59 protein-coding genes and 2 tRNA genes (2 of these 61 running past the window's edge) are annotated in these 56,193 nt (G+C 45.8%); 47 read left to right on the top strand and 14 right to left on the bottom strand.

Annotated elements, in window-relative coordinates:
• The 10 genes from LZT22_RS02860 to LZT22_RS02815 form a co-directional block, all read left to right on the top strand.
• On the top strand, nt 1-72 hold the 3' portion of the coding sequence (locus tag LZT22_RS02860; protein ID WP_233923538.1) for a tripartite tricarboxylate transporter substrate binding protein. It extends 921 nt beyond the left edge of the window; only the last 72 of its 993 coding nucleotides appear in the window; its start codon lies off the left edge, out of view; its stop codon occupies nt 70-72.
• Nucleotides 73-195: 123 nt separating this feature from the next.
• Entirely contained in the window at nt 196-966 is a 771-nt protein-coding gene (locus tag LZT22_RS02855; RefSeq protein WP_233923537.1) for a carbonic anhydrase, read from the top strand.
• Nucleotides 967-992: 26 nt separating this feature from the next.
• Nucleotides 993-2,333: a TAXI family TRAP transporter solute-binding subunit gene (locus tag LZT22_RS02850; protein ID WP_233923536.1), complete on the top strand. Its 1,341-nt coding sequence runs from the start codon at nt 993-995 to the stop codon at nt 2,331-2,333.
• A complete protein-coding gene (locus LZT22_RS02845) occupies nt 2,330-2,785 on the top strand; it encodes a hypothetical protein (protein WP_233923535.1) in 456 nt (151 codons plus the stop codon). Before LZT22_RS02850 ends, LZT22_RS02845 begins: the two co-directional genes overlap by 4 nt.
• Complete coding sequence (locus LZT22_RS02840) at nt 2,760-3,593, top strand: substrate-binding domain-containing protein (RefSeq protein ID WP_233923534.1); 834 nt, start codon at nt 2,760-2,762, stop codon at nt 3,591-3,593. The genes LZT22_RS02845 and LZT22_RS02840 overlap by 26 nt, the downstream gene beginning before the upstream one ends.
• Before the next feature lie 17 nt (nt 3,594-3,610).
• Entirely contained in the window at nt 3,611-4,582 is a 972-nt protein-coding gene (locus LZT22_RS02835) for a tripartite tricarboxylate transporter substrate binding protein (protein WP_233923533.1), read from the top strand.
• A 90-nt stretch (nt 4,583-4,672) separates the two neighbouring features.
• Entirely contained in the window at nt 4,673-5,599 is a 927-nt protein-coding gene (locus LZT22_RS02830) for a tripartite tricarboxylate transporter substrate binding protein (protein WP_233923734.1), read from the top strand.
• Between the two features lie 2 nt (nt 5,600-5,601).
• On the top strand, nt 5,602-6,582 hold the full coding sequence (locus LZT22_RS02825; protein ID WP_233923532.1) for a D-2-hydroxyacid dehydrogenase: 981 nt from the start codon (nt 5,602-5,604) through the stop codon (nt 6,580-6,582).
• 45 nt (nt 6,583-6,627) lie between these two features.
• Nucleotides 6,628-7,416 (top strand): class II aldolase/adducin family protein, encoded by a 789-nt coding sequence (locus LZT22_RS02820; RefSeq protein WP_233923733.1) that lies wholly within the window; start codon nt 6,628-6,630, stop codon nt 7,414-7,416.
• 64 nt (nt 7,417-7,480) lie between these two features.
• A complete protein-coding gene (locus LZT22_RS02815) occupies nt 7,481-9,100 on the top strand; it encodes a methyl-accepting chemotaxis protein (protein WP_233923531.1) in 1,620 nt (539 codons plus the stop codon).
• Here LZT22_RS02815 and LZT22_RS02810 read toward each other — a convergent pair.
• Nucleotides 9,097-9,846 carry a TerC family protein gene (locus tag LZT22_RS02810; RefSeq protein ID WP_233923530.1) on the bottom strand — a complete coding sequence of 250 codons (750 nt, stop codon included), beginning with the start codon at nt 9,844-9,846 and terminating at the stop codon, nt 9,097-9,099. The two genes, LZT22_RS02815 and LZT22_RS02810, sit on opposite strands and share 4 nt — an antisense overlap.
• A 202-nt stretch (nt 9,847-10,048) precedes the next feature.
• Between LZT22_RS02810 and LZT22_RS02805 the strand changes: the two genes are divergently transcribed.
• The 4 genes from LZT22_RS02805 to LZT22_RS02790 are packed head-to-tail and all read left to right on the top strand — an operon-like array spanning nt 10,049 to nt 12,578.
• A complete protein-coding gene (locus tag LZT22_RS02805) occupies nt 10,049-10,363 on the top strand; it encodes a hypothetical protein (RefSeq protein WP_233923529.1) in 315 nt (104 codons plus the stop codon).
• Nucleotides 10,364-10,395: 32 nt separating this feature from the next.
• A complete protein-coding gene (locus tag LZT22_RS02800; protein ID WP_233923528.1) occupies nt 10,396-11,448 on the top strand; it encodes a hypothetical protein in 1,053 nt (350 codons plus the stop codon).
• Nucleotides 11,445-12,041, top strand: coding sequence for a chromate transporter (locus LZT22_RS02795; RefSeq protein WP_233923527.1), 597 nt, complete (start codon nt 11,445-11,447; stop codon nt 12,039-12,041). Before LZT22_RS02800 ends, LZT22_RS02795 begins: the two co-directional genes overlap by 4 nt.
• Complete coding sequence (locus LZT22_RS02790; protein ID WP_233923526.1) at nt 12,042-12,578, top strand: chromate transporter; 537 nt, start codon at nt 12,042-12,044, stop codon at nt 12,576-12,578.
• 41 nt (nt 12,579-12,619) lie between these two features.
• Here the strand turns inward: LZT22_RS02790 and LZT22_RS02785 are convergent, their stop codons facing one another.
• The 3 genes from LZT22_RS02785 to wrbA are packed head-to-tail and all read right to left on the bottom strand — an operon-like array spanning nt 12,620 to nt 15,106.
• Nucleotides 12,620-14,050 (bottom strand): FAD-binding oxidoreductase, encoded by a 1,431-nt coding sequence (locus tag LZT22_RS02785; RefSeq protein ID WP_233923525.1) that lies wholly within the window; start codon nt 14,048-14,050, stop codon nt 12,620-12,622.
• A 45-nt stretch (nt 14,051-14,095) separates the two neighbouring features.
• Complete coding sequence (locus LZT22_RS02780; protein ID WP_233923524.1) at nt 14,096-14,491, bottom strand: DUF2069 domain-containing protein; 396 nt, start codon at nt 14,489-14,491, stop codon at nt 14,096-14,098.
• A gap of 12 nt (nt 14,492-14,503) precedes the next feature.
• Nucleotides 14,504-15,106: an NAD(P)H:quinone oxidoreductase gene (wrbA, locus tag LZT22_RS02775; RefSeq protein ID WP_233923523.1), complete on the bottom strand. Its 603-nt coding sequence runs from the start codon at nt 15,104-15,106 to the stop codon at nt 14,504-14,506.
• A 43-nt stretch (nt 15,107-15,149) separates the two neighbouring features.
• Between wrbA and LZT22_RS02770 the strand changes: the two genes are divergently transcribed.
• The 4 genes from LZT22_RS02770 to LZT22_RS02755 are packed head-to-tail and all read left to right on the top strand — an operon-like array spanning nt 15,150 to nt 18,878.
• Nucleotides 15,150-16,040 carry a YihY family inner membrane protein gene (locus LZT22_RS02770; RefSeq protein ID WP_233923522.1) on the top strand — a complete coding sequence of 297 codons (891 nt, stop codon included), beginning with the start codon at nt 15,150-15,152 and terminating at the stop codon, nt 16,038-16,040.
• A 56-nt stretch (nt 16,041-16,096) separates the two neighbouring features.
• The gene (locus tag LZT22_RS02765) at nt 16,097-16,564 is read left to right on the top strand and encodes a CBS domain-containing protein (RefSeq protein WP_233923521.1); all 468 of its coding nucleotides are present in this window, start codon (nt 16,097-16,099) and stop codon (nt 16,562-16,564) included.
• 17 nt (nt 16,565-16,581) lie between these two features.
• The gene (gene aroC, locus LZT22_RS02760) at nt 16,582-17,700 is read left to right on the top strand and encodes a chorismate synthase (protein WP_233923520.1); all 1,119 of its coding nucleotides are present in this window, start codon (nt 16,582-16,584) and stop codon (nt 17,698-17,700) included.
• Nucleotides 17,701-17,711: 11 nt separating this feature from the next.
• Nucleotides 17,712-18,878 carry an MFS transporter gene (locus tag LZT22_RS02755; protein WP_233923519.1) on the top strand — a complete coding sequence of 389 codons (1,167 nt, stop codon included), beginning with the start codon at nt 17,712-17,714 and terminating at the stop codon, nt 18,876-18,878.
• An 18-nt stretch (nt 18,879-18,896) separates the two neighbouring features.
• Here LZT22_RS02755 and LZT22_RS02750 read toward each other — a convergent pair whose 3' ends face one another.
• Nucleotides 18,897-20,567, bottom strand: a complete 1,671-nt coding sequence (locus tag LZT22_RS02750) for an electron transfer flavoprotein-ubiquinone oxidoreductase (protein WP_233923518.1) — start codon at nt 20,565-20,567, stop codon at nt 18,897-18,899.
• A 129-nt stretch (nt 20,568-20,696) separates the two neighbouring features.
• Here LZT22_RS02750 and LZT22_RS02745 point away from each other — a divergent pair, with 129 nt between their 5' ends.
• From LZT22_RS02745 to LZT22_RS02665, 16 genes are all read left to right on the top strand, one after another.
• Nucleotides 20,697-21,401: a CoA transferase subunit A gene (locus tag LZT22_RS02745; protein ID WP_233923517.1), complete on the top strand. Its 705-nt coding sequence runs from the start codon at nt 20,697-20,699 to the stop codon at nt 21,399-21,401.
• Between the two features lie 65 nt (nt 21,402-21,466).
• Complete coding sequence (locus LZT22_RS02740; RefSeq protein ID WP_233923516.1) at nt 21,467-22,120, top strand: CoA transferase subunit B; 654 nt, start codon at nt 21,467-21,469, stop codon at nt 22,118-22,120.
• A 31-nt stretch (nt 22,121-22,151) separates the two neighbouring features.
• Complete coding sequence (locus tag LZT22_RS12750; RefSeq protein WP_370635178.1) at nt 22,152-24,047, top strand: alpha/beta fold hydrolase; 1,896 nt, start codon at nt 22,152-22,154, stop codon at nt 24,045-24,047.
• Between the two features lie 37 nt (nt 24,048-24,084).
• Nucleotides 24,085-26,076 carry a bifunctional (p)ppGpp synthetase/guanosine-3',5'-bis(diphosphate) 3'-pyrophosphohydrolase gene (locus LZT22_RS02725; RefSeq protein WP_233923515.1) on the top strand — a complete coding sequence of 664 codons (1,992 nt, stop codon included), beginning with the start codon at nt 24,085-24,087 and terminating at the stop codon, nt 26,074-26,076.
• An 18-nt stretch (nt 26,077-26,094) separates the two neighbouring features.
• Nucleotides 26,095-26,171 (top strand) — tRNA-Val (locus LZT22_RS02720).
• A 44-nt stretch (nt 26,172-26,215) separates the two neighbouring features.
• Complete coding sequence (thrS, locus tag LZT22_RS02715; protein WP_233923514.1) at nt 26,216-28,153, top strand: threonine--tRNA ligase; 1,938 nt, start codon at nt 26,216-26,218, stop codon at nt 28,151-28,153.
• 51 nt (nt 28,154-28,204) lie between these two features.
• Nucleotides 28,205-28,726 carry a translation initiation factor IF-3 gene (infC, locus tag LZT22_RS02710; protein WP_233923731.1) on the top strand — a complete coding sequence of 174 codons (522 nt, stop codon included), beginning with the start codon at nt 28,205-28,207 and terminating at the stop codon, nt 28,724-28,726.
• Between the two features lie 134 nt (nt 28,727-28,860).
• Nucleotides 28,861-29,058, top strand: a complete 198-nt coding sequence (gene rpmI / locus LZT22_RS02705; protein ID WP_233923513.1) for a 50S ribosomal protein L35 — start codon at nt 28,861-28,863, stop codon at nt 29,056-29,058.
• A 24-nt stretch (nt 29,059-29,082) separates the two neighbouring features.
• Nucleotides 29,083-29,445, top strand: a complete 363-nt coding sequence (rplT, locus tag LZT22_RS02700) for a 50S ribosomal protein L20 (RefSeq protein ID WP_233923512.1) — start codon at nt 29,083-29,085, stop codon at nt 29,443-29,445.
• Nucleotides 29,446-29,471: 26 nt separating this feature from the next.
• On the top strand, nt 29,472-30,518 hold the full coding sequence (gene pheS / locus LZT22_RS02695) for a phenylalanine--tRNA ligase subunit alpha (RefSeq protein ID WP_233923511.1): 1,047 nt from the start codon (nt 29,472-29,474) through the stop codon (nt 30,516-30,518).
• 6 nt (nt 30,519-30,524) lie between these two features.
• Complete coding sequence (gene pheT, locus LZT22_RS02690; protein ID WP_233923510.1) at nt 30,525-33,053, top strand: phenylalanine--tRNA ligase subunit beta; 2,529 nt, start codon at nt 30,525-30,527, stop codon at nt 33,051-33,053.
• A 63-nt stretch (nt 33,054-33,116) separates the two neighbouring features.
• The gene (locus tag LZT22_RS02685) at nt 33,117-33,440 is read left to right on the top strand and encodes an integration host factor subunit alpha (RefSeq protein ID WP_233923509.1); all 324 of its coding nucleotides are present in this window, start codon (nt 33,117-33,119) and stop codon (nt 33,438-33,440) included.
• 43 nt (nt 33,441-33,483) lie between these two features.
• The gene (locus tag LZT22_RS02680; RefSeq protein WP_370634803.1) at nt 33,484-33,795 is read left to right on the top strand and encodes a MerR family transcriptional regulator; all 312 of its coding nucleotides are present in this window, start codon (nt 33,484-33,486) and stop codon (nt 33,793-33,795) included.
• Between the two features lie 32 nt (nt 33,796-33,827).
• Nucleotides 33,828-33,904: transfer RNA gene (locus LZT22_RS02675), tRNA-Pro, on the top strand.
• Nucleotides 33,905-33,940: 36 nt separating this feature from the next.
• Complete coding sequence (locus LZT22_RS02670) at nt 33,941-34,357, top strand: PaaI family thioesterase (protein ID WP_233923508.1); 417 nt, start codon at nt 33,941-33,943, stop codon at nt 34,355-34,357.
• Between the two features lie 206 nt (nt 34,358-34,563).
• Nucleotides 34,564-34,848: an H-NS family nucleoid-associated regulatory protein gene (locus tag LZT22_RS02665; RefSeq protein WP_233923507.1), complete on the top strand. Its 285-nt coding sequence runs from the start codon at nt 34,564-34,566 to the stop codon at nt 34,846-34,848.
• An 11-nt stretch (nt 34,849-34,859) separates the two neighbouring features.
• Here the strand turns inward: LZT22_RS02665 and LZT22_RS02660 are convergent, their stop codons facing one another.
• Nucleotides 34,860-35,543 carry a helix-turn-helix domain-containing protein gene (locus tag LZT22_RS02660; protein WP_233923506.1) on the bottom strand — a complete coding sequence of 228 codons (684 nt, stop codon included), beginning with the start codon at nt 35,541-35,543 and terminating at the stop codon, nt 34,860-34,862.
• A gap of 302 nt (nt 35,544-35,845) precedes the next feature.
• Here LZT22_RS02660 and LZT22_RS02655 point away from each other — a divergent pair, with 302 nt between their 5' ends.
• From LZT22_RS02655 to bamC, 9 genes are read left to right on the top strand one after another with little or no spacing between them, the layout of a single operon-like run.
• Entirely contained in the window at nt 35,846-38,707 is a 2,862-nt protein-coding gene (locus LZT22_RS02655; protein WP_233923505.1) for a 2-oxoglutarate dehydrogenase E1 component, read from the top strand.
• Nucleotides 38,708-38,733: 26 nt separating this feature from the next.
• A complete protein-coding gene (odhB, locus tag LZT22_RS02650; protein ID WP_233923504.1) occupies nt 38,734-39,954 on the top strand; it encodes a 2-oxoglutarate dehydrogenase complex dihydrolipoyllysine-residue succinyltransferase in 1,221 nt (406 codons plus the stop codon).
• A gap of 12 nt (nt 39,955-39,966) precedes the next feature.
• On the top strand, nt 39,967-41,403 hold the full coding sequence (gene lpdA / locus LZT22_RS02645) for a dihydrolipoyl dehydrogenase (RefSeq protein WP_233923503.1): 1,437 nt from the start codon (nt 39,967-39,969) through the stop codon (nt 41,401-41,403).
• Nucleotides 41,404-42,507 carry a cell division protein ZapE gene (gene zapE / locus LZT22_RS02640; protein ID WP_233923502.1) on the top strand — a complete coding sequence of 368 codons (1,104 nt, stop codon included), beginning with the start codon at nt 41,404-41,406 and terminating at the stop codon, nt 42,505-42,507.
• Between the two features lie 9 nt (nt 42,508-42,516).
• Nucleotides 42,517-43,365, top strand: coding sequence for a 3',5'-nucleoside bisphosphate phosphatase (locus LZT22_RS02635; RefSeq protein ID WP_233923501.1), 849 nt, complete (start codon nt 42,517-42,519; stop codon nt 43,363-43,365).
• A 41-nt stretch (nt 43,366-43,406) separates the two neighbouring features.
• Nucleotides 43,407-44,609 (top strand): tryptophan--tRNA ligase, encoded by a 1,203-nt coding sequence (locus LZT22_RS02630; protein WP_233923730.1) that lies wholly within the window; start codon nt 43,407-43,409, stop codon nt 44,607-44,609.
• Nucleotides 44,610-44,611: 2 nt separating this feature from the next.
• Entirely contained in the window at nt 44,612-45,151 is a 540-nt protein-coding gene (locus tag LZT22_RS02625) for a class I SAM-dependent methyltransferase (protein WP_233923500.1), read from the top strand.
• A gap of 27 nt (nt 45,152-45,178) precedes the next feature.
• Complete coding sequence (gene dapA / locus LZT22_RS02620; RefSeq protein WP_233923499.1) at nt 45,179-46,105, top strand: 4-hydroxy-tetrahydrodipicolinate synthase; 927 nt, start codon at nt 45,179-45,181, stop codon at nt 46,103-46,105.
• The gene (bamC, locus tag LZT22_RS02615; RefSeq protein ID WP_233923498.1) at nt 46,102-47,289 is read left to right on the top strand and encodes an outer membrane protein assembly factor BamC; all 1,188 of its coding nucleotides are present in this window, start codon (nt 46,102-46,104) and stop codon (nt 47,287-47,289) included. Before dapA ends, bamC begins: the two co-directional genes overlap by 4 nt.
• Nucleotides 47,290-47,365: 76 nt before the next feature.
• Here the strand turns inward: bamC and LZT22_RS02610 are convergent, their stop codons facing one another.
• On the bottom strand, nt 47,366-47,542 hold the full coding sequence (locus tag LZT22_RS02610; protein ID WP_233923497.1) for a hypothetical protein: 177 nt from the start codon (nt 47,540-47,542) through the stop codon (nt 47,366-47,368).
• 100 nt (nt 47,543-47,642) lie between these two features.
• Complete coding sequence (locus LZT22_RS02605; RefSeq protein WP_233923496.1) at nt 47,643-48,917, bottom strand: cupin domain-containing protein; 1,275 nt, start codon at nt 48,915-48,917, stop codon at nt 47,643-47,645.
• 36 nt (nt 48,918-48,953) lie between these two features.
• Here LZT22_RS02605 and LZT22_RS02600 point away from each other — a divergent pair, with 36 nt between their 5' ends.
• Nucleotides 48,954-49,583: a peptidylprolyl isomerase gene (locus tag LZT22_RS02600; protein WP_233923495.1), complete on the top strand. Its 630-nt coding sequence runs from the start codon at nt 48,954-48,956 to the stop codon at nt 49,581-49,583.
• A 17-nt stretch (nt 49,584-49,600) separates the two neighbouring features.
• On the opposite strand, the gene cysE is transcribed toward LZT22_RS02600, so the two are convergent.
• A complete protein-coding gene (gene cysE / locus LZT22_RS02595) occupies nt 49,601-50,371 on the bottom strand; it encodes a serine O-acetyltransferase (RefSeq protein ID WP_233923494.1) in 771 nt (256 codons plus the stop codon).
• Nucleotides 50,372-50,394: 23 nt separating this feature from the next.
• Entirely contained in the window at nt 50,395-51,219 is an 825-nt protein-coding gene (locus LZT22_RS02590) for an RNA methyltransferase (protein WP_233923493.1), read from the bottom strand.
• Nucleotides 51,220-51,342: 123 nt separating this feature from the next.
• Between LZT22_RS02590 and LZT22_RS02585 the strand changes: the two genes are divergently transcribed.
• Nucleotides 51,343-52,161, top strand: a complete 819-nt coding sequence (locus LZT22_RS02585; protein WP_233923492.1) for an inositol monophosphatase family protein — start codon at nt 51,343-51,345, stop codon at nt 52,159-52,161.
• A 4-nt stretch (nt 52,162-52,165) separates the two neighbouring features.
• Here the strand turns inward: LZT22_RS02585 and LZT22_RS02580 are convergent, their stop codons facing one another.
• The 4 genes from LZT22_RS02580 to LZT22_RS02565 are packed head-to-tail and all read right to left on the bottom strand — an operon-like array spanning nt 52,166 to nt 54,503.
• A complete protein-coding gene (locus tag LZT22_RS02580) occupies nt 52,166-52,954 on the bottom strand; it encodes a UDP-2,3-diacylglucosamine diphosphatase (protein ID WP_233923491.1) in 789 nt (262 codons plus the stop codon).
• Nucleotides 52,955-52,989: 35 nt separating this feature from the next.
• Complete coding sequence (locus LZT22_RS02575) at nt 52,990-53,493, bottom strand: peptidylprolyl isomerase (protein ID WP_233923490.1); 504 nt, start codon at nt 53,491-53,493, stop codon at nt 52,990-52,992.
• Nucleotides 53,465-54,286: a tetratricopeptide repeat protein gene (locus tag LZT22_RS02570; protein WP_233923489.1), complete on the bottom strand. Its 822-nt coding sequence runs from the start codon at nt 54,284-54,286 to the stop codon at nt 53,465-53,467. Before LZT22_RS02570 ends, LZT22_RS02575 begins: the two co-directional genes overlap by 29 nt.
• A 10-nt stretch (nt 54,287-54,296) precedes the next feature.
• The gene (locus LZT22_RS02565) at nt 54,297-54,503 is read right to left on the bottom strand and encodes a hypothetical protein (protein ID WP_233923488.1); all 207 of its coding nucleotides are present in this window, start codon (nt 54,501-54,503) and stop codon (nt 54,297-54,299) included.
• A gap of 54 nt (nt 54,504-54,557) precedes the next feature.
• Between LZT22_RS02565 and cysS the strand changes: the two genes are divergently transcribed.
• Complete coding sequence (gene cysS / locus LZT22_RS02560) at nt 54,558-56,006, top strand: cysteine--tRNA ligase (RefSeq protein ID WP_233923487.1); 1,449 nt, start codon at nt 54,558-54,560, stop codon at nt 56,004-56,006.
• Nucleotides 55,991-56,193, top strand: partial view of a DNA-3-methyladenine glycosylase gene (locus LZT22_RS02555; RefSeq protein ID WP_233923486.1) — the 5' end (the start) only. The gene runs 526 nt beyond the window's last position; only the first 203 of its 729 coding nucleotides appear in the window; the start codon lies at nt 55,991-55,993; its stop codon lies off the right edge, out of view. The genes cysS and LZT22_RS02555 overlap by 16 nt, the downstream gene beginning before the upstream one ends.

Below are 56,193 nucleotides of genomic sequence, written 5' to 3'. Positions count from 1 at the left end.
GCCCAATTTATTGAAAAAGAAGCAAAAAAATATTTAACAATTGCGAAAAAAGCCAATATTCAGGTGGATTAAAGCGACTAGGTGAGGCTGAATTGGATTTTATTAATATGTTGCGGGTTCCTGTTTGCCTCTAAATTATGTTAACGTTCCTGAGGATTTTTCTATTAATTAAAACCTTTCTCAGGGAGATAAACAATGAACAGCAAGTCAATTAAGCCCAGAAACCCAAAATACAGCTTTTTTGCTGGTCTTGCAGTAGCCATGCTTTCCGGTGGCTGCTTCGCTGATGGCGCAGCGCACTGGGGTTATGAGGGAAAAGTAGGGCCAAGTAATTGGGGCGCGCTTGAGAAGGAGTTTGCCGCCTGCAAAGTGGGGCAGATGCAAGCCCCAATTGATATTCCAAGCAAAGCTGCTACGCCAGCTACCGCACCAATTACCACCAAATATAAAGCATCAGCTGGCGAGATTATTAACAATGGTCACACCATTCAAGTTGCCCTAGCCGATGGCGGCTCTGCTCTTTTAGGCGGGGTCGATTATAAGATTTTGCAGTTTCATTTTCATACTCCAGCAGAAGAAAAAATTGATGGCAAAGGCTTCCCATTTAATGCGCATTTAGTTCATAAAAGTGCCGATGGAAAGTTAGCAGTCATTGGAATTTTATTTAATGAGGGTAGTGAAAATAAAAGTATCAAAGATATTTTTGCAAACTTGCCCGCAAAAGAAGGTAAAGTGGCTTTGAAAACCAATTTTGATGCAGCTAGCATGCTACCTAGCTCATTAGCTTATTACAGTTATGCGGGCTCTTTAACAACCCCCCCATGTAGTGAGGGCGTGAGTTTCTATATTCTTAAAACGCCAGTTGAGCTTTCAAAAGATCAATTAAATGCCTTCAAAAAGATATTTAAGATGAATGCCCGACCCATTCAACCGCTTAATGGACGTAAGATTACTCAAGGTAGTTAAGACCTTTTGCAAATTACAACTTGGCTATGAAAACCCTTGAATATTTAAAGGTTGTAGTCAAGCATGAATTAATTGCTATCAAGGAGGCACTGATTGAGTTAAAACTCATAGTGCTTCTTCTGGTGCTTATTTTTGCCGGACTGATTTACTACCTTAAACCATTTCCCGAAAAAAGTATCACCATCTCAACCGCATTTAAGGGGTCAGATTGGTATCAATTTGCCGAAACTATTGCCCCAGCCTTACAAGACCATGATATTAGTCTTACCGTGCTTGCTAGCGATGGCTCAATTGAAAATGTTGAAAAATTAGATAATCAGAATAGCAAGGTCACTGCTGGTCTCACTTATGGAGCGGCTTTATCCGCCGAACAAATTGGTGGAATTTACTCACTAGGAAGCATTACTTATGAGCCTATTTGGATTTTCTATCATGAAAAACGTATAGGCAAAATTACAGATATTAAGGATTTTGCGCGCTTTAAGGTTGGGGTGGGGCCGCCTAAAAGCGGGTCGTATGCTTTTGCCGAAAAATTATTTGCTATTAATGGGATTCAAATTAAAGAAAATAAAAATTTTCAAGCCGCTTCAATTGAAGGTAATTTAAATCAGTTTTTAGATGATAAATTAGATGTGTTTATTTTTGTCTCAACCATTATTGATTTACCTGTTCAAAAATTAATTCGGTCCCCAGGCATAAAGCTCTTTAATTTTAAAAACTCAGCAGCTTATGAAAAAAAGTTTTATTTTTTAGATGCGGTTGAGATACCAGCAGGGTCAATCAATATTTTGAATAATTTTCCGCCAGAAAATATTTCTTTAATTGCCACAACTTCGACTTTAGCCGTGCGTCGAGATATGCATCCGGATCTGCAGCTTGCTTTACTAATAGCAATGAAAAATACCATTCAAGACTCGCAATTACTATTTTTTGCTAAAAGAAATCAATTTCCTGCCTATGTCGATCCCTCTATACCGCTGAGTCCAGTGGCACGAAAATTTTATAATAATGGCCCTCCCCAAGCGATTATCTATTTACCCTATTGGCTTGGGGTATTCGTAGACCGCTTCTGGCTAATACTTTTAACCCTTTTTGCGGTCATTTATCCCTTATCTAAATTAAATTTTCATCTAAGAAAATTCCTGTATGCCGTTAAGGAGCGGGGTCATTATGAGGAAATCTTGGCGATTGATCGGCAGGTAAGCTCCGACCCTATTAGTGCTGAGCAAAGAGTTTTATTCTTAAAGCGTTTAGATGAAATTAATCTGCTTCTTATTCGTCGAGACGTGCCAATTGGCGAGGAGACTGATTATTATTTATTTGTCAATGCTACCCAGTTATTACGCAATAAGATCGAGCGGCTATGATTAAATTAATTATTGTCATTACTGTCTTAGGATTTTCTTCAGGTATTTTGGCGCAAAATGCTGCGCTTCCACAATTACCTAAAAATTGGAGCGGAATTGTTTCTGTCACCGCGATGGGCAATACTTACCAAACAAAAGTAAATAGCACATCTAAAGTTGGCGAAATGTCGTTTAATTCGTTTGATATTCCAGCGACGATTACGATTCTCAAACAAGAAGGTCGCCATCTTGAATTTTTATATCGCTCAGCTAATTATGAGTCACGTTACGTCGGCACTTTATCAATGGATGGCAAACAAATACAAATTGCTTATCAACAGGGCTCTGGAAGCTATACTTTAGAAGGTAATAAATTATCGGGCTGTGGATCTGGTCGGGGCGGGAAAGGCACTTTTAAAGACTGGCTAAATAGTTATTCCACCTGGTGTGAAGAGTTTACTGCGCTGCCATAAGAGGTCTTTTAACATCAAACCATACCAAGACTTAAAACAACTTGTAATCCTTTTCTTTGCCACGCTGTTTTTAAGTGGTGGCGCTTTTGCAGATGAGATTCAAGTCATTACATCTGGCGCTTTTGCTGAAGCATTAGTTGCATTGGCGCCGATTTATGAAAAGCAATCACAACACAAAGTTATCATTTCAAATGGGTCTTCGATGGGGTCTGCTCCTGATTCAATTCCGTCGAGACTTGCCCGTGGTGAGCGTTTTGATATCCTTATCTTAGCTGCGCCCGCTCTAGACACTTTTATTAAAAGCGGCCAGGTGCAAGTAGGTACGAAGGTGGATTTAGTGGCCTCAGTAATTGGTGCAGCAGTCCGTAAAGGCGCCTCTAAACCCGATATCAGCACGGTTGAGGCCTTGAAAAAAACACTTTTAGCTGCTAAATCTGTTGCGTATTCGGCGAGCGCGAGTGGCACCTATTTATCTACTGTGCTATTTGCGCAACTCGGTATAGCCGACCAAATGCAGCTTACTGCTAAAAAGATCTATAGTGAGAGGGTAGGTACTGTCGTAGCTAGGGGAGATGCAGATTTAGGGTTTCAACAGGTAAGCGAATTGATTCCCATTGCGGGAATAGATTTCCTTGGCGAGCTGCCAGCAGAAGTGCAGCAAACTGTATTATTCTCAGCAGGCATCACCAGCAATCGAAACAACCTGAATGCAGCACGTGATTTAATTGCATTTCTTGCGTCGCAGCAAGCAGCCCCGATGATTATTCAGGCGGGATTAAAACCCATATTATCTCCCCTACCATGGTAAAAAATTCATTTAATAAAATGCTCAAAATTAATAAAAAATGGCCCTTAGTATTTTGCTTTGTCTTTTATGCGCTAGCGAGTCAGGGCGCCTATCCCGATAAATCCATCCGTCTGGTCGTGCCGTTTGCAACCGGGGGCACTTCAGAAATTATTGCCCGATCGGTGGCAAATGCGTTAACTACACAATTGGGGCAATCGGTATTCGTTGAAAATAAGCCTGGTGGAGCAGGCAATATTGCCATGGAAGAGGTCAAGCGGGCGGCTCCCGATGGTTATACCCTGATATTAGGACACGTTGGCACCCTGGCAGTAAATCCGGCGCTTTTTGGTAAAAAATTACCATACGATCCAAATAAAGATTTTGTGCCAATCACCCTGATTGCTAAAGTGCCCAATGTGATTGCAGTAAGTAAAGCAAGCCCCTATAAAACCTTAGCCGATTTGGTTGCAGATGCGAAAAAAAATCCTGGCAAAATTAATTATGGCTCTGCTGGTAATGGTAGTGCAGGACATTTGGCGATGGAATATTTCACCTCAGTAGCAGGTATTGATTTAGTACATGTGCCCTACAAGGGTTCAGGTGCCATGCTCACAGATTTAATTGGCGGGCAGATACAAGCAACGTTCAATGGTTTGCCATCGCTCATTGGACAAATTAAGGGCGGCGCTTTGGTGCCTCTAGCCGTAGGTTCTCTGGCTCGCTCGAGTACCTTGCCCCAAGTGCCAACTTTAATTGAATTGGGTTACAAGGGGGTTGAAACCTCGCAGTGGTATGGCATTATGGCGCCAGCTGGTACGCCTAAGGCCATTGTTGATAAGCTGCAAAAGGAGATTTCTAAAGCCTTGAAATCGAAAGACGATTCCAAAAAAATGCTTGAGGATGGCGCAATTTTAGTGGGCGATACCCCAGAACAGTTTGAGGCTTTTATTCGTGCTGAACAAAAGCGTTGGGCGAATGTGGTTGAAAAAGCAAAAATTTCAATTGATTAATGACCGCTAATGATGATTGAGGCGAAGCACAGGTTTTCACTGGTGAATGCACAGCGCATTGGTTTTGTGTTGATACTAGGTAGTTTGTGTATGCCACTAACTGCTTATACCCAAGCCCCGGTTCAGGCTTATCCAAATAGGCCTGTTAAAGTAATTGTGGCGTTTACTGCAGGCGGTACTACGGATATTTTGACCCGCATGGTGAGTCAAAAATTAACTGAGCGCGTTAAGCAATCTTTTGTGGTTGAAAATAAACCTGGCGGCGGCGGTAATATCGGCACCGAATTTGTGGCTAAGTCTGCTCCCGACGGATACACCTTGATTATGGATTCTGTAGGTCCAATCGCGGTAAATCCCACCTTATATAAAAAATTAAACATTAACCCTTTGACTGATTTAATGCCGCTTATACAAATTGCAGATGTACCGAATGTTTTAGTGATTAATGACTCTCTACCCATAAGAAACTTTGAAGAATTTATTAATTATGCGAAGCTGAATCCCGATAAATTAAATTACAGCTCTACCGGCATTGGTACTTCCTCGCATTTATCGGGCTACATGTTAAGTAAACGCTTGGGCATCGAGGCCACTCATGTTCCTTATAAGGGTGCTGACGCGCTTAATGATTTAATGGCAGGGCGAGTGCAGTTTATGTTTGCGACAATACCTTCGGTGATTCAGCATATTCATTCAGGCAAGTTACGCGCCATCGCCGTAACGAGTTTGAAGCGGTCGCGGTCTTTGCCTAATATTCCAACTGTTGCGGAAAGTGGTTTCCCCGGTTTTGAGGCGGGGTCTTGGTTTGGCCTTTTTGCGCCGAAGGACACGCCTGCGGAAGTGATCACTTTTATCAATAAGAATGTGAATGCAATTTTGCCTAGCCTTGAAACGCAATTTATTCGTGAAGGTGCTGATCCGGTTGGCGGCAGTGCCACCAAATTTAGTCAATTTATTCAAAAAGAATATGAAAAATGGAAAGTGATTGTGCGAGATTCAGGCGCGGTCGCTGAGTAAGGGTGAGAATTCTACTTTCTGCTCAGGCCGCCGCGCGACTTCAACCTCGGTTTGCCCTAAATTTAGCTGGGACACCCCATGAAATAGTCATAGCAGATGAGTGTCGCTTAGGGACTGATTTTGACTGTGCCTTTATATCTCGTGATGTTACGGGCTTATCTACTAAATTAGAGCTTGAGCCCAATACCCAGCACTTTTATGATTTATTACTTAATGCAGTGTCATTGCAGTGGGTGCATACGCATTCTGCTGGTAGTGATCGACCCATTTTTACAGCTTTACTCAATAACAAGCGCATGATTACGACTTCGGCGGGTGTAAATGCCGCGATTGTGGCACAGTCGGCCTTAGCTGGTATCTTAGCGCTCGCGCGGCACTTTCCAAAAATGGCTAAAAATCAGGCTCAGCGCCAGTGGCGATCTTTGATGGCGGGTACTCTTCCTGCTGATCTTGAAGGGCAGACTGCTGTCATCGTGGGCTGGGGAGCAATCGGGCAGCGAATTGCTAGATTACTGCACGCTTTTGGTGTGCATTGCGAGGTAGTGCGTTTTAATCTACCGGTTGTTGAGTCTGCGGGGCTTCAGGCGCATCCGCTGGCAGCCCTCAAGACTGTATTACCACGAGCCAACTGGCTTATTTTGGCTTGCCCATTAAGCGTTGAAACCGAGCGCTTAATTGATGCGGCAGCTTTAAGCTGTTTGCCCCATGGTGCGTATATTATTAATATAGCGCGGGGCGAAATAATTGTTGAGGCAGATTTGCTGACTGCACTGCAGACCGGCCGCTTGGGCGGCGCTTACTTGGATGTTTTTGAGTATGAGCCATTAGGACTTGATTCACCTTTATGGAATAGTGATAATGTGATTATCACCCCCCATTCAGCTGGTCATTCACAGGGGAATGCGCAACGGGTCGAGGACCTTTTTTTGACTAATTTAAGCCATTTTATTCAGCGACAACCCCTTATCAATTTAGTGCAATGAAATGTGTTTACTAATAGACCTTAAGCGTGGCAGTTGGTGAAACAGCTGACAAATTCTGGGCGTTTGCCGCTGGTCTCTATTCGAGATCAAGTTTCTAGCGAAGAGTGGCAAGCACGCATTGATATTGCAGCCTGTTACCGTTTATTGGCGCATTACGGTATGTCTGACATGATGGCTAATCATGTAACCTTACGCGTACCGGGCGAAGCCGATGCCTTTTTAACAAACCCTTATGGCATGATGTATGAAGAAATGACGGCCTCATGTATGTTAAAAATTAATCATGCCGGTACAGTTTTGTATACCCCCGATTTTGGCGAGCTTAATTATGGCTTTAATAAGCCGGGATATATTTTGCATAGCGCAGTTCATGTCGCACGACCTGAAATTGATTGCGTGATTCATACTCATACGCCTGCTGGTATGGCGGTCGCTGCATTGCAATGCGGTTTATTACCCCTGACACAAACAGCGATGCGGTTTCATCATATTGCTTACCATGACTATTGGGGAGTGGTATTAGATCTAGCCGAACAGGCTAGCTTGGTAGCTGATTTAGGCTCGGCCGAAGCGATGATTTTGCGCAATCATGGCTTATTAACAGTAGGCAAAACGATTGGCGAAGCTTTCAATTGGATGCATCGTCTCGAGTTATCCTGCCGCTCCCAATTGGCTGCCATGGCCTGTAATACGCCTTTCAGCCCTGTGCCTGAAACGATCATCGAGGAGACTTATCAAAATTATCAGCCAACCACCCGCCGGCCCTATGGATTAATGGAGTGGCCTGCCTTATTACGAATGCTCGAGCGGCAGGACCCCAGCTTTAGGGAATAGGGGGGCTTGGGGCAAAGTACGCTATCCTTTAGCTAATTTACAGAATTGTGGCGCAAAATTAACCATGTCGATCTATACCAAATTTGAAAAACTGACCCTCAAGGCGAAGCTTACTATTAGCTTTTCGCTCATTATTATTATGACCGCGATATTAGGCGGCTTATCGATTTATAACTATGGCATTTTGGGCCAAGATACTGAGTGGCTGTATTTACAAAGTACCTTAGGCGTTAGTTCCGCTAAAGAGGTTAAGGTAGAAGTGCTTATTATTGGTCAAGATGTGAGCCAATATTTATTAGCGCCTACTGTGCTCAATAAAGAAGACCTTGCTAAGCATCAAAGTGAAATCACAGCGAAGCTTGCTAAGCAAAAAGATCTAATTAAAAAAACGCTTACAGAGGCCAGTAAAACTATTTCACGCCCTATAGTGCAAAAAAAGTTTGACGAAGTTAATTTGTATATGGATTTGTATTTAAAGCAGGTGGATACTATTATTGCTACTTATGCTCAGTCACCCGCTAGTGCGACGAAAATTGTTTTTGGTCCAGAATATATGGCGCTAGAAAATAAAGCTTTAGGTGCCTTAGATGAATTTATTAATCTCAAGTTAGTAAGCGCCAAAGGTAGATATGAAGAGGCCCAAGCGATTAAAAGTAATGTGATTTACACCACGATTGCGATTATTTTACTAACCATTTGCATCAGTATTTTTGTTGGTTACTTATTGCGTCGATCTATTATTAGTCCCCTTAATGAATTAAAAAATGCGATTAGTAATTTGGCAGAATCAAAGTTCAATAACCTTATTGGGAACTTAGATCATTCTGGCGTCATTGGTCGGATTGCTTTATCGACCCAAACTTTGCAGGCGAATTTAAAAAAGGCTTTGCAAGACATCAATGAAAACACCTTGGTAGTGAGCAGTTCTGCTGAAGAGCTAGCAGCTGTGAGCACCCAAATGAGTGCAGCTGCTGAGGAAACGGCAGCGCAAGCGTCTGAAGTTTCGAAGTCGTCTGCCCAGGTAAGTGAAAATACCCAAACGGTTGCCACTGCAATGGAGGAATTTAGTTCGAGCATTCGCGAAATTTCGATTAACACTGCTGAGGCTTCTAAGGTAGCGCATCAGGCGGTTGATACCGCTAAAAATACCAGCGTGAAAATGAACAAGCTTAGCGAAAGTAGCGTTGAGATTGGTCAAGTGCTTAAAGTTATTTCAGGTATTGCAGAGCAAACCAATTTATTAGCCTTGAATGCGACAATTGAGGCTGCTAGGGCGGGTGAATGGGGTAAAGGTTTTGCGGTGGTAGCCAACGAAGTGAAAGAATTAGCCAAACAAACAACTAAGGCCACCAACGAAATTTCAACTTATATTGATGCTATTCAGGGTGACACCCAAGAAACTCAAGCATCAATTAAGGATATTTCAGACATCATTGCAAAAATTGATGATATTTTAAATACGATTGCAAGCGCGGTAGAAGAACAGGCTACGGTGACTAATGAAATTGTGCGCAATGTCTCTAATTCAGCTTCTGGTGTTTCGGTTATTGCGGAAACCATTAAATCTGTAGCTGAAGCATCAAAAAATACAACAATTGGTTCAGCTGATGTGCAGAAATCGTCAGTTGAACTAGCCCAAGTTGCCGCACAATTAAAGAATTTATTGGCCCGTTTTGTTTTTTAGCGCCGCTTTTTCTTGCGGGAGCGAATATTTAAAAGTTCAACTCCCAAAGAAAAGCTAATAGCTACATAAACATAACCCTTGGGAATATGGACGCCCATGCCTTCAGAGATAAGGACGACACCAACGACGGTGAGAAATGATAAGGCTAGTACTTTGATGGAGGGGTGATGCTGTACAAAATCACCAATTGGCTTGGCAGCGATGAGCATAACGGCAATGGATACTAAAACCGCTGCAATCATGATGGCCACTTCATCAACTAGGCCAACCGCGGTAATAACGCTATCAAGCGAAAAAACGATATCAAGAATACCAATTTGGAGAACCGCACCCCAAAAAACCTTTTGTTTTTGCTCTTCAGTAATTGGCGCTTGAGTTTTGTTGTGGGCGTCTGCGTCGGCCGTTTCTTTGTCTTCGACCTCTAAATAGATTTCTTTTGAGGCTTTCCAGAGCAGGAAAAAGCCACCAGCCAACAAAATAAAATCACGTCCACTTATAGCGTGACCCATAGCCGTAAAAATAGGCTCAGTCAGCCCCATCACCCAAGATAGGCTGAGCAATAATAAAACCCGCGTGAGGAGGGCAAATAAAAGCCCAAATTGGCGCACCCGGCTTTGCATTTCCAGCGGTAGGCGATTGGCGAGGACGCTAATAAAGATAATGTTATCGATGCCAAGCACTATTTCAAGGGCCGAAAGGGTTAAAAAGGCGATCCAGGCATTGGGATCTAAAAAGAGTTCGAGCATGAATTTAGGTGCAGGGCTAACTGTGGCAAAAGCTGATACTAAGCCCTTTTTACTATATTGACTGAAGTTGGCTTATTGCATATAGTTAGTAGGGTTTTCCCATGTAACAAAAAAAGGCGTTAATAGGTATATTTTCAGATCAAAGTAAAGGGTAGCAATGACACATGGGGGGCGGAGTATCAATAAATGGGGCAGACGAATAATGGCGACATATACCGGGGCAACGCTCTCTTTTGGTTTGTCCAGCTTAAGTGTGGCGCAAAATCAAGCGATGCCAGCCTTAAGCTCTCAGCAATTGAACCAGATTAATAATCAGCCCTTGGTGAACCCAGTACCAGAGCCAGGCAATGCGTATGGCCCGAGCACACGTCAAATCAACCGAGAGTCGGCAACAGACCCAAATGCAATTACCGTATTAGGGCGACCTCTTTCTGGCCCAGGATCAGAAAAACCAATTCGGTTACAACCCTCAGATGCATCGGGAGAGACTAATATTCTGAATATCCCTTTTAATTAAATTGATTGAATGCAACTACAAAGGATTACCTCATGATTCAAAAAACTATATCTAAATCGACTAAGGCGGCAGTGAAAAAAGCCCCAATGAGAAAGTCCGCCTTAAAAAAAGTAGCGACAAAAAAAACCCCAGTGCGGAAATCCACTGCGAAGAAGGTGGGCATTAAAAAGTCAACGCGCAGCACTAATCCGGCGCCAAAATTTGTAGTTCAACCCCTGGCCCCAGAATTAAGTAAAAAAGATAAAAAGAAGCGGGCTGGAAAAATACATAAGTCAGTAACGAATCGTGAATTTAAGATTTTGATTAAACCATCTGGCCTCGATCGACGTAATCGGATTGATGAGTTAAGTACTAAGCTGATGATTTTCTGTAAAAAACAGGGTATTCACTTTACTCATCTGGATAATGCGACAACAGGCTTACGTACAGTGTATTTCTTTGATACACCCAATGAAGATTTACGTAATCATAATTTAATTTTGCGGGTACGTGAATCACGCGAGGATGTATGGATCGATGACTGGTGCGAGGTCACCTTTAAATGCCGCGCCCGTGACCTCGGAGCCTCTTTAGTATTTAACCCAATGCCGTCCGATAAAACTAAATCGCGGGCACGCTTCAAAGAAGAAATTTTAAAGGGTGACGCGATTGGGACCCAACGGCAAATTTATTCAAACAATGCAATTTTAGATGCAGTACCGGTGGATGAAATTTTTGCGCACAGTTTAGCTAGCGCCATTGCGATGTTTCCAACCTTAGGTAAGCTTGGCTTGCCAAAAAGTACCCCGATTGATGTGGTGGGTGGACTAAAAAATAAAATTTTAGAAGCTTGCTTACCATTGGGTAACTTAGTATTTGGCGCTGGGGTTCAGGCGCATTGCGAAATTGCCATTTGGATGCGCAGTGTTGGCGAACCTATTGTTGGTGAACTGGCTTTCTCTTACCATGTAAACGATCATAATCGTAAAGAAGCCAAGGCACATAAACGGGCTGATAAGTTCTTCAATGCGCTGCAAATTGAGTTCGCCAATTGGATTGAAGTGGGCTCAACGAAAACAGCATTGGTTTATGGTAAACCTGAGTGAGTAGCTCAACCGAAGAACAGACGCAAAGCCTGCAAGCGGCAGCAGTTGGGGTAGGTGAGTCGCCACCGCGACCCACGCTATTTGAGCTTTTTTGGCAGTTTATGGTGATTGGCGCAGTGAGCTTTGGGGGCGGCATTATTGCCTACGAACAAATATTACTGGTTGAAAAAAAGAAGTGGTTGAATTTGGATGATTTTATGGCCACTCTAGCAATTAGCCAGACAATGCCAGGTTTAAATTCTGTCAACATGGCAGTGTTAACGGGTGATCGCCTCAGGGGCGTATTGGGGGCAATAGCGGCGGGCTTGGGCTTAATCGTACCAGGCGCGGCATTTGTTTTAATAGTGGGTATTGCCTACATGGCAAAGCCTGATCACCCCATTGCGAACTTAATATTGGCCGGGATTGCTGCTGGTGCAACGGGTTTATTGGCGGCCATTACCTACAAGATTGGGCAAGGCCATTTACGCCATATTATTTCCTGTTTAATTATTATTACTACCTTTGTTTTAATGAGTTTTTTTAAGTTGCCATTAATTATTGTTTTGCTAATAATGGCCCCAATTGCGTTGTTTATTTATCGGCCTCGTTAAATGATTAGTATCTTAATTCAGCTGTTCATGACCTTTGGTCTACTATCTTTATTGGCAGTGGGTGGTGGTACAGCGGTGCTACCCGAAATGCAGATTGTTTTAAATGAACAATTTCAAGTTGATCATATGAAATTTGTGGAGGTATATAGCATTGGTCAGTTAGCCCCCGGCCCAAACATGATGATGGTCATTGTATTTGGCTTTCAGCTAGCTGGTTTAGCGGGTGCCTTGACGGTGCTGCTGTCATTCTTTGTGCCCTCGAGTATTTTATGTTTGACGGTAGGGCGAATTTGGGTACGCATCGGTGAAAGCCCATGGCGACGTGCTGTACAAAATGCGTTAGAACCGATATCAATTGGTTTAATGTGCGCGGGAGTATTCGCAGTTGCCAAGGCAGCGATTAATGGGCCAGTGAGCATTGGGCTTGCGATAGCTGTGCTTGTAATTTTACTTTTTTCTCGCACTAACCCAGTCTATTTAATTTTAGGGTCTGGCTTAGTTGGGGGCACCCTAATGTACTTTACAAGGTTTACCTAAGCAGGGAAAAAGCTTACTTAGTATTTGCTAAGTGGCTTGAACTAATTGGCATTAGTGGGTAAGACTTTATTGGGATTGAGAATATTTAGCGGATCTAGAGCAGTTTTAATAGTCGCCATGAGATCATGCGCAATGGCGCCCTTATGGGCGCGCAAATCGTGCAACTTCAGTTGCCCGATGCCGTGCTCTGCAGAAATAGAGCCACCAAATTTTTCTACCATGCCATAAATGATATCGTGCACGCTAGTTTCATTTGCCTGATTAAAGATGGCACTATCTGTCCCCACTGGGGCGGCTACGTTGTAATGCAAATTTCCATCACCAAGGTGGCCAAAGTTAATGATGCGAACTTGCGGATATTTTGCTCGTAGTACCGCATCGGTAGCGCTAATAAAATTATCTAAGGCAGAAAGTGGAATAGTAATGTCATGTTTTAGATTGGCGCCTTCTTGAGCTTGGGCTAAGGTAATGTGTTCACGCATTTGCCAAAAAGTATTGGCCTGCGCAATGGAGCTAGCAATAATTGCGTTACTAGCTATACCGAGCTCTAAGGCCTCAGCCAAAATAGACTCGACTAAATTTCGGGCATGCGCTTCACTTTCATGATCGGAAAACTCAATTAAGACCGTGAAGGGTGGATTCTCGCCTAAGGGGTTACGCATTTGGGGGAATTGTTTTTCAGTCAAAGCAAGTGACTCAGCCGTCATCATTTCAAAGCCGGTTAAGAGAGCGGTGGCTTTTTGTTTAAATAAATTCAGCAATTGAATTGTTGCGGGAATGCTGGGTGTTGCAACAAGTGACGTCCATTGACAAACTGGCATGGGGTATAGCTTTAAAACGGCGGCTGTAATTATGCCAAGAGTGCCTTCTGAGCCAATAAATAAGTCACGCAAGTCATAGCCCGTATTGTCTTTACGTAAGCCTCGCAGGCCATTCCATATTTTTCCTTGAGCAGTTACAACTTCCAGCCCGAGGCATAAGTCGCGGGCATTGCCATAGCGCAATACATTAGTACCGCCTGCATTGGTAGCTAAATTGCCGCCAATACAGCAGCTGCCTTCGGCGCCCAGACTGAGTGGAAAAAGTAAATCCTGTGCGGCAGCAGCTTCCTGAATGGTTTGCAAGACACATCCTGCCTCAACCGTAATAGTTTGATTATCGATATCAAGTCCGCGAATTTGATTCATCCGTTTCAGGCTTACTACCACTTGCGTGCCGCTTTGGTCTGGTGTAGCCCCGCCGCATAGGCCAGTATTCCCACCCTGTGGCACTAGGGCTATACCAAACTCAGTGCAGATCTGCACAATTTCAGCCAATTCAGGAGTCTTGCTAGGCAGTAATACGGCCAATGCATTGCCAAAGTAGCGCTTACGCCAATCGCATAAAAAAGGCGCCATATCGTCAGCTGTACAAAGTATTTGGGTAGATTTTAAGCGGGCTTGAAATGCACTAAGTGCGGCGCTGGGATTCATGTTTGAAGTGGCTTCTGGCGGACTGTTAATTTATATTACTTGATATTAATACGGGTTAGCGCGGCGCTTTTTCTTCGCAGCATCTTTTAGCGGCTTCAGATAAAGTAATAGCGCTATAAAAGTTGTGGTGGCTAAAATCAATTCTAAAATTGCGAAGTAGCGATTTGCACCTGTTTCTGCAATGCGCACTAATGCCTCGGCTAGGTAAATTAAAATTAACATTGAAGCGCACTGCATGATGTAGTTTTTACCTTGCCAAATACCAGGCAAGACGAGTATTAAGGGCAAAGCTTTGAGAACCAGCCACGAACCACCAGGGCGCAAGGGCGCAAGAAACCATTCCCAACCGATGCATAAAATAATTAAATCGGCTACAGCGGCAGCAGCAATAAGCTGATACAGATTTTTTTTTTCGAGGCGGTCAAGTACGCTAAAGTGCATTGTTCAAACTCATTAGGCCCGCACTAATTGAAGAGCGGTATGGGCAAGGCGCTTGCCTTGGGCAATGGCAAGGCGTTTTTCGGCAGCGCTAATTGGTGCTTTGCCATCGGCATGAGCTACGTGACTAGCACCGTAGGGGCTACCCCCACTGGTAGTACTCATTAAATCTGTTTCGCTATAGGGCAGACCCATGACCAGCATGCCATGGTGCAATAGGGGAATCATCATGGTGAGCAGGGTTGACTCTTGACCGCCATGTAAGCTACCAGTACTGGTAAAAACACATGCGGGTTTATTGGTAAGACTGCCATTGATCCAATGGGTAGATGTGCCATCTAAAAAGTATTTTAAGGCGGCTGCCATTTGGCCAAACCGCGTAGGCGAACCGAGCGCTAAACCACTGCATTCCTGCAGGTCGCTATATTCAGCGTAAGGTGCACCATCACTTGGAATGCTGGGTTCAGTGGCTTCACAAACTGCTGAAATTGCCGGCACTGTTCGCAGTCGAGCTTTTACCCCTGGGACAGATTCAATGCCCTCAGCTATCAGCCGCGCCAAATCGCGGGTGGCGCCATAGCGCGAGTAATAGAGTACCAATATGGTTATTTCAGTCATCATCATTTTCTAGTGTAAACGGGCTTGGCCTTATGATACGGCGATGCAGATAGTTCGTAACCCCCAATTATGGCTCGCTTTAGGTCGGGAATTATGGCTGCGTAATCGCGACCATCATTTACCCCAAATTGCGGCCAGTTTAGCTTTCACCACCACCTTGGCTTTGGTACCCGTTATTACCGTGGGATCATTATTGCTGGGGTATTTGCCGATGATGGTGCGCTTGCGCCATGCTACTCAGGACTTCATCTTGCAGACCTATATGCCTGGCGGGATGAATAAACAGGTATTACTGTATTTAGATCAATTCACCAGTAAGGCCAAGGGCCTCACTTTTATCGGCTCTTTGGGGCTGTTAATCACCACTATTTTGGCGATTGCGGTTGTTGAACAGGCTTTCAATCAAATTTGGCGGGTAAAGGCTCGTCGGCCCATGCTGCGCAGGGTGGCCATCTATTCGACTGCGACCTTTTTGGGGCCTATTTTGCTCGGCGTTGGCATTTACTTTAGCTCCTTGCTGTTAAGTGCTGCCGAGGGTTGGACTGAAACCCTCAGTACAGGCTTGCAACTATTGGCCACGGTTTTACCGATTTTTTTGGCGCTAGCGGTCTATACCGTGGTATATCGGGTCTTGCCATATGCCCCTGTCAGTTGGCGGGATGCCTTAATTGGCGGATTTTGTGCAGCGCTGGTTTTTGAGCTAACTAAATTTGGCTTTGGCTTTTTCATTACGAAAACTCCCTTTTATAAAACCGTTTACGGCGCTTTTGCCATTCTGCCGCTTGCCTTAATTTGGATTTATGTCACTTGGTGGGTTACTTTAGCGGGGGCTGTTTTAGTGGCTAATTTACCCATCATTCGGGCTGGTCTTGATGTGGGTAGAGGGATTAAATTAGTCAAACCAGATGAACCTCGGCAACCTACTATGCATTAGCCGTATTGCGTGAAGTCAGCCTTCGAGCTATATTGGTACCATCAAGAGGAGATAAGATGAAAGTACGCGATATTTTGCGGGTTAAGGGCAGCGCACTTTATACCGTTTCACCTGATTTGCCTTTGCAGACTGCGATCTTAGTAATGGATGAGCACGATATTGGCTCTTTAGTGGTGATGGAGTATGAAGAACTCGCTGGCATCCTCACTTTTCGCGAAGTCATTCAAGCTTTAGCAAAAAATCATGGCGCTACTTTCGACTTACACGTCCGTTCTGTGATGAATGCCGAGCCCTTAACATGCACGATGGATACCGAGTTAGATGAAGTGCGGCGGATGATGTTGGGACAACATGCACGTTACTTACCCGTTATCGATCAAGCGGTACTAATGGGGGTCATTTCCTTTTATGACGTGGCTAAAGCCATTGTCGAATCACAAGATTTTGAAAATACCATGCTGAAGGCATATATTCGCGACTGGCCGCAAGAAGATTCTGGGGTAGCGCCAAGTTCGCCAGCTTAGAATGCCATAATAGAAGTATGTCAGGAAATACCTTAGGCCTTCTCTTTTGCGTGACCACCTTTGGCGAATCTCATGGCCCTGCCATTGGCGCAGTGGTTGATGGATGTCCGCCAGGTATGGCCTTATCAGTTGCCGATTTACAAATCGATTTAGATCGACGTAAGCCCGGTACTTCAAGGCATGTAACGCAGCGTAAGGAAGAAGATCAGGTTGAAATTATAGCCGGCGTTTTTGAAGGCAAAACCACCGGCACACCGATTTGTTTACTCATTCGTAATGCCGACCACCGTAGCCAAGATTACAGCGAAATTTTGCATACCTTTCGACCTGGACATGCCGATTATGTATACCACCATAAATATGGTTTCCGTGACCCTCGTGGCGGCGGGCGTTCTTCAGCGCGTTTAACTGCGCCCATTGTGGCTGCCGCGGGCATTGCCAAAAAATGGTTGCGCCAGCAATATGGTACGGAGATTACGGGCTACATGAGCCAGCTTGGCGATATTGCCATTCCCTATATTGATGGATCGCAAATTGAATTGAATCCTTTTTTTGCGCCGAACGCAGCCATTATTTCGCAGCTTGAAGAGCGCATGGATGCATTACGCAAAGCAGGTGACTCGTGTGGTGCGCGAATTGAGGTGCGGGCAAAAAATATTCCCGTGGGTTTAGGCGAGCCCGTATTTGATAAATTAGATGCAGATCTTGCCTATGCCATGATGGGCATTAATGCAGTTAAGGGCGTGGAAATTGGCGATGGTTTTGGGGTAGTTACGCAACACGGTAGTGAACACGGTGATGAAATGTATCCCGATGGTTTTGCTAGCAATCATGCTGGCGGTGTTTTAGGGGGTCTTGCGTCCGGCCAAGAGCTTCGAGTATCGATTGCCATTAAGCCCACTTCAAGTATTTTGAGCGCAAAGCATTCAATTGATATTGAAGGCAAGCCAATTACCTTACAAACTAAGGGGCGCCATGATCCTTGCGTAGGTATTCGCGCAACTCCCATTGCTGAAGCCATGATGGCCTTAGTTTTAATGGATCATGCTTTACGTCATCGCGCTCAATGCGGCGATGTGGTGCTTGACGTAGCGCCGATTGCTGCCGCACGGCCAGGCTCAAGCAAAGCCAACTAAATGGTTTGTCGATGACACCTTTTGTACGCGGGGCCTTTGGGGCCCTGTTCTTTTTATATTTTGCGTATATTGGTTTAGTTACCCCGTTTGCCAGTTTATATTTTGCAAAGCTGGGGTTTAGCGCCCTGGAAATTGCTAGCTTAATGTCGATGATGCAAATCACCCGCATCTTAGGACCATTTTCTTGGGGTTGGCTGGCCGATTTTTTTGGTGAACGGATCGGCATCATGCGCTTCTGTGCAGCTTTAGCCGCGCTGATCTTTTTATTTATTTTTTTTCTACCTAATTACTTCGCATTTTTAGTATGGATGTTTGTGGTGCATACGATTCTGAGTGCGCTCATGCCTTTAGGTGAATCAGCGACGATTCATGCATTGCATCGCGATAATTCGTTTGATCAGCGCTATGGTCGTTTGCGCCTATGGGGCTCAATTGGTTTTATTGCTATGGGCTTATTTGCGGGAGAATTATTTCAACAACGCGGCATTGAATTATTTCCATGGGTAGGTGCCACCGTGTTGTTTGCCTTAGCGTGCAATACCTGGTTCTTATATGAGCCCAAATTAGAGCGCCATCAAATGCAAAAGGGTGAGCTTTTACAGGTCTTAAAGCAAGGTCCTGTACAGTGGTTTTTAGCAGCAGCTTTTTGGATGATTTTTGGCCATGCAGCCTTATATGTTTTTTACTCCTTATATCTATTTGATTTAGGTTATAACAAATTTCAGATCGGTTTATTTTGGACGCTAGGAGTAGCTGCCGAAGTTGTATTTTTTTATTATCAAAGCCAGTTTATGAGTCGCTTTGAGTCAAAACGCATTTTGCAATGGAGTTTTGCGCTTGGCGTCGTGCGTTTTTTATTGATCGCCTATGTGGTGGTTACACCCGTGTTGATTTTTGCCCAGTTGCTGCATGGTGCCACTTTCGGTGCGCATCATAGCGCCACTACGAAATTATCTCAACGTTGGTTTAGGGGTCCATTACAGGCTCGTGGGCAGGCTTTAATTATTATGATTGCGTACGGCTTTGGCGGTTCTTTAGGCGGGTTGTGTGCTGGTTGGGTTTGGGAATCATTGGGGCCAAATCAAGTATTTGCTATGGCAGCACTGGCTTGCCTCTTAGCTTTTATAGCGATTTATTTTGTGCCAAATGACGCGCGTACATTAGAGCAGAAAAGTTAAGACGTTTTGCTAGACGCGTTACATTGCGCCATAATTCGGACCACCACCGCCTTCAGGCGTTAGCCAGATAATATTTTGGCTTGGGTCTTTGATGTCACAGGTTTTGCAATGCACACAATTTTGTGCATTTATTTGTAGCTGCACTTGGCCGTCTCTTTCGAGATATTCATAAACGCCAGCTGGGCAATAGTATTGTTCTGGTCCAGCATAGGTTTTGTAATTAAGCGCCACTGGAATAGTCTGATCAAGCAAGGTTAAATGGCTTGGTTGATTTTCAGTATGATTTGCGTTGGAAACAAATACCGACGATAGGCGATCAAAGGTTAAGCTACCATCAGGCTTGGGATATTTAATAGGGTGATGCTGTGCTGCAGGATCGAAACACTCATGGTCAGCATATCGATTGTGGATCGTCCAAGGCACATGCCCACCCATGATTTTTTGCTCTAAGCCAACCATCACAGTGCCTAAATACAGTCCTTTTGACATCCAGGGTTTAAAGTTACGCGTCTGTTTTAATTCTTGATAGAGCCAACTCGTTTTAAATGTAGCGGGGTAAGCCTTAAGTAAATCGCCAGCCCGATTTTCGGCAATGGCAGCTACCGCAGCATCGGCTGCTAACATGCCGGTTTTTATTGCTGCATGACTACCTTTAATGCGTGCAGCATTCAGGTAACCGGCATCGCAACCAATAAGTGCACCACCAGGGAAAATGGTTTGCGGGAGACTATTAAGACCGCCTGCCGTAATAGCGCGAGCGCCATAAGCAATGCGCTTGCCACCAATAAAAGTAGGCCGTATATGTGGATGAGTTTTATACCGTTGAAACTCTTCGAAGGGGCTGAGGTAGGGGTTGCGATAGGACAGACCGACGACGATACCCACGGCGACTAAATGATCTCCATAGTGATATTGAAATGAACCACCATAGGTGTCATTTTGCAGTGGCCAACCAGCGGTATGTACTACCAGTCCAGCATGATGCTGTTCGGGCTTTACTTCCCACAACTCTTTAATGCCCAGACCATAACTTTGCGGATCACTTTGGGCGTCGAGGGCATAACGATTGATTAATTGTTTACCTAGGTGACCGCGTGAACCTTCGGCGAACAAAGTGTACTTACCATGCAATTCCATGCCGAGTTGAAATTGCTCGCTCGGTAAACCGGCCTTATTCATACCAACAGCACCAGTAATAACGCCGCCGACTGCGCCAGCTGGTGTATACATAATTTCAGTGGCAGGAAAGCCAGGAAAAATATCAACCCCTAAAGCTTCAGCCTGTTGGCCCATCCAGCGGGTGAGGTTGGCCAAACTGACAATGAAATTACCATGATTTTTAAAGCAATTAGGCAGCAGCCAATTAGGCACTGCATAGGATTGTTGTGCAGTCAAAAAGAGAAAGCGATCAGCCGTTACCGCCGTCTCGATGGGTGCTCCTAAAGTCTGCCAATTAGGAAGGAGTTCATTTAAGGCGATTGGGTCGATTACTGCGCCAGAGAGAATATGGGCGCCTATTTCTGAGCCCTTTTCAAGTACGCAGACACTGATTTCTTGTTGTTTACTTGCGGCTACTTGCTTGGCCCGTATAGCGGCTGCTAGCCCTGCAGGACCGCCACCAACGATGACCAGGTCATAGGCCATCGACTCACGCGGACCATAGTGCTCAAGTAATTCGGCAGAAGTCATACGGCAAATAGGGAGTAAGGCGGTTTCATCAAGCTACAGTTTAATTCTTTTTGGGGCCTTGCTGCGCTTCGCTTCGTGGCAAACCAGTTATGATTAGCATTTATTTTCCAAAATAAGGAATTAGAAGCGATGAACAAGGTTTTTTCTTCGGCGCAAGAGGCGCTTAGCGATGTGATGCGGGATGGTCAAACGATTGCAGTTGGAGGTTTTGGCCTATGTGGCATACCAGAAGCCTTAATTCTGGCAGTCAAGCGTTTGGGCTGTCAAAATTTAACTGCGATTTCAAATAATGCGGGCGTCGATGATTTTGGTTTAGGTATTTTATTAGTTTCACGCCAAGTAAAAAAAATGATTGCATCTTACGTTGGTGAAAACAAAGAATTCGAACGTCAATATTTAGCAGGTGAATTGGAGTTGGAATTTACTCCACAAGGAACATTGGCTGAAAAATTACGCGCTGGTGGTTGCGGCATCCCGGCGTTTTTTACCAAAACAGGAGTTGGGACTATTGTGGCTGATGGCAAAGAAATTCGTGAGTTTGATGGTCGTAAATATGTGCTGGAGCGTTCTTTGGTTGCCGATATTTCGTTAGTTAAAGCATGGAAGGCCGATCGCGCTGGTAATTTAGTCTATCGATATACCGCGCGTAATTTTAATCCGGTGGTGGCTATGGCCGGGATGATTACGATTGCCGAGGTTGAGGAGATTGTAGAAAATGGCATGCTTGATCCTGATGAAATTCATACGCCAGGAATTTATGTCCACCGCATTGTCCTGAATGCTAATCCCGAAAAGCGTATTGAACAGCGCACCCTTTCGCCAGCTACTGCGTAAGTATTTGCTATATATATACCAACCCAATTAACGATGTAATAAACTGATTAATAAGGAAGATTGAAATGCCGTGGAGTAGAGAAGAGATGGCGGCTCGTGCCGCTAAAGAATTACGCGATGGTTATTACGTTAATTTAGGAATTGGCCTACCCACCTTAGTGGCCAACCATGTACCAGAGGGTATGGAAGTTTGGCTGCAATCGGAAAACGGCATGCTTGGCATTGGCCCTTTTCCAACAGAGGCCAAAGTGGATGCTGATTTAATTAATGCTGGCAAGCAGACTGTGACAACGATACCTGGTACCGCAATTTTTTCATCGGCTGATTCATTTGGCATGATTCGCGGTGGCAAAATTAATATTGCTATTTTGGGTGCGATGCAGGTCAGTGAGTTTGGCGATTTGGCCAACTGGATGATTCCTGGAAAAATGGTCAAGGGTATGGGTGGAGCAATGGATTTAGTGGCTGGTGTAAAAGATGTGGTGGTGCTGATGGAGCACGTTGCGAAGAAAAAAGATGGTTCAGAAGAGCTGAAAATTTTGCCCCAATGCACTTTGCCTTTGACAGGAGTGGGGGTAATTGATCGCATCATTACCGATTTATGTGTTTTAGATATTACGCCCAACGGGTTGAGGCTAGTTGAATTAGCTCCCGGAGTAACTAAAGAAGAGGTAGTGGCAAAGACCGGTGCTAAGATTGATTTAAGCGCTGTCACTTAAGCATCATGAATGGATGAAATAATAGTATTTAATGAATACGCATGAGCATCAAGATCGCCCAATTGCTCATGCGCATGCGCATACAGAGGAAGAGTTAGTCGCCTCTAGTGCCTTACATGCCCATAAAAAAGGCGATGCTAAGCATACCCATTCCAAGGAAATTAATAATCAGCATTTATTAGCGATTGCCTTGGTGTTGACTTTGGGCTTTTCCTTGGTCGAAGCTATTGCTGCCTATTGGGCGGGTTCATTAGCATTACTTTCAGACGCGGGTCATATGGTGACCGATGCCGCCGCCCTTGGGCTAGCGTTGCTGGCGCAAATTATTTCCCGTCGCCCACCGTCACCGCGCCATTCATTTGGGTATGGACGAGCTGAGGCTTTAGCTGCATTTATCAATGGTTTGGCGATGCTAGCTTTGGTGGTGTGGATTGTGTTTGAGGCCATCTCCCGTCTATTTACTCCGCATCAGGTAGATGGCATTGTGGTATCAATTGTTGCGGCAATTGGCTTAGCCATGAATATTGTTGTGGCTTGGGTTTTATCGCACGATCGGAAAAGTGTCAATACGCGCGCCGCTTTAGTGCACGTCATGGGCGATTTACTTGGCTCAGTAGCCGCATTGTTATCCGGCGTCATTATTCAACTGACCGGATGGATGCAGGCCGACTCTTGGTTGTCGATTCTGGTCTCATTATTAATTTTAAAATCGACTTATGCAATTTTGCGCGAGTCATATCACTTCTTAATGGAAGGTGTGCCGCTACACATTGACTATTTAGAAGTGGGTCGCGATCTGCGGGCGATTCCCGGCGTGTTATCTGTGCATGATTTACATGTTTGGGAAATGGCTCCCAGTTTTCCAGCGCTGATTGGTCATATTGAAGTTGAGCAGCTTGCTGATTGGCCCGCGGTTATGGCGCGAATTAATACGATGTTGTTAAATAAACATGGCATTGATCATGTGACTTTGCAGCCCGAAGCAATGCATGAGCCTGATGTGACAAGTAAAGCTCAACTTGCTCTGCAGGATCGGCAACCTGCAGTTGCACCAGCGGCTCTTGACATACACCGCGGCAACACCTTTTATGTGGAATGTGCTCACTCGGGTGGTTTGCACCGTATGGCTTATCACGCTTGGGGCAATCCCCGCAATCCTCAGGTCTTAATTTGCGTACACGGCCTCACCCGTAGGGGCAGTGACTTTAAGCAATTAGCCTTGGCAATGAGCACCAAATACTATGTGGTATGCCCTGATGTAGTGGGGCGGGGTGAGTCTGACTGGTTAAGCAATTCCATGCTTTATGGTATTCCGCAATATGTTAGCGACATGGTCACTTTGGTGGCGCATTTAGGGGTCTCGCAGGTCGATTGGTTTGGTACCTCGATGGGCGGGATGATTGGCATGGTGTACGCTGGCATGGCCGATTCGCCGATTCGCAAATTATTGCTTAATGATGTTGGGCCTCGCATTGAACCTGCAGCGTTAAAACGTTTGGGTTCTTATGTTGGCAAGCCCTTGCGTTTTATCAATCGAGCCGATGCTTTAGCGCAGTTAAATTTACTGTGCACGACTTTTGGCGAACATACTGCCGCAGAATGGGAAGACTATAACGGCCCCCATTTAGTTGAGCATAAGGGTGCATGGGAAGTCCATTACGACCCTGCAATTGCCGTGCCATTTGCGGCCGTCAATGCGCTTACCGCTGCGGCTGGGGAAATGGCACTATGGCATAGCTTTGAACAGATTCAGGTGCCGATTTTAATTGTGCGCGGTGCCGAATCAGACTTACTCTCGGCTGCAACTGTGGCGGAAATGTGTCGTCGTAACAAGCATGCTCGTAGTCTTGAGATTCCTTTAGTTGGGCATGCCCCTGCATTTATTAAGCCTGCGCAAATTACCCTGGCCAGAGATTTTTTTAATTAGCTCAACCAGTCTCTAAATATCCCTTGATCATTTAGTGATGCCTACCGCAAAACTGACTCATGATCTTATGCTCGATTCTTGGTACGGCGAAGGACCCGCGACCCATGCCCGTGGCGTCCACGCCATTTTGCAAGCCCTCGGTTTGGATGCGAGTAGCCTTATTGCAGCTAGCCACATACACCATGAGCAAAATAAAGAGGCCTTAGTCAAGCTACTTGGCACAGAAGCCGCCCAGTTATTACTTGGCTTTCGGGGGCTACGTCAAGCGCAAGCAAAACTCATTGGTAAAGACGGTGTAGCGAGTGTTGTTGGACAAGAAGAAATGCTACGCAAAATGCTTTTGGCTTTTGGTAGTGACTTACGCGTCGTACTAATTTACCTTGCTTCACGTCTGCAAAGTTTACGGTGGATTACCCAAATGGGCATTGTGATGCCAAGCGCCTGGGCGCAAACGATTCTAGAAATTGATGCTAGTTTGGCTAATCGTTTAGGTATTTGGCAAATGAAATGGGAAATGGAAGATTTGGCTTTTCGCCTAGTTTCACCGGCAGATTATCGCAACATTGCCAAGATGCTCGATGCCAAAAGAACGGAGCGGGAAAGTCTAATTAAAGAAGTTATTGCGCAATTACAGGCAGAACTTGCTGGTGCAAAAATGACTTGCGAGGTGCAAGGGCGCCCGAAACACATTTATAGTATTTGGAAAAAAATGCAAGGTAAGTCGTTAGATTTTGCTAATTTGTATGACGTACGGGCATTTCGGGTGGTGGTGCATGATATTCAGGAATGTTACAGCGTGCTGGGTTTAGTGCATCAACTCTGGCAGCCGATTCCACGAGAGTTTGACGACTATATTGCACGGCCAAAATTAAACGGTTACCAATCTTTGCATACCGTGGTAATGAATGATGCGGGGGTTGCATTTGAAATTCAAATTCGTACTCAGGCGATGCATCAACAAGCTGAATTTGGCTTAGCTGCGCATTGGCGTTACAAAGAAGGTCAGCAGCAGGGTACACAGAGCGCAGCAAGCGCTTATGAGCAACAAATTGCTTGGGCTCGACAATTAATTGCATGGAAGGAAGATGCGTGGGAGCATTTAAAACACCATGAACTTGATGGGCATATTTATGTGCTTACCCCGCTTGGTAAAGTCATTGCCCTAGAAAAAGGTTCTACGCCAATTGATTTTGCTTATGCTGTCCATACCGATCTTGGCCATCGCTGCCGCGGGGCCCATGTTGATGGTGCGATGGTGCCCTTAGATACGCCTTTAGCTAACGGGCAAACGGTAGATATCATTGCCGTTAAACATGGTGGTCCCTCGCGCGACTGGATTAGCCCAGATCGTTCTTACTTGCAATCGCACCGCGCGCGCTCGAAAGTACGGGCTTGGTTTAATGCGCTCGATGACGAATCTTTAGTCCCAGCAAATAAAGCACCTGTAGAAACAAAAACTGTCAAACCACTCGAGTCGATTGTTTTACATCCTGGTGCTCGTCAGGGGGCTAGTCATAGTGATGTCTTGGTGGTGGGCATGGATTCTTTATTAACTCAATTGGCGCGTTGCTGTCGACCTGTGCCACCCGATGCCATTGTTGGTTTTGTAACGTTAGGGCGCGGGGTCTCGATTCATCGTCGCTCATGCAAAACCTTTTTGAAGCTTCTAGAGCGAGCTCCTGAACGGGTGATTCAAACTGCTTGGAATGCGTCGGTAGCAGCTGCGCTTCCACAGCCCTATCAGCCCGGTAGCCCGAATAAAAATAGTAAGCCCCTTAAATCAGACAAACAAGATCGTCTTTATCCAACTGACCTGACGGTGCTTGCCTTGGATCGACCTGAACTGTTACGCGAGCTATTTGAAATTATTACCCGCCAAGGGGTGCATGTGATTGATTTACGTAAATCAGCTAAACGCGGGCAGGTTCAAATCGTCTTTACGCTGGAAATTAGCAACACTGCAGCGCTGCGTTTAGTGCAAAACAGCCTTGAAGATGCGGCTGGAGTACTAGAAGTACAGCGGCGGTGATAAACTCCTGACTGATATAGGCTCGTAGCTCAGCTGGTTAGAGCACCACCTTGACATGGTGGGGGTCGTTGGTTCGAGTCCAATCGAGCCTACCAACGAATTGACCCGAATTGACCCGGAATGGCGAATGGGAGTATGAATGCTGGCAGTAAGCTTACCTGATGGTTCGAAGCGCGAGTTTCCTGCGCCCGTAACCGTTGCTGAAGTCGCACAAAGTATTGGCAGTGGCCTGGCTAAAGCCGCCTTAGCTGGCATAGTGGATGGTCGTTTAGTCGACTTGAGTTTTACGCTAGAGCATGACGTGCAATTGGCAATTGTGACGGATAAAAGCCCAGAGGCTTTAGACATTGTGCGGCACTCGACGGCGCATTTATTGGCTTACGCAGTTAAAGAGCTGTTTCCTGCGGCGCAAGTAACGATTGGCCCAGTGATTGAAAACGGCTTTTATTATGATTTTTCTTTTCAGCGCCCATTTACGCCGGAGGACTTAACAGCCTTAGAAAACCGCATGCTGGAATTGGCCAAGAAAAATGAACCAGTTGTACGCCAAGTGCTACCGCGCGATCAAGCCATTGCATTATTTAAAGCGCAAGGCGAACTTTACAAAGCTGAAATTATTGGTAGCATTCCTGCCGATCAAGACGTCTCACTTTATAGTGAAGGCGGCTTTACCGATTTATGTCGCGGTCCCCATGTGCCCTCAACCGGCAAATTAAAAGTCTTTAAGTTAATGAAGGTTGCTGGAGCTTATTGGCGGGGCGATAGTAAAAATGAAATGCTGCAACGAATTTATGGCACTGCTTGGTTAAAGAAAGAGGATCAAGATGCCTATTTGCATATGCTGGAAGAGGCTGAAAAGCGCGATCATCGCCGTCTCGCTAAGCAACTCGACTTATTTCATTTTCAAGATGAAGCCCCTGGCTTAGTATTTTGGCATCCCAAAGGTTGGGCGATTTGGCAAGAGGTTGAGCAATACATGCGCCGGGTGTATCAACAAGAAAACTACCAAGAAGTAAAAGCACCGCAAATTTTAGATCGTTCTTTATGGGAAAAATCGGGTCATTGGGAAAACTATAAAGATAATATGTTTACGACCGATTCTGAAAATCGAGCCTATGCCTTGAAGCCAATGAATTGCCCCGGTCATGTGCAAATTTTTAATTCTGGCTTGCATAGTTATCGAGAGTTACCGTTACGTTTGGGTGAATTTGGGCAATGTCATCGCAATGAACCTTCCGGCGCACTGCACGGCCTAATGCGGGTGCGCGGTTTTACGCAAGATGACGGTCATATTTTTTGTACCGAAGACCAAGTGCAAAGCGAGGTAGCTACTTTCGATAAAGCAGTACGCGCGGTTTACGCTGATTTTGGCTTTACTGAAGTAGTGGTGAAATTAGCATTACGCCCGGCGAAGCGGGTGGGGACTGACGCGATTTGGGATAAAGCAGAAAATGCCTTACGGGGTGCTTTAAGCGAATCGCTTGGTGCTACCGGTCAAACTTGGGAAGAGTTGCCCGGTGAGGGGGCGTTTTATGGCCCCAAAATTGAATACCATTTGAAAGACTCTATTGGGCGATCTTGGCAGTGCGGCACCATGCAGGTTGATTTTTCAATGCCTGCACGCCTTGGCGCTGAATATGTGGCTGAAGATAATAGTCGCCAGGTACCAGTCATGTTGCACCGCGCGATCGTGGGCTCCCTTGAACGTTTTATTGGGATTTTGCTCGAAAATCACGCTGGCGCTATGCCCAGTTGGCTAGCCCCCACCCAAGCGGTAGTCCTCAATATTTCTGAAAATTCTGCTGCATATGCGCAACAAATTCAGCAAATCCTGAAAAAACAAGGGTTTAGGGCTGAGGCTGATTTGCGAAATGAGAAAATTACCTATAAAATACGCGAGCATGCATTACAGAAAGTGCCTTATTTGCTAGTTGTTGGCGATAAAGAGCTTGAAAGTAATACAGTGGCCGTTCGTGCCCGTGGCGGAGTCGATTTAGGCGTAATGCCTCTAGATGCCTTCGTTGCCCGACTCCAGCAGGATATTGTCCAGAAAGTCGGTCCCGAGCTAGTGAGCTAGGGCTTTGGGTGGTGTTGACGGTTTTTATTGTTTTTTATAAGGAATTAGAAGATCGCTACTGATAAATTGCAGCGCATTAATGGGGAAATAACTGCTCCTGAAGTGCGTTTGATTGGGTCCGACGGAGAAGCCGTTGGTGTAGTTAAGTTGTTAGATGCCTTAAGGATGGCTGAGGAGCAAGAAACCGATTTGGTTGAAATTGCTCCCACTGCGTTGCCTCCGGTAGCCCGTTTAATGGACTTCGGTAAATTTAAATACCAAGAAGCGAAGCGTCAGCATGAAGCGAAGCTGAAGCAAAAGGTGATTCAGGTGAAGGAAGTAAAATTTCGCCCGGGTACTGATGATGGTGATTATGGTGTGAAGTTGCGCAATTTAATTCGCTTCCTAGAGGATGGCGATAAAACGAAAATTACGCTGCGGTTTCGTGGTCGGGAAATGGCCCACCAAGAAATCGGAGCAAGAATGCTGGATCGTTTGAAGTTGGATCTTGAGCCTTTTGGTCAAGTTGAACAATTTCCTAAAATGGAAGGCCGTCAAATGGTGATGGTTTTATCCCCAGCAAAAAAGAAATAACCATGCGCCGCTAGGTGTATGAGAAGAGCAGCAATAGCTGCCGAGCTTGTCGTAGTTAGTTGTGTGAGTCAAGGTACAGGAAGTGTAGCCGTCGGTTGCCACCTTAGATCACGAGAGAATGAAAGGGAGTAGTCATGCCCAAGATGAAAACCAAGAGTAGCGCGAAAAAGCGCTTCACGGTGCGCGCTAGCGGATCGATTAAACGGGGTCAGGCCTTTAAACGCCATATCCTCACCAAAAAAACCACTAAAAATAAGCGTCAATTACGTGGCTCAACCGAAGTAGCTAAAGCAGATGTGAAGTCAATTCGCTCGATGCTGCCCTACGCATAAACCCAGACTAGATAGGAGAATGTAATGTCAAGAGTCAAACGTGGGGTTACCGCCAGAGCCCGTCATAAAAAAATTACTGATGCTGCTTCAGGCTATCGCGGTCGGCGTAATAACGTCTTTCGTGTTGCCAAAGAAGCAGTTATGCGCGCGGGTCAATATGCTTACCGCGATCGTCGTAACAAAAAACGGGTTTTCCGTGCCTTGTGGATTGCCCGTATTAATGCTGCTGTACGCGAGCACGATATGAGTTATAGCGTATTTATGAATGGCATGAAAAAAGCCCAAATCGAACTTGATCGCAAGGTGCTTTCTGATATGGCCATTATGGATAAAGAAGCGTTCGCTGCTTTGGTTACGCGGATTAAATCCACAGTAGCCGTAGCTTAATTTACTATTCATTAAGCTGAACTGATATGGTTTCGCTCGACCAACTTGTCGAGGATGCCAAACGCGATTTCGCTAAGGCTGCCGATTCTGCAGCCTTAGAGGATGCTAAGGCGCAGTATCTTGGCAAAACGGGTATGCTTACTGAGCGCCTCAAAGCGCTTGGTAAGCTTTCGCCTGATGAGCGCAAGAGTGCTGGCGCTGAAATTAATCTCGCTAAAACCGCAGTTGAAGATGCGCTCCAAGAGCGACGCCAAGCCTTAGCAGAGGGCGTTCTCTATTCACGTTTAGCTGCTGAAGCAATCGATGTCTCACTGCCGGGGCGTGGTCAAGAGGTTGGGAGTTTGCACCCTGTCATGCGGACCTGGGAACGCGTTGAGACCATCTTTCATTCGATTGGCTTTGATGTGGCACAAGGCCCTGAAATTGAAACCGACTGGTTTAATTTTTCGGCGCTCAATAGCCCTGAAAATCATCCAGCGCGCTCGATGCAAGATACGTTTTACGTTGATTGCAATGATGCCCAAGGTAAGCCCTTATTGTTGCGTACTCATACCAGCCCGATGCAGGTACGCTATGCAAGCGAGCACGTTAAAAAGTATGCTAACGCTGCAGTGATGCCGCCGATTAAAGTTATTGCCCCTGGTAGAACGTATCGGGTTGATAGCGATGCGACGCATTCACCCATGTTTCATCAGGTTGAGGGTCTGTGGATTGGTGAACAGGTATCTTTCGCTGATTTAAAGGGTGTATATACCAATTTTTTACGCACATTTTTTGAAACCGATGCGTTACAAGTCCGTTTTCGTCCCTCCTATTTTCCGTTTACTGAACCCTCGGCAGAAATCGATATGGCCTTTAGCAGCGGTAAGTTAGCTGGCCGTTGGTTGGAGATTTCGGGTGCGGGTCAAGTGCACCCTAAGGTATTACGTAATATGGGCATTGATGCTGAACAGTATACCGGCTTCGCTTTTGGTTCTGGTTTAGAGCGTTTAACTATGTTGCGTTACGGAATTGATGACTTACGCTTATTTTTTGAAAACGACCTGCGCTTTCTGGCGCAATTTCCGGCTTAAGAGCATATGCAATTTTCTGAATCTTGGCTTCGTCAATACGTTAATCCACCGTTGGATAGCGCTGATTTAGCGCATGCCATGACAATGGCAGGACTTGAGGTAGAAGAGCGGTATGCAGTGGCGCCGCCATTTACCCAAGTTGTGGTAGCTGAAATTCTATCAACCGAGCAACATCCTGATGCTGATCGTTTGCGGGTTTGTAAAGTCAATGCGGGAACTGGAGAAGATCTAACTATAGTTTGTGGAGCACCCAATGCGCGAGCCGGCATTAAGATTCCTTGCGCCTTAGTAGGAGCTAGTTTGCCTGCTGCTGAAGTCGGCGGTAAACCTTTACTAATTAAAGTGGGTAAATTACGTGGCGTTGAAAGCCAAGGTATGTTGTGTTCGGGTCGTGAATTAGGTCTGGGCGACGATCACGCTGGCATCTATGAGTTACCTGCTGACGCACCAATTGGCGAAGATATTCGTCAGTATCTGCATTTAGATGAGCAAATATTTGTGGTGAAGCTAACGCCTAATAAGGCAGATTGCTTATCATTAATTGGGATGGCCCGCGAAGTTGCGGCGATTACGAAAACGCCTTTGCAACTCTCGCCAGTGCAAGCGCCAGCCGTATCTATTCCAGACCAGTTAAAGGTTAATATCGTAGCGAGTGATTTATGTGGGCGTTTTGCGGGCCGAATTATTCGTGGCGTTAACGCTTCTGCACCTACACCAGCATGGCTTGTGCAGCGCTTAAAGAGTGCAGGTCAGCGCAGTATTTCTCCTTTAGTTGATATCTCTAACTATGTGATGTTAGAGATGGGTCAGCCAAGCCATGTTTTCGATTTAGACCGTTTAGTGGGTGACTTAAGTGTGCGCTGGGCTAAACCTGGAGAAAGTATTGAATTATTAAACGGTCAGACCCTCGTACCCATCTCTGATGAGATTGAACCGACTGCACAAATTACTAGTGGCGTAGGCGTGGTAGCAGATGAAAAGGGCTTAGTGAGTTTAGCTGGACTGATGGGCGGAAATCACTCTGCAGTGACGGATAAGACCACCAACATTTATGTGGAAGCTGCTTTTTGGTGGCCCGCGGCGATTCAGGGTAGGTCACGGCGCTTGAACTTTACGACCGATGCTGGACATCGGTTTGAGCGTGGTGTTGATCCTCAAGCCATGGTAGATTGTTTGGCGTATTTATCTGCCTTAATCATTGAAGTTTGTGGTGGTCGAGCCGGTCCGATTGACGATCAAATCGTTGCTTTACCAGAACGTAAGCCGGTCTCTATGCGCTTAAAGCGCGCCATGCAAATTATTGGGATTCCATTAACTGTAGAAGTAGTAAGTGACGTGTTTACGCGCTTGGGTTTTGAATTTACTTCTACAGGAAGCGCTGCCGAGACGATTTTTCAAGTGATGCCACCAAGCTATCGTTTTGATTTAGAGATTGAGGAAGACCTGATTGAAGAGGTAGCCCGTCTTTATGGTTTTGAACATATTCCCGATTTACCGCCGCGGGGATTATTGGCGATGCGAGCGACACCAGAAAAATTGCAGAGCATTCATCTTTTACGGCATAGTTTTGCCCAGCAGGGTTATCAAGAAGTCGTCAATTTTGGTTTTACTGAGCCTGAGTTTGAACAGCAACTTGCTAATGGTGCCCCGGTTTCGTGCCCGCCAATCAATGTGCTTAACCCAATTGCAGCGCAATATGCGGTTATGCGTAGTACCTTGTTGGGCGGCTTACTAGCCAACTTGCGAAGCAACCTTAATCGTGGCGCTAGTCGGATGCGTTTATTTGAAGTAGGACGGACTTTTACACGCGTGAACAGTCTGGATACGCTTCGTTTACCCAATAGTGACGATGCCGTTGCTGCGGCAGTTGCAGGAATTTGGCAACCACTACAGATTGCGGGTCTTGCCTATGGCTTTGCTTGGCCAGAGCAGTGGGGAGTGGCAAATAAAATAGTCGATTTTTTTGATATTAAAGGCGATCTGGAAACCATCCTTATGCCCTTGCACATTACCACCAGTGCTGCGCCGCATGCTGCATTACATCCTGGCCGCTGTGCGGCAATTCAATTGTCTTTGCCAACTGGTGCACGCACAATTGGCTGGATTGGCGAGTTACATCCCGCTCTTCAGCAAAAACTGGCTTTACCGCTAGCGCCTATTGTCTTCGAGTTTGAATGGGATGCGATTAGCTTGATCGATTTACCGAGCCCTAATGAGCTCAGTAAATTACCTGCAGTACAACGCGATTTAGCCATCGTGGTTAAACAAAATTTTCCAGCGCAATTAGCCTTAGATGCTATGCTAGCAAAGCCGCCCGCATTTGTTCAAAAAATTACACTCTTTGATGAGTTTCGCTCAAAAGCTGATAGTACTGGGAGTGCATCTAATAGCGGCTTAGCAGCCGATGAAAAAAGTTTAGCATTTCGGATTACTCTTTTAAATCCAGCTGAAACTTTGCAAGATGAACAAGTTGATGCCGTTATAGCCACATTACTGGCGCAGTTAGAAAAAAAGTGTGGAGCCCGCTTGCGGTAGGTATATATTAGTCATTAGTAACTAAAAATTGAATAATAATTCAAGATTAAAAAGGTAATTTGAATGAACCAGACATCTCATGCGCACCCAACCGTAACTAAAAATGAGCTTTCTGAGGCTTTGTTTGATCAAGTTGGTCTAAATAAACGCGAAGCTAAAGATATGATCGATGCTTTTTTTGATCGGATTGCCGAATCCCTTGAGGCAGGCGTTGAAGTAAAAATTTCGGGTTTTGGCAATTTTCAATTGCGCAACAAATCTGCGCGCCCAGGTCGCAACCCTAAAACCGGCCAGCAGATTCCAATTGATGCACGTCGCGTGGTTACTTTTCATGCGAGCCAAAAACTAAAAGAAGCAGTAGAAGCGCAAACTGGTATGGTGGCTTAGGTTTGAATTTTAAGCAGGTTTTGTTTTTTATCTTCAGTCTCTCTTGATCTCTTTATTACCTCCCATTCCTGCTAAACGTTATTTCACTATTGGTGAGGTAGCGAGTTTATGTGGCGTTAAATCCCATGTCTTGCGCTATTGGGAGCAAGAGTTTGTGCAGCTTCGCCCGCAAAAGAGGCGCGGTAATCGGCGTTATTACCAGCATCACGAGGTGGTCTTAATTCGCAAAATTCGTTCTTTACTGTACGAAGAAGGCTTTACGATTGGTGGGGCCCGTAATCGCTTAGATGAAGCGCGTGGCAGCTTAAAACTGCGCGCAGAATTAGAGGCTGTAGTACAGATCTTATCGTTATAGCTCCGTAGCTGCTGATACAATTTTAGTTTCGTCGGGGCGTAGCGCAGCCTGGTAGCGTACTTGCATGGGGTGCAAGTGGTCGGAGGTTCAAATCCTCTCGCCCCGACCATTTTTATACTTCAGTTTCTTATTCAAGACTTTCTGTATGCCAACTAGCTCAACCAATACGCCAACATCACCACGGGATTATTTTGGCCTGACGATTCCCTTTCTTGATTTTATTGGGGTAATTCCTGAATTTGCAGAGGCTGGTAAGTCACGAATTCGGGTAGATTTACGCCCGGAACTGCACAATAGCTTTCAAGTAGCCCATGGTGGACTTACCATGACTTTGCTCGACTTTGCCATGGCTGCTGCAGCCCGTAGCATGCATGAACAGGCCTTAGGCATGATTACGATTGATATGACAGTGAGCTTTTTGCGGCCTTCCACCGGTATTTTGATTGTTGAAGGTAAATTGCTCAAAATTGGCAAAACAGTCAATTATTGTGAGGCTGAAGTTTTGAATGAGGCCGGAGAAATTACTGCCAAGGCATTGGGTAGTTTTATGCTCCGCCGCTAAGCTAGCGATAAATAAGTAACTATTAGCTTTAATTTAATATCTTAAATGCTTGATTTTATTCAATTTAGTAATTATAAATTTGATTAATTCAGTAATTAATATAATCATTTTTTATATACTAATGCCTAGATTTATTTATATCTATTTAAGCTGATATACAATAATATTAACCTTTATCATCATTTACATTTGGAGTATTAATAATAATGGTTAGTTACACTGATTTATTAGCCCAACGCGAGCAATTAGACCAACAAATTAAAGATGCAATTCAGCGTGAAAAGGCTGAGGGGATAGCGCAAGCTAAAGTCATTATTGAGCGTTATAAATTAGAAGTAGGCGATTTATTTAGTCGGAAATCTGCCACCCGTGGGGCGAGTGGCAAGGTCCCCCCAAAATACCGCAATCCCAGTACTGGTGATACTTGGACTGGGCGCGGCAAGGCCCCCAAATGGATTGAAGGCAGAGATCGAACGAGTTTTACGATTTAAGTCTATGGACTTTAAGCCCAATCGTACTTTCTCGATAAGGCTTCAACAAACAACTGTTCAAGTTGCTGTTTAGCCAACTGGGAGTGATTCGCTGGATAACCCAGAATGAGGGGGTTCTCTAAAATATTTTGATTTTGAGCGGAACTGGCGTTTTCTGCATTGGGCTGGGGCTGGATGACTCCTGAATTTTCTCCTGCCAACTGTATTACGCCAGGATGAAGTTCCACAAAACCCTCATCAACCAAAATGGGAATGCGTTGGGTAAGTTCATTTTTACTTAAATAATGGATGATGTGTACTTGCTCAACTGGGGGAATAAAGGCATCGAGATAAATTAAGTCGGGTGCGCTTGATACTGCTTGCATGAGACCCTCAAGGCTATCGAGCGACCAGATTAGGTCGACCTGCAGCGACCAATCCCGACAAATTTCTTGTAATTCTTCACGGTTTTCAGTGCGGCGAAAAATAGCCATGACCACACAATGAGTTGATAATTTCTGCCGCATGAGTTGTTTACGGCGCGTTAATTGCTTTTCTAGGGAGCTGGCGAGGATCCGCCGATGACCGCCGTAGGTTTTCCAGGCGATAAGCTCGCCAACTTCAACCATTTTTTGGACGGTACCCAAGGATACTTGGAGAATTTTAGCGCTTTGGCGAGTACTGAGATAGTCTGAGGCGGGATTAATGGCTTTCATTATTGGTAAATTTCTTTCAGTTTTATGAAGGTTCAAGCATATAAATCATTTCGCAGGGATGCTGTCAGTTTCGGCTGAAACAGTTGTAGGAAATTTCTTATTAAAGGGTCAGAATTTGGTCGATTCCTCCCCACTTCGCCATAAAACCTGACTATTAATAAGCTTAATGATGCTAAAATAGCCATTCGCTATTAGATTCAATGTGTAGATTCATCAGTGATCAGTTCGCAATTTGGTAAAGCCAAAGCCCGGACGGTTTAAACCACAGTTTTTTTCGGCATACCCGACGAAAGGTGAGCATCATGAGGCAAGCTTCAATAGGCTCGTCCTATTTGTTTGGCGGTAATGCGCCGTATGTAGAAGACCTATATGAGTCTTACTTGCTTGACCCCAGTTCGGTTTCTGATCATTGGCGCACGTATTTTGATAAGGTCAATCGTGTACCCGCTGTTGATGGCGGTAACCACCCAGATATTGCTCATGCGCCAATCGTCGCTTCTTTTGCTGAGCGCGCAAAGCAAGGCCCCATTCGTAAAGTTAGTGACTCGGCTGATGCGGAGATGGGTCGTAAACGAGTCGCTGTTCAACAACTGATAGCCGCATATCGAAATGTCGGTAATCGCTGGGCCAACATTGATCCGTTAAAGCGCACCGAACGCCCCGATATTCCGGAATTAAATCCCGCCTTCTATGGTTTTAGCGATGGCGATATGGATATTGTCTTCAATATTAGTAATACGTATTTTGGCAAAGACACGATGACCCTGCGCGATTTATTGCAGGCTTTGCGCGAAACCTATTGCGGCACGATAGGTGCCGAAGTGATGTACATAGCCGACCAAAAAATAAAAAAATGGTGGCAAGAAAAATTAGAATCAGTACGCTCAACCCCGCGCTTTAATCTTGAAGAAAAGCGTCAAATTTTAGATCGCGTAACTGCAGCTGAAGGTCTTGAGCGCTATTTACAAGCCAAATATGTGGGCCAAAAGCGATTTTCTCTTGAGGGCGGTGAAAGTTTTATCGCCAGTATGGATGAATTAATTCGTGGCGCTGGTATTAAAGGTATACAAGAAATAGTCGTGGGCATGGCGCACCGCGGCCGCTTAAACATGCTGGTCAATGTTTTAGGCAAGATGCCTAAGGATTTATTTGCTGAATTTGAGCATACCGCACCAGAAGATCTACCATCGGGCGACGTTAAATACCATCAGGGTTTTTCTAGTGATATTTCAACACCAGGCGGACCAGTCCATGTCTCTTTGGCATTTAATCCTTCCCATTTAGAAATTGTTGATCCGGTTGCTGAAGGCTCGGCTCGGGCCCGCATGGAGCGCCGCGGCGATTTGCATGGCGATCAAGTCTTGGCTGTTTTAGTGCACGGCGATGCCTCGATTGCTGGGCAAGGAGTTGTACAAGAAACTTTAGCGATGTCAGAGGTAAGAGGTTATTCCACGGGCGGCACAGTACATATTGTGATTAATAATCAAATTGGCTTTACTACTTCAGATCCGCGTGATCTACGTTCTAGCCTTTATTGCACTGACATTATGAAAGTGATTGACGCTCCGGTTTTACATGTCAATGGAGATGACCCTGAGGCAGTTGTATTAGCGACCCAGTTAGCTTTAGATTTTCGTAGCACCTTTAAGAAAGATGTAGCCATCGATATTGTTTGTTTTCGCAAGCTAGGCCATAACGAACAAGATTCACCCGCAATGACTCAGCCCCTAATGTATAAAATTATTGCGGCTCACCCCGGTACCCGCAAACTGTATGCAGATAAGTTAGAGACTCAAGGCGTGATCGCCGCAGGCGGCGGCGATTTGATGGTGAAAGCATTTCGTGCAGCAATGGATGAAGGGAAACAAACTTCTGACCCGGTATTAAGTAATTTCAAAGGAAAATTCGCTGTCGATTGGTCGCCATTTCTAAATAAAAAATGGACCGATCAAGCAGATACTGCGATTCCATTGGCTGAATGGAAACGTTTAGCCGCCCGCATCACAACAATTCCAGCCGACTTTAAGGCGCATCATTTAGTCGAAAAGGTCATTGCTGATCGTGCTGCCATGGGTCGTGGTGAAATCAATATCGATTGGGGTATGGGTGAGCATATGGCGTTTGCCTCTTTAGTAGCTAGTGGCTACCCAGTGCGTTTATCTGGTGAGGATAGCGGCCGTGGAACATTTACGCATCGCCATGCCGTATTGCACGATCAAAATCGCGAGAAATGGGATATTGGTACTTATGTTCCTTTGCAGCATGTTGCTAAAGATCAGGCCCCATTTACCGTAATCGATTCAATTCTTTCTGAAGAGGCGGTGCTTGGCTTTGAATACGGCTATGCTTCTGCTGAACCCAACACCTTGACGATTTGGGAAGCGCAGTTTGGCGACTTTGCTAATGGTGCCCAGGTTGTGATTGACCAATTTATCGCCTCAGGTGAGGTGAAGTGGGGTAGGGTGAACGGCTTAGTGATGATGTTGCCGCATGGCTATGAGGGGCAGGGCCCAGAACATTCGTCGGCTCGTTTAGAGCGTTTTATGCAGTTGTGTGCTGATACGAATATGCAGGTGGTACAACCTACTACGGCCGCGCAAATTTTTCATGTCTTGCGTCGCCAAATGATTCGGCAATTTCGCAAGCCGCTGGTGTTAATGACGCCAAAATCGTTATTGCGCAATAAAGAAGCCGCTTCACCTTTGATGGAGTTTACAAAAGGCCAGTTTCAAACGGTTTTGCCTGATACTGACGCGACGCTTGAGCCAAAGCAAGTAACTCGCTTAATTATTTGTTCGGGTAAGGTGTATTACGATTTAGTGAAGGCGCGAGTTGAAAAGAAATCAACAGATACTGCCATTATTCGGCTCGAGCAACTTTATCCATTTCCGCATAAGTCAATTGCTACTGAACTTAAAAAATATTCTAATTTAGAAGAGGTTGTTTGGTGTCAAGATGAACCACAAAATCAAGGCGCTTGGTTTTTTGTGCAACACAATATTTTAGAAAATATGGGTGACGGCATGCGGCTAGCTTATGCGGGTCGGCCGGCATCAGCATCACCAGCAGTGGGTTATTCGCATTTACATCAAGAGCAACAAAAATCATTACTGAACTCAGCCTTTGCAAAATTAAAAGGTTTTATTGTGACAAAAAATAAATAAGTCGATTGATTCATTTTAGGAAAAATATGTCTATTTTTGAAGTTAAGGTACCGCAACTTTCTGAATCTGTTACAGAGGCAACTTTATTAAAGTGGCGAAAAAAACCTGGCGAAGCGGTGGCGCAAGATGAAATTCTGATTGAGATTGAAACCGATAAAGTGGTTTTAGAAGTTCCTGCACCCGCAGCTGGTGTGCTAACCGAAATTCTGCAGCCAGATGGTGCTACGGTAGTAGCTGAGCAATTAATTGCCAAGCTCGATAGTGTCGCCACTCCTACCGTTGCTGCAGTTCCAACTGCTAGCATAGTAGCAAGTGCAATAGCAGCACCGCCAACTACAACGCCAAGGGCTTCAGCAACAGTTGCAGCAGCCCCTGCGGCAGTAAAATTAATGGCTGAACTGAACACGAATGCTGCCGCTATTAGCGGTAGTGGACGTGACGGCCGGATTACCAAAGGGGATGTGCTGGCTGCGGTAGCTACTGGCGGGGCTAAGCCTGTAAAAGCGGCTCAAGCCGCTTTGCCACCAGCGACGATGCCATTAGGTGATCGACCTGAAGAGCGGGTGCCTATGAGCCGCTTGCGCGCCCGTATTGCCGAGCGCTTGCTCGAATCGCAGGCTAATAATGCGATCTTGACAACCTTTAATGAAGTCAATATGGCGCCAGTAATTGCAATGCGCAATAAATACAAAGAGGTATTTGAAAAAACCCATGGTGTAAAACTTGGCTTTATGTCTTTCTTTGTAAAGGCGGCAACCCATGCCTTGAAAAAATTTCCATTACTGAATGCTTCGGTCGATGGCAACGATATTATTTATCATGGCTATTTTGATATTGGAATTGCGGTTAGCTCTCCGCGCGGTTTAGTCGTGCCCATCTTACGTGATGTTGATCAAATGAATTTAGCGCAAATTGAATTAAAAATTGCTGAATTTGGAGTGAAGGCTCGCGAAGGTAAATTATCCATTGAAGAATTAACCGGCGGTACATTTTCTATTTCAAATGGCGGGGTGTTTGGCTCGATGTTGTCGACCCCCATTATTAACCCTCCCCAGTCGGCCATTTTGGGTATTCATGCAACTAAAGAGCGGGCGGTAGTGGAAGACGGACAAATTGTAATTCGGCCCATTAATTACTTAGCATTATCTTATGATCACCGCATTATTGATGGCCGCGAGGCCGTGTTGGGCTTGGTGGCCATGAAAGAGGCAATTGAAGATCCTGCTCGCCTGTTGCTTGATCTATAAGAAAGATAATCCATGAGTCAAGCTTTTGATGTGGTGGTAATTGGTGCCGGACCGGGGGGATATATTGCGGCAATTCGGGCTGCGCAATTGGGCTTTTCAGTGGCTTGTGTTGAAGCTAGCTCGTTCAACGATCCCAAGGGTGAAATCCGCCTAGGCGGTACGTGCCTGAATGTGGGCTGCATTCCATCGAAAGCCTTGTTAGCGTCATCCGAAGAGTTCGAAAAAATTGAGCATAGTATTGCCGACCATGGCATTACTGTGGGGCAAGTTAGTATCGACATTAAAAAAATGTTGGCGCGTAAAGACGCTATTGTGACCAAAATGACAGGTGGTATTAACTATTTATTTCGCAAAAATAAAGTGACTTTACTAAAAGGGCACGCAGCTTTTTTGGGTAAAGATGCGGCGGGCTACCAACTGCAGATTGATGGCAAAACACCGACGACAGTGACAGCTAAGCAAGTGATTATTGCTACAGGTTCGAAGGCGCGGCATTTACCAACGATTAAAGTTGATAACGTGATGATTTGCGATAACGAAGGGGCACTGCAATTTGACTCGATTCCAAAGCGTTTGGGTGTGATTGGCGCCGGCGTTATTGGCCTTGAGTTAGGCTCTGTGTGGCGACGGGTTGGTTCACAGGTGACCGTTTTAGAGGCTTTACCGACTTTTTTAGGTGCCTGCGATGCGGGCATTGCTGCAGAAGCCCAGAAAATTTTTACTAAACAAGGCTTAGATATTCAGCTGGGGGTAAAAATTGGTGAAGTAGTTAGTTCTAAAAAAGAAGTCACAGTAAGTTATCAAGATAGTGCTGGTAAAGCGCAAAAATTAGTGTGTGAGCGTTTAATTATCTCCGTTGGGCGGGTGCCCAATACGGATGGCCTTAATTTGGCAGCCATTGGCCTGAAAACTGATGAACGCGGTTTTATTCCCATCGATCACCATACCTGTGCTACCGCCATGCCTGGCGTCTATGCGGTTGGTGATGTAGTGCGTGGCCCCATGCTTGCGCATAAAGCTGAAGATGAAGGTGTTCTGGTGGCCGAAATAATGGCAGGCCAAAAACCCCATATTGATTACAACTGCATTCCATGGGTTATTTATACCGATCCAGAAATTGCTTGGGTTGGTCAAACCGAACAGCAACTAAAAGAAAGTGGCAGAGCTTTTAAAGCAGGACAGTTTCCGTTTGCAGCCAATGGCCGTGCATTAGGTATGGGACGCTCCGAAGGTTTCATTAAAGTGCTAGCTGATGCAAAAACAGATGAGGTTTTAGGGGTTCATATCATTGGGCCAAATGCCTCTGACCTCATTGCTGAAGCCGCTGTGGCAATGGAATTTAAAGCTGCCGCAGAAGACATTGCCCGTATTTGTCATGCACACCCAAGCTTATCTGAGGTAATGCGTGAGGCTGCTCTTGCAACCGATCAGCGCGCATTAAACATGTAATTGAAAGTTGCCGAGTATTACCGCCATGAATTACAGTTGCATGGCTACCATACTGATGCTGCGCAAGAGCGTGCAGTAGCGCGCTTGCAATTATGTGAGGATGAATGGGTAGCCTATAAAGAAAAGCGTGATAACGCCCTGAAGAAAAAACTGTTTCACCCTGAATTGCCTAGAGGCATTTATTTATGGGGGGGTGTGGGGCGGGGCAAATCCTTTTTAATGGACTGTTTTTATGCTGCCTCGCCAGTAGAAAAAAAGATTCGCATTCATTTTCATGAGTTCATGCGCGGAGTGCATCATGAATTACATGAACTGTCGGGTTTAGTTAACCCGCTTGATGAGGTAGCTAAACGCATTTCTGAACGCTACCGCTTAATTTGTTTTGATGAGTTTCATATAAACGATATTGCCGATGCGATGATTTTATATCGCTTATTAAAAGCCTTATTTGAAGATCGCGTGCAATTCATTATGACCTCGAATTACCAGCCTGATGATCTGTATCCGAATGGCTTGCATCGTGATCGCTTACTGCCAGCAATTCAACTACTTAAAGCCAAGCTCGATATTTTGAATGTCGATGCTGGCGCTGATTATCGGCAGTTACAAATGGCACAAGTTGAGGCTTATTTATGTCCCCTTACGGCGCAAAATCATTTAATTTTATTAGATACATTTAAGCGCTTAAGTGGTAATCGCGATGAGATGTCGTGCCCCGTGCTCTTTATCGAGTCGCGACAAATTCGTCCCTTTCGTTTGGCTGAAGGGGTAGTCTGGTTTGATTTTCAAACCCTGTGCGTTGGGCCCCGCTCGCAAAATGATTATCTGGAGTTGGCGACGCGCTTTCATACCATTATGTTGTCGGAGGTACCGTATATGCCGCCGCGCATGACCAATGAAGCTCGGCGGTTTATTTGGCTAATTGATATTTTATATGACCATAGAATCAAATTGATTATGTCGGCGCAAGTACCACCTGCAGAGCTTTATCCTGAAGGTCAAATTGTGGCTGAATTTGGTCGCACCGTATCCCGCCTAGTGGAAATGCAATCTCGCGCCTATCTCGATGCCCCGCGCCGAGTAATTAATACAAGCTTGACCTAAAATAGCTGGATGAATACACCTTCTGTACTAAATGCAGATTTGCACTGCCATTCTGTGGTTTCAGACGGAACCTTGTCACCTGAAGCGCTGGCAGAGCGTGCGCAGCTGAATGGGGTGCAATTGTGGTCATTAACCGACCATGACGAGCTGGGGGGCCAGGTTCGCGCCCAAGCTGCGGCAGCGCAATGTGGAATTGACTATGTGGCGGGGGTGGAAATTTCGATAACCTGGCTAGACCATACGGTACATATTGTGGGTTTAGGTATTGATCCTACTGATCTTGGCTTAATTGAGGGTCTGCGTCAAACCCGCGATGGGCGCCGTAATCGAGCGCAGGCGATGGCAGAGCAATTAGCTAAAGTTGGCATTGCCGGTAGTTTTGAAGGGGCGCAACTGTATGCCGGTAATCCAGAATTAATTTCTCGTACCCACTTTGCGCGGTTTTTAGTTGAGCAAGGGTTTTGTCGCGATACCGAAACAGTATTTAAAAATTATTTGGTTGCAGGTAAACCTGGCTATGTGCAACATCGTTGGGCAACCTTAGAAAATGCAGTACATTGGATTCGGAGTGCTGGTGGCGTTGCCGTGATTGCCCATCCAGGGCGCTATCATTTAACCCCGCTACAGATGACGGAGTTGTATGCGCGTTTTAAAGATTTAGGTGGATTGGGCATTGAAGTAGTAACCGGCAGTCATAGCCCTGATCAGTATCAAACGTATGCCAAGATTGCTATTGATTATGGTTTTATGGGTTCACGAGGCTCTGATTTTCATGATCCGCGTGAAAGTCATACTGATTTGGGTTTGCTACCGAATTTACCTTCTAGCTTGAAGCCCATTTGGTCGGTGTTTCATTAGCAATTGTAATTTTTGAAATTAATTTTTAGAAAAAATGAATGATGTTTGCTGAACGTGTACTTTCTGGCATGCGACCCACTGGCAATTTGCATTTAGGCCATTACCATGGCGTGCTCAAGAATTGGGTGCAGTTGCAATCGGAATACCCTTGTTTCTTCTTTGTTGCCGACTGGCATGCTCTAACCACTCATTATGAAACGTCTAGCGTGATTGAGGAATCGGTTTGGGAGATGGTAATCGATTGGTTGGCTGCTGGGGTTGATCCGCAACAAGCGACTTTATTTATTCAGAGTAGAGTGCCTGAACACGCTGAACTTTTTTTATTACTAGCAATGGGCACGCCCTTAAGTTGGTTGGAACGAGTGCCAACGTATAAGGATCAAATTGAAAAATTAAAAGAAAAAGATTTGCAAACGTATGGTTTTTTAGGTTACCCCCTTCTGCAGGCTGCGGATATTTTAATTTATCGCGCTCAACTGATTCCTGTTGGTGAAGATCAAGTGCCGCACGTAGAGATGTCGCGAGAAGTCGCCCGCCGTTTTAACTATTTATATGGGCGCGAAGCGGATTTTGAAGTCAAGGCAATCGAGGCGGTAAAGAAGTTGGGTAGTAAGCGCGCCAAAATGTATGCTGAACTGCGGGTTGCCTATCAAGAGCGGGGTGATACTGAGGCCCTAGAACAAGCTCAGGCCCTGCTGCAAGACTCTCAAAGCCTGTCGATGGTTGATCGGGAGCGGTTATTTGGTTATTTAGAGGGGGCGCGAAAAATTATTTTGCCAGAGCCCCAAGCTTTATTAACCAAAGCTTCGCGCATGCCTGGGCTCGATGGTCAAAAAATGTCGAAATCCTACAACAACACAATTGGCATTCGTGAGCAGCCCGCTGAAATTATTCGCTTAGTACGCACGATGCCTACCGATCCAGCACGGGTGCGGCGAACCGATCCTGGTAATCCAGAGCATTGTCCTTTATGGCAATTACATTTGGTTTATTCTGATTCGGTCACTCAAGATTGGGCTAAAAAAGGGTGCATTTCCGCTGGCATTGGTTGTTTAGAATGTAAGCAGCCAGTCATTGATGCCATTTTGCGAGAACAGCAGCCCATGTTTGAAAGAGCGCAAATATATTTGGACGACCCTAGTTTATTGCGCTCCATTATTGCTGACGGATGTGATAAGGCGCGCAAGGTTGCCCAAGAAACCATGCGTGAGGTACGCGAGGCGATGGGGCTAGCGTATGACTAGCCGTGCTTGACCCTTCTTCCTGGGTGCAGCGCTTTGCGGCGTTGTTGAAGCCAGGTGGCAGGGTGCTTGATTTAGCGTGTGGTAGCGGCCGACACAGTATTTTTTTGGCTAATGCAGGCTTTGATGTTCTCGGGGTTGACAGCAATGTCGAATCGTTGGCTTTGGCACGGGAAAACCTGGGCCAATTAAAGAGCGGTAACCCCCAATGGCTTGAAATGGATTTAGAGGCTGCCGTGTGGCCCTTGTCGAGCGCCAGCTTTGGCTTTTGGGACGGAATCGTCGTGACAAATTATCTCTATCGCCCCTTTTTGGAGGTATTGCCGAGCCTTCTGAGTAAGGGCGGTTTCTTAATTTATGAAACTTTTGCCCAAGGCAATGCTGAGTTTGGGAAACCGACCAGCCCCAAATTTTTATTAAACCCTGCGGAATTGTTGCAGTTAGCCCAGCGCTCTGGCTTGCGGGTATGGGCTTACGAAGATCTTTTTACCGATCTACCTAAACCGGCGATGGTGCAACGCCTCTGCGCCCAAAAATCGGCTTAGAGGGCCTTATCCGTTACAATTTCAGCGATGAATACGCCTAATTCCAGCGCTAGATTGCTTGAGAAGCCGATTAAAGGCAGCATGGTGGCAATTGTTACCCCCATGTTTGCTGATGGCGCTTTAGATTTTTCGGCTTTACGTAATTTATTGGATTGGCATGTAGCCGAAGGCACTTCGGCGATAGTGATTGTTGGGACGAGTGGTGAATCGCCCACGGTTTCGGTGGCAGAACATTGCGAACTCATTCGGGTAGCAGTAGAGCAGATTGCTAGCCGTATTCCGGTAATTGCTGGCACTGGTGGCAATTCAACCCTTGAGGCGATTGAGCTAACTGAGTTCGCGAAAAAGGTGGGCGCTGATGCGAGCCTGCAAGTGGTGCCGTATTACAACAAACCGACCCAAGAAGGTATGTTTGCCCATTTCAAAAGCATTGCTGAGCGGGTTGATTTGCCGATGATTCTCTACAACGTACCTGGTAGAACGGTAGCCGATTTAGCCAATGACACCATCTTACGTTTAGCAACAGTACCTGGCATTGTGGGTATTAAAGATGCCACGGGCAATTTAGAGCGAGGCTGTATGTTATTAGCGGATTTACAGTCTGCTGGGTTAAGTAATTTTGCGGTTTACTCGGGCGATGATCTAACAGCTTTTATGCTGATGCTAATGGGTGGTCAAGGCAATATTTCGGTTACTGCAAATGTAGCCCCGCGTTTAATGCATGATTTATGTAGTGCCGCTATGAATGGCGATTTGGTGCGCACGCGCGATTTGCAGTTTCGCTTATTTGCTTTGCATAAAGCCATGTTTATTGAGGCAAATCCTATTCCCGTGAAATGGGCATTACACGCTATGGGTAAAATTACGCCTGGCATCCGTTTGCCTTTAACGCCCTTGAGCCCCGCTTTGCGAGACTCTTTGTTGTCCACCCTTAAGCAACTTGGTCTTTTATGATTTTTGATGTGAAGGTTTATCGACTTCGATTCAAACCCCATACCCGCAATTTTTTCACCCTGCTAATGCTTGCTTGCCTAGGACTAACTGCGGGCTTAACTGCCTGCACCACTTCTACAGTAAGTTCTGATAAGGTTGATTACAAGTCGGGCGGTACTCAGCGCGGCCCCAACCTAGCCTATCCTCCTGATTTAGTTACTACGCAAGCCGATCGCCGTTATTTAGTACAAGACGGTAGCGCCACCATGTCTGATTACAACGCCATTCTAAAAAAGGGCGGAGAAGTACGTAAAACGCCTTTAACTGGAATTCCAGGTATGCGTATGGTGCGAGATGGCGAAAGGCGTTGGCTTGTCATCGATAAACCAGCAGCCGAGCTTTATCCGCAAATTAAAGATTTTTGGCAAGAAAATGGGTTTTTATTATTAGTAGATTCGCCTACCACCGGCATTATGGAAACCGATTGGGTTGAAAATCGTGCCAAAATTCCGCAAGATTATTTACGCAGCCTATTAGGTGGTGTGCTCTCGAGTGTTTTTGATACTGGTGAGCGCGATAAATATAAAACGCGCTTAGAGGTTTTAAAGCCTGATCAGACAGAAATTTTTATTACCCATAAAGGCGCTTCAGAAGAGCCCGTCCGCGATAACAGTGGTGGTGTGATTTCAACCAAGTGGGTACCACGACCCAATGATCCTGATTTAGACGCTGCTTTTCTGGTCAGGCTGATGGAGCGTCTTGGTCATACGCAAGAACAAGCTAAAGCCCAGTTGGCAGCAGCTAGCTCACCCACCAATAAAGTGGTCAAAGCGAAACTTGCGCAAGATAGTAGTGGAGTAGCTGTAATTGAATTACCCTCGAGCTTTGATCGGGCTTGGCGCGATGTGGGCCTAGCGCTTGATCGGTCGAACTTTACGGTAATCGATCGTGATCGCTCAAAAGGAGTTTACTTTGTGCGCTACGTCAATACTAAAGATACTGGCGATGCTTCTAAGGGCTTCTTTTCTGGGCTTTTTAGTAGTAAAGATGAAGCTGCTTTACAAGCGAAGCAATATCGAATTTTTGTGAAGGCCAATGGCGCAGAGGCAAGTCAAGTATTTGCGCAAGATGCTGAAGGCAAACCAGAAAATTCTCCTGCTGGAATTCAATTGCTCACATTATTAGCTGAACAACTAGCGCGCTAATTTACTACTGATTTTGATTGGTATGAGATCGTAAAAAAAGCCGCTTACGCGGCTTTTTCGTTCTTCTGCAAGAAGATTATTTCTTTGCTTCAGGAGCAGCAGGAGCTGGAGCAGCAGGAGCGGCAGCAGCAGGAGCAGCATCAGCAGGAGCAGCAGCAGGAGCTGGAGCAGGCGCTGGTTTTGGTTCTTCTTTTTTGCCACAAGCAGCCAAAGCAACGGCTAACATAGCAGCAAGTAATAGTGACTTCTTCATTTGTAAGTTCCTTTAAAAAAAATTAACATCAATTACCGGTAATTGTTGTTGGAATCAGTTAAGGGTTACCCCTTAACAAATCCAGAAAACATTATAGCCATCATTGGGGGAATGGTTCAAAGATTAACCATCCCGCTTGATATGCGCTGTAGAGAGAATGGGCAGCTTGGCCTTGGGTAGGCCGGAGAATTAACCGCTGCTGAGCTGAGAGACTAAGGGTTTTGTTCGTTGCCAGCGCGCGCCATAACTGCTTGACTAGCGGGCTGGCGGTTTGGGTCATATTTTCGCCATTACAAAAAATATGCTGCTTGTCATAGATCATGCGGGTAAGTGGATGTAGATACAAAGAGCTTGTAGACAGCTTGCCAATAAATTGTGGGTAACTGAGGGGTTTTGCTGGGCCCGTAAAATATGCGCTGGGTTTGGGTTCGCTTAAATAGGCGCTAATACCCTGTAAAAAATGATTAATATCATTTAAATCAAGGCTTTTCAGGCGTTTTTTCAATTGCTTAATTAGCTCTGGTGGTAGCACTTCGGGTTGCTTGGTGGCACCTTGCTGGGGATCGGCATAGTGTGTATTGAGCTCGGGTACCGAGTCTAGGGATTCAGCTAAGCGCCACAACCCCTCTTGGAGTAATTCTCGGTAGGTGGGTGCTCGAAAGCCAATTGACCAGGTTTGGCATGCTGGATCGAGCGCGACGCCATCATGTGCTGTATTTGGCGGTAAATAGAGCATATCGCCAGGCTCAAGCACCCATTCTTCTTGAGCCTTAAAGTGACGCAGAATTTTCAGTGGCAGGCCCGCTTTGAGTGTTAGATCACTTTGGGTGGAAATTGACCATTTTCTGCGGCCTGCCATTTGCAATAAAAACACATCATAGGAGTCAAAGTGGGGCCCCACGCCACCCCCGATACCAGCAAGACTGATCATTAAATCGTCTAATCTGGCATCGGGTATAAAGCGAAACCAAGAAAGTACCTTTGCGGCAGCGGGGTGATGGGCCTCTACCCCTTGTATGAGCAGGGTCCAATTAGGGTCTTTAAAATTTGGTAAATGCTTGGCTTTGAGCGGCTCGGTACTGAGGTCATGAAGACGCCAGGGTTTAGAGCGAATTAAGCGGGCTTCACTTTCACCCTGACTGGCTATGGTCCAGAGTGCCTGGGCCGATATAGGACTATCGAGCGGGTTACCAAGGGCCTTAGCTTGCTGAAAAGCAGGAATAGCTCCCCGTACTAAGAGGGGGCGCTGATGCCAGTAATTGCGCATAAAGACTTGTGGGCTAAGGCCGCCCAAGAGGGGCCAAGCTTGCTTCAAGAGCAAGACTTCAGGCGCGCGGGGTGGTTGGTAGGGATTGCTCAAGTAAAATGAACTCAATTCTAATTTTTTAGCAAACTTATTAGCAAACTACGTATGAAGATCTCAAAAAATACTATTGTCTCGCTGCGTTACAAATTAACCGATGCACAAAATAATGTCATCGAAGAACCCGAAGCCCCGATGGTATACCTGCACGGGGGTTATGATGGCACTTTTCCAAAAATTGAAACCGCTTTAGATGGGCAAGATGTGGGCTATGAAACCACTTTGCAACTCGATCCTGGCGATGCATTTGGCGAATACGACCCTGAGTTATTAAAAATAGAGCCCCGTACGCGTTTTCCAGAGCCGCTTGAGGTAGGGATGCAATTTGAGGGTGTACCCGACGCAGATGACGTTTCGCTTGATGCCGAACAAGTTCATGAGGTGATAGATGATAGCGAGGAAGAGGATCTTTCCGCAATGATTTATACCGTGACCGATGTTGCCGAGAATCAAGTGGTGCTGGATGGTAATCATCCCCTTGCTGGCATGGCGTTACGCTTTTGGTTGCAGGTAGAAGAAGTGCGAATTGCCACCGATGAGGAAATTCAAAATCGACACCCGCAAGGCGAGGAAGGTCTTGGCTTTGGGGTTTTGGATGAGGGTGATGATGAAATAGATGAAGATTATATTGGCGGCGCACAAAAAAAAGATGGCGCAAATCCGCACACCTTGCACTAAATAAAATCCGTCATATTTTATTCTTTCAGCCAGCGCTTAATTGCATCTAGCTCGCGCATCGCAGCGCCATCTTCAGAGCTAGGTGTTACCTGTGTAGGGGCGTGTCCTGTTAGTTTTGCCAAGGCTTCTTCTAAGGCTTGTATTTTTGTTTCTTGTAAGAGGGTGGCGTCAATCAGCCCTTTTAGCGCAAGTGACATGGGATCATCGGCATTGGGGGTGATTCCGTATGCAGAAAAATTAGCCTTACTTTCCATACTGCCAGCGTGAGGTAAGTCGGGGTGTAGGGTGCGGGCTGGCACACCAACGGCGGTTGCACCCGCCGGTATTTCTTTCAGCACGACAGCATTTGAGCCTATACGGGCGCCATCTCCCACCATAAACCCACCCAAGACCTTAGCGCCTGCGCTAACAACCACCCCCTTGCCTAGTGTGGGGTGACGTTTGACGCCTTTATAAAGTGAGGTGCCGCCTAAAGTAACGCCTTGATAAATTGTGCAATCGTCACCAATAACCGTGGTTTCGCCAATGACAATACCCAGGCCATGATCGAGGAAAACCCGGCGCCCAATTTTGACCCCAGGATGTATTTCAATACCGGTAAGCCAACGCGCCAACATTGACCATAGGCGGGCGATTAATTTAAGTTCTACTTGCCAAAAAAAGTGCGCAACACGATGCAGCCATACCGCATGCAAACCAGGGTAGCAAAGTATTACCTCCAGCCGGTTTCGCGCTGCCGGATCACGGGCAATAATGGAATCGATTTCGTCGAAGAATGCGTTGGCCATAGTGAGAGTTTAATCGGAAGCGCTTATTTTTTTGTCAGCATCTGTTTGGCGATACCCCTTAATAAATCAATTTCCTCTTTATGCAGTTCGGCTCGTGCAAACAAGGCCTGTAAACGGGGCATTAGTTTTTTGGGCCGATCGGGGTCAAGGTAGCCAATAGATTCAAGGCCTTGGCGCCAATGCTCGGCCATAGCGGCCACTGCGGTGGGGTCGGCTAGATCACTGCTTGCTGCTTTGGGGTTTGAGCTGATTTTGTGGCGGGCTATTTCGGCTTGCAAAGACTGGCGCAGGGTATAGGCGCAGACCATTACGGCTTGCGCTAAATTCAAAGAGGGGTATGCCGGATTAGCATCTAAAAAGACTCGATGTGAACACAGTTTGAGGGCTTCATTATCTAGACCAGTTCTTTCTGTACCGAAAACCAAAGCCACTTGCTCTTCATTCATTAATAGTTGAGTCGCCCGTTGGCAAGCTTCTGGCCACGAAAGCGCTGGCGGCCCAAATTGGCGCTCTCGGCTAGTTAAACCTAGCACCAGCGAACAATTTTTGAGGGCTGGGCCCAAGGTAGGTCTTTCGAGCGCTTGCTCTAATACGTCTTGAGCGCCACTGGCAAAGGCAATGGCCTCAGAGTGCTCGAACGGCTTATTTTGACGTGGGGCTATTAGCGTGAGGCGCTGAAAGCCCATGGTTTTTAGCGCCCGCGCGCTTGCGCCAATATTGCCAGGATGGCTGGTTTGGACCAAGACCCAATTTAGCGCATTAAATGCAGGATGTTCAGGTAGTGAGCTTAGCTGATGCAGCGGGTTAACCGCGTCACTATGGGTCGGTTGTGGAGTCATTGGGGGCATCTTGAGGTTCATTCTGCAGGTATTGCGTCCGATCGTTTAAGATGAGCGCTTCGCTTGTTATTGTCCCGCATTTTTTAGGGCACTTACAGGCTGGCTCTTATTTAATTTGCTCACACTAATCTTATGCATCCTATGTTGAATGTGGCCGTTAAGGCTGCCCGCCGTGCTGGAACTATTATTAACCGTGCCTCGCTGAACTTAGAGCGCTTGCAGGTTGATCGTAAACAACATAATGATTTTGTGACAGAAGTAGACCAACAAGCCGAAGCGGCCATTATTGAAACCTTAAGTGATGCCTACCCTGACCATGGTTTTTTGGCGGAAGAAACAGGTAGCCACAAACCCGATGCGGAATCAATTTGGATTATTGACCCCCTTGATGGCACCACCAATTTTATTCATGGCTTTCCGCAGTATGCAGTTTCAATTGCCTTAGCGGTTGCGGGAGTGACTCAGCAAGCAGTGGTATATGACCCCACTCGCGATGAATTATTTACTGCTACTAGGGGTAGCGGAGCGTATTTAAATCGCCGTCGTTTGCGGGTAGCAGCTGAAATCCGTTTGGCTAATGCTTTGCTGGGAACGGGCTTTCCTTACCGAGAAGATCAAGACCTTGAGAGCTACTTACGCATTTTTGCTGAGATGTCTCGGCAATGCGCTGGCTTGCGTCGGCCTGGTGCTGCTTCTTTAGATTTGGTTTATGTTGCTGCGGGTCGTTATGATGGATTTTTTGAAAGTGATTTAAAGCCCTGGGATATGGCAGCAGGCGCTTTAATTGTGGCCGAAGCAGGCGGTCTAGTGGGTACCTACTCGGGTGAAGAAGGTTTCTTGCAAAGTGGTGAGGTGATGGCGGCTAACCCTCGTTTATTTGCCCAGATGGCGCAAATTTTGCGACCTTATGCTAAAGCGCCAGAAGGCAATAGCGCCTTAAAACGGAGTTAGTTTTTTACCCCTTAACTAAGTCTAGGTAGCGCACCCCATTGGCATCAATGCGTAGTGCACTAGCTTTAGGCAAGACGCTCTCGGGATGATCTAAATCCCAATCGGATAGCACCCAGCGTTGCCACTCCACTTGATTGAAGTTTTCATGATGTCGAGTGGGTAAATGTGTATGACCATGAATAAGCTGATCGATCTTAAATTGATCGACAAGGCTGGCACAGGCATGAAGAGTGACATCGACTTTCATTTGAGTGGATTCAGGCGCATAACGCGCAGCTCGCTGATACTGCGCGGTACTATTGCTTCGCAACTGCTGGGCTATAGTGCGACGCCAGTTGAGGGGCATTTTTAAAAATAGCTGTTGTAGCCAGGGTTTACGAACCCACTTACGAAAGAGTTGATACGCGTTATCGGCAGTGCATAAAATATCGCCATGGCTTAAGAGATATTCAGAGCCTGCCAAGACTACTTTACTTGGGTCGGGCAAGAGGGTCATACTGGTTTTCTTTAAAAAATCAGGACCAATTAAAAAATCGCGATTACCATGAAGATAGTAAATTTTTACATTGAGCGCCAAATTGGCCAAGGCATTTTTTATCTCTAGATGAAAAGGGGAGCGTAAGCTAGCATCATCGCCTACCCAATATTCAAAGAGATCGCCCAAAATAAAAACGGCCTCAACCGAGCGCGCCTCTTTTTCACAAAAATCAATCAACCGTTGCGCCGTTATTGGCATTGACGGCGTGAGATGGATATCGGAAATCAAGAGGGCGCTAGCGTAGCTTGGAATCATGCTGAAAATTTCTTAAAAAATGACTAGCTCGTGAATTAGTCTTCTAAAACCGTGGCTTTTTCAATCGTGACATCTTCGGTGGGTACATCTTGATGAAAACCAGCGGTACCGGTTTTGACTTTGCGAATGGCATCAACGACATCCATGCCGTCACAAACTTCGCCAAAGACTGCATAACCCCAGCCTTGCGCATTGGGTGCAGTATGGTTTAAGAAATCATTGTCATTCAAATTGATAAAAAATTGCGATGATGCCGAGTGGGGCTCGTTGGTGCGGGCCATTGCCACAGTGCTGCGCAGATTTTTTAAGCCATTATTTGCTTCGTTTTCAATTTCAGCCAAGGTTGATTTTTGTTTTAGGCCAGTGGTCATGCCACCGCCTTGAATCATGAAATTATCGATAACGCGATGAAATATAGTGCCATCATAATGCCCACTTTTTACATATTGTAAAAAATTCGCCACGGTTTTTGGCGCTTTAGCAGCATCGAGAGATAAGGTGATATCGCCTTTATTTGTTTTGAGAAGAACTTTGGCCATTGCTTGGTGTACTTTCTAGAAGGTTAGGGGTTGAAGTGACGGGTGCTGCAGTAACTGATGGTGATGTTGCTGGCGCAACTGAAGTTGTTGGGGTGGTGGCCGGTTTTGCTGCTGCCGCAGCTTGGGGCACTTTGACAACGGGCGGCTTCAGAATTTCTTGCAAGGCTTTATTACGACGCGCATTTTCCCGAATATTGGGTTGTAATTTCGCGGCTGCTTCATAGTTTTTAGCGGCTAAACGAATATAAATATCACCTGAGTTTGACAGGGCAGTAACGTAATCTGGACGCAGCTTCAGCGCTAATTCAAGATAATCGCGGGCATCAATCCATTGATCTTGGCTAGCCCCAATGGCCGCTAGATTATTGTAGGGCTCGGGTAACTCTGGAAATTGTTGGGTAATTTCAGTAAAGGTTTTTTTGGCAGCAGGAATATTGTGTAATTCAATTTGTAAGCGCGCCTTCAAAAAACGCAATTGCACATTACGTGGGTTCTTAATCAAGGTTAGGTCGATTTGATCAACCGCTGCTTTAAATTGTTTAGCTCTTACGAGCTTTTCAATTTGGGGTGGAATGCCATCTTTTGCAAGGGCATCGGGCTCGATAATTAAGAACGACAGGTAGGGTACGGCAATTGAATTAGCGATAGGGGCAGTTAGCGGATCAAACCCAGCGGTTGGGCTATAAGATGAGACCACTGGAGGGGGTGGAGTGGTAGTGCAGGCGCTCAAGAAAATTGCGCCAAGCAACACTGCAGCAGATTTAAACCGTTTAACTAAGGAGAATAAACGCATGCTAGCCAACTTATTGATAAGGCACAGCGACAGAATCGGCCATTGAAGGTGGGCCATCATTAAAAGTAGCCTGAGGAATTGCATAAGTTGCATTTGGATCGCCATTAATACTGGCACAACCCCCTAAATTGAAAAGCAAGGTTCCGCAGACCGGCAAAAGGATTTTGCGGTACCAATAAAAGGGAGTTTTAGGAAGGGTGGGGAGGTGTGGGCTCATTCGATATACTCAGCAGTCTAACAAATTAGCGGAACCGATACCTTCGCTGCCTTTATGCTGCAAATCTATAACACCCTGAGCCGGTCGAAAGAGGTCTTTAAGCCGATTACCCCCCGCCACGTAAGCATCTATGTTTGCGGGATGACGGTTTACGATTATTGCCATCTGGGCCATGCGCGGGTGATGATTGTGTTTGACATGGTAGTGCGGTGGCTAATGACCTTGGGATACGAAGTGAATTATGTGCGCAATATCACGGATATTGATGACAAAATTATCCAACGTGCGCTAGAAAATAAAGAATCTATTTTAGCCTTAACTAATCGTTTTATTACTGCTATGCATGTCGATTCTGACCATTTAGGCTTATTGCAGCCGAATCATGAACCAAGAGCAACCGATTTTATTGCGCCAATGCAGGGCATGATTTCGCGTCTCATTGACCAACAATTGGCTTATCAAGGTGATGATGGCGATATTAACTTTTCTGTGCGTTCATTTCCAAAATATGGCCAACTTTCGGGCAAAGCCATCGATGATTTAAACGCAGGCGAGCGCGTGGCGATTGGCAGCGGTAAGCGTGATCCACTTGATTTTGTTTTATGGAAAAGTGCTAAGCCCGAAGAACCAAGCGATACTCGCTGGAAATCCCCTTGGGGGGAAGGACGACCCGGCTGGCATATTGAATGTTCGGCAATGTCTTGTGATCTTCTCGGACAACATTTTGATATTCATGGTGGCGGTGCTGATTTGCAATTTCCCCACCATGAAAATGAAATTGCCCAAAGTGAAGGGGCTATCTACGGTCAAAACCGTAAACCACTTGATCCCCCTTTTGTAAATTATTGGATGCATAACGGGCATATTCGCGTTAATAAAGAAAAAATGTCGAAATCTCTTGGCAATTTTTTTCTGATACGCGATGTGCTCGAGCAATTTGATCCCGAGGTGATCCGCTTTTTTATGCTTAAAGCGCATTACCGTAGCCCGATTAACTTTAGTGATTCGCAGTTAGAAGAGGCGCGGGCGGGTTTAAATCGTTTATATACTGCGCTGGTACAAACCCCCGGTTTTGTGGCAAAAAAAATGAATGGGTTGGGTGACCCAGCCAACGCTTGGGTTATGCGTTTTACCGCCGCCATGAACGATGACTTCAATACGCCCGAAGCCCTTGCTGTGCTATTTGATTTAGCAAGCGAGATTAACCGTGCACAAGGCGCTGAGCGCGTAATTTTGGCCCAACATTTACATCATTTAGCCGGGGTGTTGAATTTTTTACAAGGTGATCCCACAGCATTTTTACAAGGCGAGACTTTAGTTCAACAAAACCCTGACTCGGCTGGGCTTAGTGCAGAGTTGATTGAGACGCAAATTGCCGCAAGAAGCGCCGCCAAAGTGGCCCGTGACTTCACTCAAGCTGATACGATTCGGCAGCGTCTTTTAGCGCAAGGCATAGTTCTAGAAGATCAGGCTGGAGGGGTAACCACATGGCGCCGCGCGTAATTCAATCTAGTACTGCTAAAGTTGCAACTGCTATACCTCCCCTCAAAAAAAATCTAGTTAAATTACCGGTTAGAAAAAAAATCGCAGCAGATGCAGCCCCCGATTATTGGCAACAAGCTTGTACTGAGTTAATGCAACAAGATCGTATTTTGCGCAAGCTCATTCCGCGCTACGGTACTGGATTTTT

The organism is Polynucleobacter sp. IMCC 29146 (genome assembly GCF_021395195.1).
GTDB lineage: Bacteria > Pseudomonadota > Gammaproteobacteria > Burkholderiales > Burkholderiaceae > Polynucleobacter.
Note: the sequence above shows the minus strand (reverse complement) of the source record. Positions and strands in the feature narration are given on the sequence as shown.

What these genes read in the sequence shown, in the direction of transcription:
- LZT22_RS02590 (WP_233923493.1), bottom strand. Translation starts at nt 51,219, where the DNA reads ATGCCCCCAATGACTCCACAACCGACCCATAGTGACGCGGTTAACCCG.
- pheT (WP_233923510.1), top strand. Translation starts at nt 30,525, where the DNA reads ATGCAATTTTCTGAATCTTGGCTTCGTCAATACGTTAATCCACCGTTG.
- dapA (WP_233923499.1), top strand. Translation starts at nt 45,179, where the DNA reads ATGAATACGCCTAATTCCAGCGCTAGATTGCTTGAGAAGCCGATTAAA.
- LZT22_RS02575 (WP_233923490.1), bottom strand. Translation starts at nt 53,493, where the DNA reads ATGGCCAAAGTTCTTCTCAAAACAAATAAAGGCGATATCACCTTATCT.
- LZT22_RS02750 (WP_233923518.1), bottom strand. Translation starts at nt 20,567, where the DNA reads ATGACTTCTGCCGAATTACTTGAGCACTATGGTCCGCGTGAGTCGATG.
- cysE (WP_233923494.1), bottom strand. Translation starts at nt 50,371, where the DNA reads ATGGCCAACGCATTCTTCGACGAAATCGATTCCATTATTGCCCGTGAT.
- wrbA (WP_233923523.1), bottom strand. Translation starts at nt 15,106, where the DNA reads ATGACTGAAATAACCATATTGGTACTCTATTACTCGCGCTATGGCGCC.
- LZT22_RS02580 (WP_233923491.1), bottom strand. Translation starts at nt 52,954, where the DNA reads ATGATTCCAAGCTACGCTAGCGCCCTCTTGATTTCCGATATCCATCTC.
- rplT (WP_233923512.1), top strand. Translation starts at nt 29,083, where the DNA reads ATGTCAAGAGTCAAACGTGGGGTTACCGCCAGAGCCCGTCATAAAAAA.
- LZT22_RS02660 (WP_233923506.1), bottom strand. Translation starts at nt 35,543, where the DNA reads ATGAAAGCCATTAATCCCGCCTCAGACTATCTCAGTACTCGCCAAAGC.
- LZT22_RS02835 (WP_233923533.1), top strand. Translation starts at nt 3,611, where the DNA reads ATGCTCAAAATTAATAAAAAATGGCCCTTAGTATTTTGCTTTGTCTTT.
- LZT22_RS02635 (WP_233923501.1), top strand. Translation starts at nt 42,517, where the DNA reads ATGAATACACCTTCTGTACTAAATGCAGATTTGCACTGCCATTCTGTG.
- LZT22_RS02725 (WP_233923515.1), top strand. Translation starts at nt 24,085, where the DNA reads ATGCCTACCGCAAAACTGACTCATGATCTTATGCTCGATTCTTGGTAC.
- odhB (WP_233923504.1), top strand. Translation starts at nt 38,734, where the DNA reads ATGTCTATTTTTGAAGTTAAGGTACCGCAACTTTCTGAATCTGTTACA.
- LZT22_RS02740 (WP_233923516.1), top strand. Translation starts at nt 21,467, where the DNA reads ATGCCGTGGAGTAGAGAAGAGATGGCGGCTCGTGCCGCTAAAGAATTA.
- thrS (WP_233923514.1), top strand. Translation starts at nt 26,216, where the DNA reads ATGCTGGCAGTAAGCTTACCTGATGGTTCGAAGCGCGAGTTTCCTGCG.
- LZT22_RS02780 (WP_233923524.1), bottom strand. Translation starts at nt 14,491, where the DNA reads ATGCACTTTAGCGTACTTGACCGCCTCGAAAAAAAAAATCTGTATCAG.
- LZT22_RS02765 (WP_233923521.1), top strand. Translation starts at nt 16,097, where the DNA reads ATGAAAGTACGCGATATTTTGCGGGTTAAGGGCAGCGCACTTTATACC.
- bamC (WP_233923498.1), top strand. Translation starts at nt 46,102, where the DNA reads ATGATTTTTGATGTGAAGGTTTATCGACTTCGATTCAAACCCCATACC.
- LZT22_RS02745 (WP_233923517.1), top strand. Translation starts at nt 20,697, where the DNA reads ATGAACAAGGTTTTTTCTTCGGCGCAAGAGGCGCTTAGCGATGTGATG.
- aroC (WP_233923520.1), top strand. Translation starts at nt 16,582, where the DNA reads ATGTCAGGAAATACCTTAGGCCTTCTCTTTTGCGTGACCACCTTTGGC.
- LZT22_RS02610 (WP_233923497.1), bottom strand. Translation starts at nt 47,542, where the DNA reads ATGAAGAAGTCACTATTACTTGCTGCTATGTTAGCCGTTGCTTTGGCT.
- LZT22_RS02670 (WP_233923508.1), top strand. Translation starts at nt 33,941, where the DNA reads ATGCCAACTAGCTCAACCAATACGCCAACATCACCACGGGATTATTTT.
- LZT22_RS02845 (WP_233923535.1), top strand. Translation starts at nt 2,330, where the DNA reads ATGATTAAATTAATTATTGTCATTACTGTCTTAGGATTTTCTTCAGGT.
- lpdA (WP_233923503.1), top strand. Translation starts at nt 39,967, where the DNA reads ATGAGTCAAGCTTTTGATGTGGTGGTAATTGGTGCCGGACCGGGGGGA.
- LZT22_RS02665 (WP_233923507.1), top strand. Translation starts at nt 34,564, where the DNA reads ATGGTTAGTTACACTGATTTATTAGCCCAACGCGAGCAATTAGACCAA.
- LZT22_RS02755 (WP_233923519.1), top strand. Translation starts at nt 17,712, where the DNA reads ATGACACCTTTTGTACGCGGGGCCTTTGGGGCCCTGTTCTTTTTATAT.
- LZT22_RS02565 (WP_233923488.1), bottom strand. Translation starts at nt 54,503, where the DNA reads ATGAGCCCACACCTCCCCACCCTTCCTAAAACTCCCTTTTATTGGTAC.
- LZT22_RS02850 (WP_233923536.1), top strand. Translation starts at nt 993, where the DNA reads ATGAAAACCCTTGAATATTTAAAGGTTGTAGTCAAGCATGAATTAATT.
- LZT22_RS02585 (WP_233923492.1), top strand. Translation starts at nt 51,343, where the DNA reads ATGCATCCTATGTTGAATGTGGCCGTTAAGGCTGCCCGCCGTGCTGGA.
- LZT22_RS02790 (WP_233923526.1), top strand. Translation starts at nt 12,042, where the DNA reads ATGATTAGTATCTTAATTCAGCTGTTCATGACCTTTGGTCTACTATCT.
- cysS (WP_233923487.1), top strand. Translation starts at nt 54,558, where the DNA reads ATGCTGCAAATCTATAACACCCTGAGCCGGTCGAAAGAGGTCTTTAAG.
- LZT22_RS12750 (WP_370635178.1), top strand. Translation starts at nt 22,152, where the DNA reads ATGAATACGCATGAGCATCAAGATCGCCCAATTGCTCATGCGCATGCG.
- LZT22_RS02600 (WP_233923495.1), top strand. Translation starts at nt 48,954, where the DNA reads ATGAAGATCTCAAAAAATACTATTGTCTCGCTGCGTTACAAATTAACC.
- LZT22_RS02830 (WP_233923734.1), top strand. Translation starts at nt 4,673, where the DNA reads ATGCCACTAACTGCTTATACCCAAGCCCCGGTTCAGGCTTATCCAAAT.
- LZT22_RS02630 (WP_233923730.1), top strand. Translation starts at nt 43,407, where the DNA reads ATGTTTGCTGAACGTGTACTTTCTGGCATGCGACCCACTGGCAATTTG.
- LZT22_RS02655 (WP_233923505.1), top strand. Translation starts at nt 35,846, where the DNA reads ATGAGGCAAGCTTCAATAGGCTCGTCCTATTTGTTTGGCGGTAATGCG.
- LZT22_RS02855 (WP_233923537.1), top strand. Translation starts at nt 196, where the DNA reads ATGAACAGCAAGTCAATTAAGCCCAGAAACCCAAAATACAGCTTTTTT.
- LZT22_RS02770 (WP_233923522.1), top strand. Translation starts at nt 15,150, where the DNA reads ATGCAGATAGTTCGTAACCCCCAATTATGGCTCGCTTTAGGTCGGGAA.
- LZT22_RS02805 (WP_233923529.1), top strand. Translation starts at nt 10,049, where the DNA reads ATGGCGACATATACCGGGGCAACGCTCTCTTTTGGTTTGTCCAGCTTA.
- LZT22_RS02785 (WP_233923525.1), bottom strand. Translation starts at nt 14,050, where the DNA reads ATGAATCCCAGCGCCGCACTTAGTGCATTTCAAGCCCGCTTAAAATCT.
- LZT22_RS02815 (WP_233923531.1), top strand. Translation starts at nt 7,481, where the DNA reads ATGTCGATCTATACCAAATTTGAAAAACTGACCCTCAAGGCGAAGCTT.
- LZT22_RS02810 (WP_233923530.1), bottom strand. Translation starts at nt 9,846, where the DNA reads ATGCTCGAACTCTTTTTAGATCCCAATGCCTGGATCGCCTTTTTAACC.
- LZT22_RS02800 (WP_233923528.1), top strand. Translation starts at nt 10,396, where the DNA reads ATGATTCAAAAAACTATATCTAAATCGACTAAGGCGGCAGTGAAAAAA.
- rpmI (WP_233923513.1), top strand. Translation starts at nt 28,861, where the DNA reads ATGCCCAAGATGAAAACCAAGAGTAGCGCGAAAAAGCGCTTCACGGTG.
- LZT22_RS02570 (WP_233923489.1), bottom strand. Translation starts at nt 54,286, where the DNA reads ATGCGTTTATTCTCCTTAGTTAAACGGTTTAAATCTGCTGCAGTGTTG.
- LZT22_RS02685 (WP_233923509.1), top strand. Translation starts at nt 33,117, where the DNA reads ATGAACCAGACATCTCATGCGCACCCAACCGTAACTAAAAATGAGCTT.
- pheS (WP_233923511.1), top strand. Translation starts at nt 29,472, where the DNA reads ATGGTTTCGCTCGACCAACTTGTCGAGGATGCCAAACGCGATTTCGCT.